This is a genomic window from Ruegeria sp. CDSA033 (genome assembly GCF_059612305.1).
On sequence record NZ_JBXWQI010000019.1, the window covers coordinates 1 to 54,077 of the forward strand.

Annotated in this window: 67 protein-coding genes, 1 tRNA gene and 2 pseudogenes; 23 read left to right on the top strand and 47 right to left on the bottom strand. The window is 56.6% G+C overall.

Annotated features, from left to right (window positions below; all coding sequences use genetic code 11):
• Positions 1 to 309: 309 nt before the first annotated feature.
• A pseudogene (locus AC2FLA_RS18655) lies at positions 310 to 629 on the bottom strand (transposase); the annotation flags it as partial.
• Positions 630 to 873: 244 nt separating this feature from the next.
• On the opposite strand from AC2FLA_RS18655, the gene AC2FLA_RS18660 reads away from it, so the two are divergent.
• From AC2FLA_RS18660 to AC2FLA_RS18685, 6 genes are all read left to right on the top strand, one after another.
• Positions 874 to 1,251, top strand: a complete 378-nt coding sequence (locus tag AC2FLA_RS18660) for a hypothetical protein (protein WP_496724276.1) — start codon at positions 874 to 876, stop codon at positions 1,249 to 1,251.
• A 15-nt stretch (positions 1,252 to 1,266) separates the two neighbouring features.
• Positions 1,267 to 1,680: a hypothetical protein gene (locus AC2FLA_RS18665; protein WP_496724278.1), complete on the top strand. Its 414-nt coding sequence runs from the start codon at positions 1,267 to 1,269 to the stop codon at positions 1,678 to 1,680.
• Between the two features lie 219 nt (positions 1,681 to 1,899).
• Positions 1,900 to 2,265 (top strand): hypothetical protein, encoded by a 366-nt coding sequence (locus AC2FLA_RS18670; RefSeq protein ID WP_496724280.1) that lies wholly within the window; start codon positions 1,900 to 1,902, stop codon positions 2,263 to 2,265.
• A complete protein-coding gene (locus AC2FLA_RS18675) occupies positions 2,262 to 2,513 on the top strand; it encodes a helix-turn-helix domain-containing protein (protein WP_496724282.1) in 252 nt (83 codons plus the stop codon). The genes AC2FLA_RS18670 and AC2FLA_RS18675 overlap by 4 nt, the downstream gene beginning before the upstream one ends.
• A gap of 510 nt (positions 2,514 to 3,023) precedes the next feature.
• Positions 3,024 to 3,263, top strand: a complete 240-nt coding sequence (locus tag AC2FLA_RS18680; protein WP_496724284.1) for a DNA-binding protein — start codon at positions 3,024 to 3,026, stop codon at positions 3,261 to 3,263.
• Complete coding sequence (locus AC2FLA_RS18685) at positions 3,260 to 4,315, top strand: site-specific integrase (protein WP_496724286.1); 1,056 nt, start codon at positions 3,260 to 3,262, stop codon at positions 4,313 to 4,315. The genes AC2FLA_RS18680 and AC2FLA_RS18685 overlap by 4 nt, the downstream gene beginning before the upstream one ends.
• A gap of 230 nt (positions 4,316 to 4,545) precedes the next feature.
• Here the strand turns inward: AC2FLA_RS18685 and AC2FLA_RS18690 are convergent.
• From AC2FLA_RS18690 to AC2FLA_RS18705, 4 genes are all read right to left on the bottom strand, one after another.
• Positions 4,546 to 4,622 (bottom strand) — tRNA-Arg (locus AC2FLA_RS18690).
• Between the two features lie 64 nt (positions 4,623 to 4,686).
• The gene (locus tag AC2FLA_RS18695; RefSeq protein ID WP_496724288.1) at positions 4,687 to 6,069 is read right to left on the bottom strand and encodes an ATP-binding protein; all 1,383 of its coding nucleotides are present in this window, start codon (positions 6,067 to 6,069) and stop codon (positions 4,687 to 4,689) included.
• Positions 6,070 to 6,087: 18 nt separating this feature from the next.
• Entirely contained in the window at positions 6,088 to 7,506 is a 1,419-nt protein-coding gene (locus tag AC2FLA_RS18700) for a dihydrolipoyl dehydrogenase family protein (RefSeq protein WP_496724290.1), read from the bottom strand.
• A 4-nt stretch (positions 7,507 to 7,510) separates the two neighbouring features.
• On the bottom strand, positions 7,511 to 8,242 hold the full coding sequence (locus tag AC2FLA_RS18705; protein ID WP_432653424.1) for a TVP38/TMEM64 family protein: 732 nt from the start codon (positions 8,240 to 8,242) through the stop codon (positions 7,511 to 7,513).
• 296 nt (positions 8,243 to 8,538) lie between these two features.
• Here AC2FLA_RS18705 and rpmH point away from each other — a divergent pair, with 296 nt between their 5' ends.
• The 14 genes and pseudogenes from rpmH to AC2FLA_RS18775 all read left to right on the top strand — a co-directional run bounded on the left by rpmH (position 8,539) and on the right by AC2FLA_RS18775 (position 20,937).
• On the top strand, positions 8,539 to 8,673 hold the full coding sequence (rpmH, locus tag AC2FLA_RS18710) for a 50S ribosomal protein L34 (RefSeq protein ID WP_005632162.1): 135 nt from the start codon (positions 8,539 to 8,541) through the stop codon (positions 8,671 to 8,673).
• A gap of 25 nt (positions 8,674 to 8,698) precedes the next feature.
• Positions 8,699 to 9,125 (top strand): annotated as a pseudogene (gene rnpA, locus AC2FLA_RS18715) (ribonuclease P protein component).
• A complete protein-coding gene (gene yidD, locus AC2FLA_RS18720; protein ID WP_282171074.1) occupies positions 9,122 to 9,361 on the top strand; it encodes a membrane protein insertion efficiency factor YidD in 240 nt (79 codons plus the stop codon). The pseudogene rnpA and the gene yidD overlap by 4 nt, the downstream one beginning before the upstream one ends.
• Positions 9,362 to 9,437: 76 nt before the next feature.
• Positions 9,438 to 11,054 carry an acyl-CoA dehydrogenase family protein gene (locus AC2FLA_RS18725; RefSeq protein ID WP_496724292.1) on the top strand — a complete coding sequence of 539 codons (1,617 nt, stop codon included), beginning with the start codon at positions 9,438 to 9,440 and terminating at the stop codon, positions 11,052 to 11,054.
• Between the two features lie 44 nt (positions 11,055 to 11,098).
• Positions 11,099 to 11,992: a tRNA 2-thiocytidine(32) synthetase TtcA gene (ttcA, locus tag AC2FLA_RS18730; protein ID WP_496724294.1), complete on the top strand. Its 894-nt coding sequence runs from the start codon at positions 11,099 to 11,101 to the stop codon at positions 11,990 to 11,992.
• 71 nt (positions 11,993 to 12,063) lie between these two features.
• Positions 12,064 to 13,596, top strand: coding sequence for a putative bifunctional diguanylate cyclase/phosphodiesterase (locus AC2FLA_RS18735; protein ID WP_496724296.1), 1,533 nt, complete (start codon positions 12,064 to 12,066; stop codon positions 13,594 to 13,596).
• A gap of 123 nt (positions 13,597 to 13,719) precedes the next feature.
• Entirely contained in the window at positions 13,720 to 15,549 is a 1,830-nt protein-coding gene (gene yidC / locus AC2FLA_RS18740) for a membrane protein insertase YidC (RefSeq protein WP_496724298.1), read from the top strand.
• Positions 15,546 to 16,283 carry an MOSC domain-containing protein gene (locus AC2FLA_RS18745; protein WP_496724300.1) on the top strand — a complete coding sequence of 246 codons (738 nt, stop codon included), beginning with the start codon at positions 15,546 to 15,548 and terminating at the stop codon, positions 16,281 to 16,283. The genes yidC and AC2FLA_RS18745 overlap by 4 nt, the downstream gene beginning before the upstream one ends.
• Positions 16,280 to 16,933: a ribosome biogenesis GTP-binding protein YihA/YsxC gene (gene yihA / locus AC2FLA_RS18750; protein WP_058276193.1), complete on the top strand. Its 654-nt coding sequence runs from the start codon at positions 16,280 to 16,282 to the stop codon at positions 16,931 to 16,933. Before AC2FLA_RS18745 ends, yihA begins: the two co-directional genes overlap by 4 nt.
• On the top strand, positions 16,930 to 17,298 hold the full coding sequence (locus AC2FLA_RS18755; protein WP_496724302.1) for a DUF2946 family protein: 369 nt from the start codon (positions 16,930 to 16,932) through the stop codon (positions 17,296 to 17,298). The genes yihA and AC2FLA_RS18755 overlap by 4 nt, the downstream gene beginning before the upstream one ends.
• 67 nt (positions 17,299 to 17,365) lie before the next feature.
• The gene (locus AC2FLA_RS18760) at positions 17,366 to 18,769 is read left to right on the top strand and encodes a PepSY-associated TM helix domain-containing protein (protein WP_496724304.1); all 1,404 of its coding nucleotides are present in this window, start codon (positions 17,366 to 17,368) and stop codon (positions 18,767 to 18,769) included.
• A 105-nt stretch (positions 18,770 to 18,874) separates the two neighbouring features.
• Positions 18,875 to 19,738 (top strand): acetylglutamate kinase, encoded by an 864-nt coding sequence (argB, locus tag AC2FLA_RS18765; RefSeq protein WP_058272395.1) that lies wholly within the window; start codon positions 18,875 to 18,877, stop codon positions 19,736 to 19,738.
• An 18-nt stretch (positions 19,739 to 19,756) separates the two neighbouring features.
• Entirely contained in the window at positions 19,757 to 20,443 is a 687-nt protein-coding gene (locus AC2FLA_RS18770; RefSeq protein ID WP_496724306.1) for a ferredoxin, read from the top strand.
• The gene (locus AC2FLA_RS18775) at positions 20,440 to 20,937 is read left to right on the top strand and encodes a SixA phosphatase family protein (protein WP_496724308.1); all 498 of its coding nucleotides are present in this window, start codon (positions 20,440 to 20,442) and stop codon (positions 20,935 to 20,937) included. The genes AC2FLA_RS18770 and AC2FLA_RS18775 overlap by 4 nt, the downstream gene beginning before the upstream one ends.
• A gap of 48 nt (positions 20,938 to 20,985) precedes the next feature.
• Here the strand turns inward: AC2FLA_RS18775 and AC2FLA_RS18780 are convergent, their stop codons facing one another.
• The 21 genes from AC2FLA_RS18780 to AC2FLA_RS18880 all read right to left on the bottom strand — a co-directional run bounded on the left by AC2FLA_RS18780 (position 20,986) and on the right by AC2FLA_RS18880 (position 40,024).
• Positions 20,986 to 21,777: an amino acid ABC transporter ATP-binding protein gene (locus AC2FLA_RS18780; RefSeq protein ID WP_058272392.1), complete on the bottom strand. Its 792-nt coding sequence runs from the start codon at positions 21,775 to 21,777 to the stop codon at positions 20,986 to 20,988.
• 12 nt (positions 21,778 to 21,789) lie between these two features.
• On the bottom strand, positions 21,790 to 23,094 hold the full coding sequence (locus AC2FLA_RS18785; protein ID WP_282153886.1) for an amino acid ABC transporter permease: 1,305 nt from the start codon (positions 23,092 to 23,094) through the stop codon (positions 21,790 to 21,792).
• A gap of 1 nt (position 23,095) precedes the next feature.
• Positions 23,096 to 24,364 (bottom strand): amino acid ABC transporter permease, encoded by a 1,269-nt coding sequence (locus AC2FLA_RS18790; RefSeq protein WP_282120551.1) that lies wholly within the window; start codon positions 24,362 to 24,364, stop codon positions 23,096 to 23,098.
• Positions 24,365 to 24,490: 126 nt separating this feature from the next.
• A complete protein-coding gene (locus AC2FLA_RS18795; protein ID WP_108861233.1) occupies positions 24,491 to 25,507 on the bottom strand; it encodes an amino acid ABC transporter substrate-binding protein in 1,017 nt (338 codons plus the stop codon).
• Between the two features lie 208 nt (positions 25,508 to 25,715).
• Positions 25,716 to 26,423 (bottom strand): ATP12 family chaperone protein, encoded by a 708-nt coding sequence (locus AC2FLA_RS18800; protein WP_496724310.1) that lies wholly within the window; start codon positions 26,421 to 26,423, stop codon positions 25,716 to 25,718.
• A 4-nt stretch (positions 26,424 to 26,427) separates the two neighbouring features.
• Entirely contained in the window at positions 26,428 to 27,099 is a 672-nt protein-coding gene (locus AC2FLA_RS18805) for an HAD-IA family hydrolase (RefSeq protein WP_496724312.1), read from the bottom strand.
• A complete protein-coding gene (locus AC2FLA_RS18810; RefSeq protein ID WP_496724314.1) occupies positions 27,096 to 28,139 on the bottom strand; it encodes an RluA family pseudouridine synthase in 1,044 nt (347 codons plus the stop codon). The genes AC2FLA_RS18805 and AC2FLA_RS18810 overlap by 4 nt, the downstream gene beginning before the upstream one ends.
• Before the next feature lie 206 nt (positions 28,140 to 28,345).
• Positions 28,346 to 29,656, bottom strand: coding sequence for a replication-associated recombination protein A (locus tag AC2FLA_RS18815; protein ID WP_496724316.1), 1,311 nt, complete (start codon positions 29,654 to 29,656; stop codon positions 28,346 to 28,348).
• 4 nt (positions 29,657 to 29,660) lie between these two features.
• The gene (locus AC2FLA_RS18820; RefSeq protein WP_496724344.1) at positions 29,661 to 31,049 is read right to left on the bottom strand and encodes a trypsin-like peptidase domain-containing protein; all 1,389 of its coding nucleotides are present in this window, start codon (positions 31,047 to 31,049) and stop codon (positions 29,661 to 29,663) included.
• 79 nt (positions 31,050 to 31,128) lie between these two features.
• Complete coding sequence (locus AC2FLA_RS18825; protein WP_496724318.1) at positions 31,129 to 32,184, bottom strand: TauD/TfdA family dioxygenase; 1,056 nt, start codon at positions 32,182 to 32,184, stop codon at positions 31,129 to 31,131.
• A gap of 158 nt (positions 32,185 to 32,342) precedes the next feature.
• On the bottom strand, positions 32,343 to 32,765 hold the full coding sequence (rplQ, locus tag AC2FLA_RS18830; protein ID WP_058276182.1) for a 50S ribosomal protein L17: 423 nt from the start codon (positions 32,763 to 32,765) through the stop codon (positions 32,343 to 32,345).
• 118 nt (positions 32,766 to 32,883) lie between these two features.
• Positions 32,884 to 33,900, bottom strand: a complete 1,017-nt coding sequence (locus AC2FLA_RS18835) for a DNA-directed RNA polymerase subunit alpha (RefSeq protein WP_113791474.1) — start codon at positions 33,898 to 33,900, stop codon at positions 32,884 to 32,886.
• 114 nt (positions 33,901 to 34,014) lie between these two features.
• Positions 34,015 to 34,404, bottom strand: a complete 390-nt coding sequence (rpsK, locus tag AC2FLA_RS18840) for a 30S ribosomal protein S11 (RefSeq protein WP_037311698.1) — start codon at positions 34,402 to 34,404, stop codon at positions 34,015 to 34,017.
• Positions 34,405 to 34,418: 14 nt separating this feature from the next.
• A complete protein-coding gene (rpsM, locus tag AC2FLA_RS18845; RefSeq protein ID WP_058272383.1) occupies positions 34,419 to 34,787 on the bottom strand; it encodes a 30S ribosomal protein S13 in 369 nt (122 codons plus the stop codon).
• Between the two features lie 201 nt (positions 34,788 to 34,988).
• Positions 34,989 to 35,657, bottom strand: a complete 669-nt coding sequence (locus AC2FLA_RS18850) for an adenylate kinase (RefSeq protein WP_113791475.1) — start codon at positions 35,655 to 35,657, stop codon at positions 34,989 to 34,991.
• Positions 35,654 to 37,018 carry a preprotein translocase subunit SecY gene (gene secY, locus AC2FLA_RS18855; RefSeq protein ID WP_058276180.1) on the bottom strand — a complete coding sequence of 455 codons (1,365 nt, stop codon included), beginning with the start codon at positions 37,016 to 37,018 and terminating at the stop codon, positions 35,654 to 35,656. The genes AC2FLA_RS18850 and secY overlap by 4 nt, the downstream gene beginning before the upstream one ends.
• Before the next feature lie 109 nt (positions 37,019 to 37,127).
• Positions 37,128 to 37,601: a 50S ribosomal protein L15 gene (rplO, locus tag AC2FLA_RS18860; RefSeq protein ID WP_496724321.1), complete on the bottom strand. Its 474-nt coding sequence runs from the start codon at positions 37,599 to 37,601 to the stop codon at positions 37,128 to 37,130.
• A gap of 141 nt (positions 37,602 to 37,742) precedes the next feature.
• A complete protein-coding gene (locus tag AC2FLA_RS18865; RefSeq protein WP_496724323.1) occupies positions 37,743 to 38,582 on the bottom strand; it encodes a hypothetical protein in 840 nt (279 codons plus the stop codon).
• 186 nt (positions 38,583 to 38,768) lie between these two features.
• Positions 38,769 to 38,984, bottom strand: a complete 216-nt coding sequence (locus tag AC2FLA_RS18870; protein ID WP_113791477.1) for a DUF1127 domain-containing protein — start codon at positions 38,982 to 38,984, stop codon at positions 38,769 to 38,771.
• A gap of 203 nt (positions 38,985 to 39,187) precedes the next feature.
• Positions 39,188 to 39,634 carry a hypothetical protein gene (locus AC2FLA_RS18875; RefSeq protein WP_496724325.1) on the bottom strand — a complete coding sequence of 149 codons (447 nt, stop codon included), beginning with the start codon at positions 39,632 to 39,634 and terminating at the stop codon, positions 39,188 to 39,190.
• A 21-nt stretch (positions 39,635 to 39,655) separates the two neighbouring features.
• Complete coding sequence (locus AC2FLA_RS18880; protein ID WP_496724327.1) at positions 39,656 to 40,024, bottom strand: antibiotic biosynthesis monooxygenase family protein; 369 nt, start codon at positions 40,022 to 40,024, stop codon at positions 39,656 to 39,658.
• A 77-nt stretch (positions 40,025 to 40,101) separates the two neighbouring features.
• Here AC2FLA_RS18880 and AC2FLA_RS18885 point away from each other — a divergent pair, with 77 nt between their 5' ends.
• On the top strand, positions 40,102 to 40,533 hold the full coding sequence (locus tag AC2FLA_RS18885; RefSeq protein ID WP_496724329.1) for a MarR family winged helix-turn-helix transcriptional regulator: 432 nt from the start codon (positions 40,102 to 40,104) through the stop codon (positions 40,531 to 40,533).
• A 101-nt stretch (positions 40,534 to 40,634) separates the two neighbouring features.
• Here the strand turns inward: AC2FLA_RS18885 and rpmD are convergent, their stop codons facing one another.
• The 13 genes from rpmD to AC2FLA_RS18950 all read right to left on the bottom strand — a co-directional run bounded on the left by rpmD (position 40,635) and on the right by AC2FLA_RS18950 (position 46,602).
• Positions 40,635 to 40,823, bottom strand: a complete 189-nt coding sequence (rpmD, locus tag AC2FLA_RS18890) for a 50S ribosomal protein L30 (protein WP_008757946.1) — start codon at positions 40,821 to 40,823, stop codon at positions 40,635 to 40,637.
• 12 nt (positions 40,824 to 40,835) lie between these two features.
• Positions 40,836 to 41,405 (bottom strand): 30S ribosomal protein S5, encoded by a 570-nt coding sequence (rpsE, locus tag AC2FLA_RS18895; RefSeq protein ID WP_058272455.1) that lies wholly within the window; start codon positions 41,403 to 41,405, stop codon positions 40,836 to 40,838.
• Positions 41,406 to 41,520: 115 nt separating this feature from the next.
• Positions 41,521 to 41,880 (bottom strand): 50S ribosomal protein L18, encoded by a 360-nt coding sequence (gene rplR / locus AC2FLA_RS18900; protein WP_010437103.1) that lies wholly within the window; start codon positions 41,878 to 41,880, stop codon positions 41,521 to 41,523.
• A gap of 11 nt (positions 41,881 to 41,891) precedes the next feature.
• Positions 41,892 to 42,425 (bottom strand): 50S ribosomal protein L6, encoded by a 534-nt coding sequence (rplF, locus tag AC2FLA_RS18905; protein ID WP_058272374.1) that lies wholly within the window; start codon positions 42,423 to 42,425, stop codon positions 41,892 to 41,894.
• 12 nt (positions 42,426 to 42,437) lie between these two features.
• Positions 42,438 to 42,830 carry a 30S ribosomal protein S8 gene (rpsH, locus tag AC2FLA_RS18910; protein ID WP_008757119.1) on the bottom strand — a complete coding sequence of 131 codons (393 nt, stop codon included), beginning with the start codon at positions 42,828 to 42,830 and terminating at the stop codon, positions 42,438 to 42,440.
• A 13-nt stretch (positions 42,831 to 42,843) separates the two neighbouring features.
• Positions 42,844 to 43,149, bottom strand: a complete 306-nt coding sequence (rpsN, locus tag AC2FLA_RS18915) for a 30S ribosomal protein S14 (RefSeq protein ID WP_010437098.1) — start codon at positions 43,147 to 43,149, stop codon at positions 42,844 to 42,846.
• Between the two features lie 19 nt (positions 43,150 to 43,168).
• Positions 43,169 to 43,729, bottom strand: a complete 561-nt coding sequence (gene rplE / locus AC2FLA_RS18920; protein WP_058272373.1) for a 50S ribosomal protein L5 — start codon at positions 43,727 to 43,729, stop codon at positions 43,169 to 43,171.
• Entirely contained in the window at positions 43,722 to 44,033 is a 312-nt protein-coding gene (gene rplX, locus AC2FLA_RS18925; RefSeq protein WP_058272372.1) for a 50S ribosomal protein L24, read from the bottom strand. Before rplX ends, rplE begins: the two co-directional genes overlap by 8 nt.
• Positions 44,034 to 44,035: 2 nt before the next feature.
• Positions 44,036 to 44,404: a 50S ribosomal protein L14 gene (gene rplN / locus AC2FLA_RS18930; protein WP_008757934.1), complete on the bottom strand. Its 369-nt coding sequence runs from the start codon at positions 44,402 to 44,404 to the stop codon at positions 44,036 to 44,038.
• A gap of 76 nt (positions 44,405 to 44,480) precedes the next feature.
• Positions 44,481 to 44,711 (bottom strand): 30S ribosomal protein S17, encoded by a 231-nt coding sequence (gene rpsQ / locus AC2FLA_RS18935; RefSeq protein ID WP_058272371.1) that lies wholly within the window; start codon positions 44,709 to 44,711, stop codon positions 44,481 to 44,483.
• Positions 44,712 to 44,715: 4 nt separating this feature from the next.
• Positions 44,716 to 44,922, bottom strand: coding sequence for a 50S ribosomal protein L29 (rpmC, locus tag AC2FLA_RS18940; RefSeq protein ID WP_037311745.1), 207 nt, complete (start codon positions 44,920 to 44,922; stop codon positions 44,716 to 44,718).
• 595 nt (positions 44,923 to 45,517) lie between these two features.
• Entirely contained in the window at positions 45,518 to 45,724 is a 207-nt protein-coding gene (locus tag AC2FLA_RS18945; RefSeq protein ID WP_010437077.1) for a cold-shock protein, read from the bottom strand.
• A gap of 257 nt (positions 45,725 to 45,981) precedes the next feature.
• Positions 45,982 to 46,602: a 2OG-Fe(II) oxygenase family protein gene (locus AC2FLA_RS18950; protein WP_496724331.1), complete on the bottom strand. Its 621-nt coding sequence runs from the start codon at positions 46,600 to 46,602 to the stop codon at positions 45,982 to 45,984.
• Between the two features lie 164 nt (positions 46,603 to 46,766).
• Between AC2FLA_RS18950 and AC2FLA_RS18955 the strand changes: the two genes are divergently transcribed.
• Positions 46,767 to 47,291, top strand: a complete 525-nt coding sequence (locus AC2FLA_RS18955; protein ID WP_496724346.1) for a peptidoglycan-binding domain-containing protein — start codon at positions 46,767 to 46,769, stop codon at positions 47,289 to 47,291.
• Positions 47,292 to 47,489: 198 nt separating this feature from the next.
• Here the strand turns inward: AC2FLA_RS18955 and rplP are convergent, their stop codons facing one another.
• From rplP to AC2FLA_RS18985, 6 genes are all read right to left on the bottom strand, one after another.
• The gene (rplP, locus tag AC2FLA_RS18960) at positions 47,490 to 47,903 is read right to left on the bottom strand and encodes a 50S ribosomal protein L16 (protein ID WP_085823145.1); all 414 of its coding nucleotides are present in this window, start codon (positions 47,901 to 47,903) and stop codon (positions 47,490 to 47,492) included.
• A gap of 12 nt (positions 47,904 to 47,915) precedes the next feature.
• Positions 47,916 to 48,626: a 30S ribosomal protein S3 gene (gene rpsC, locus AC2FLA_RS18965; protein WP_113791490.1), complete on the bottom strand. Its 711-nt coding sequence runs from the start codon at positions 48,624 to 48,626 to the stop codon at positions 47,916 to 47,918.
• Positions 48,626 to 49,006, bottom strand: coding sequence for a 50S ribosomal protein L22 (rplV, locus tag AC2FLA_RS18970; RefSeq protein WP_039538267.1), 381 nt, complete (start codon positions 49,004 to 49,006; stop codon positions 48,626 to 48,628). The genes rpsC and rplV overlap by 1 nt, the downstream gene beginning before the upstream one ends.
• Positions 49,007 to 49,009: 3 nt before the next feature.
• Complete coding sequence (rpsS, locus tag AC2FLA_RS18975) at positions 49,010 to 49,288, bottom strand: 30S ribosomal protein S19 (RefSeq protein ID WP_010437056.1); 279 nt, start codon at positions 49,286 to 49,288, stop codon at positions 49,010 to 49,012.
• A 3-nt stretch (positions 49,289 to 49,291) separates the two neighbouring features.
• Positions 49,292 to 50,134, bottom strand: coding sequence for a 50S ribosomal protein L2 (gene rplB, locus AC2FLA_RS18980; protein WP_008757664.1), 843 nt, complete (start codon positions 50,132 to 50,134; stop codon positions 49,292 to 49,294).
• Between the two features lie 266 nt (positions 50,135 to 50,400).
• Positions 50,401 to 50,973 carry a TetR/AcrR family transcriptional regulator gene (locus AC2FLA_RS18985; protein WP_496724333.1) on the bottom strand — a complete coding sequence of 191 codons (573 nt, stop codon included), beginning with the start codon at positions 50,971 to 50,973 and terminating at the stop codon, positions 50,401 to 50,403.
• 146 nt (positions 50,974 to 51,119) lie between these two features.
• Between AC2FLA_RS18985 and AC2FLA_RS18990 the strand changes: the two genes are divergently transcribed.
• Positions 51,120 to 52,259 (top strand): MBL fold metallo-hydrolase, encoded by a 1,140-nt coding sequence (locus tag AC2FLA_RS18990; protein ID WP_496724335.1) that lies wholly within the window; start codon positions 51,120 to 51,122, stop codon positions 52,257 to 52,259.
• Positions 52,260 to 52,449: 190 nt separating this feature from the next.
• Here AC2FLA_RS18990 and AC2FLA_RS18995 read toward each other — a convergent pair whose 3' ends face one another.
• Entirely contained in the window at positions 52,450 to 52,626 is a 177-nt protein-coding gene (locus AC2FLA_RS18995; RefSeq protein ID WP_050605905.1) for a hypothetical protein, read from the bottom strand.
• Between the two features lie 245 nt (positions 52,627 to 52,871).
• Positions 52,872 to 53,906 carry a fatty acid desaturase gene (locus AC2FLA_RS19000; RefSeq protein ID WP_113791492.1) on the bottom strand — a complete coding sequence of 345 codons (1,035 nt, stop codon included), beginning with the start codon at positions 53,904 to 53,906 and terminating at the stop codon, positions 52,872 to 52,874.
• Positions 53,907 to 54,077 lie beyond the last annotated feature (171 nt).

The window sequence follows — 54,077 nt, forward strand, 5'->3', positions numbered from 1 at the left end:
ATCAGACATGGTCACCGCTCGATTTTCGAACCGTGAATCACGCAGCCAAGCGGAAATCAATGGGTCCTGACCCTAGGAAAAAACATCAACCAAACCACTAATATCTTCTCCGTGACAAACTCGGCTGACAGAGTACAAAGATTTATGTTTTTAACATTTGAAGACATCGACTCCGCCTAAGTGTTTTTTTGAACAATGAGAAAGATATCGTCGGCTGGATTCTCGAACCACTTTTCTCCTTGGACCTGGACAGCTTCCGATCCACAGAGAAAGGACACAAAAAGCACGACGTCCCGATACTCTGAACTAACATCGAACGTGCTCGATACAGCTCCGGCGACACGCGGGGCTCAGAAGATTTCCATTACAGCCTCCGTCAAGATCAACTTGTCCAGTGTCACATCAGACACGGCCTTTCTCAGCCGCTCGTTCTCTTTCTGAAGCCGCTTCAGTTCTTTCAACTGATCTACACCCATTCCACCGTACTTCTTTCGCCAACGGTAATAAGTCTGTTCAATAACGCCGATCTGCCTGATCGCATCAAGATTGGGCGTCCCCTGCCTCATAAGAACTCCAACCTGCCGTAACTTCGAGACAATCTCTTCGGGCTTCGGTCTCTTGTCTGCCATTCTTGGTCCTCCGTTTCCTAAACATAACGGTGGACCAGTTCAGTTGGGGAGGCTCAGCTGTAAGCAAGTATTCCAAGTTCTTTCGAGTTCGGAATGGCACTTTCGGGCACAGTCCCCGGTGTGAGACCGCGCCCGAAAGGTGCATCCAAACAAAGGAAAGAAACTATGAGATGAGACAAATTAGATACCGCGTTCAGAGCCTTGGTCGTCCCAGGAGACGACAGCAAACAGTGAGAGCATATCAATGCAAAATCAAAACACTTCAGCCACCCGGGCTCTTCTCATTTTCGTACAAGAATTCAATATGGCACTGCAAAACGCCGCTTTGCTGTTGGGGGGATCTCTCGCGCTTAAGCGGGTACAGTTCTTAACCGATCACCTGGCAACGCAGCGCACTCTTACCCGCCGCGCAAAGATGGATTTAATTGCGCTACATCGACTGCTCACGCTCCAGGATGTCGGTCACCCGGATCGGATCGAAACAGTCCTCTTTGCGGACATAAATCCGGAGGATCCTGTCGTCGAACAGCTGTGCCTACTGTCAGACAGTCTGCTCGATCATATGCGGGCCGTCGATGAAGAGGCAGACAATCCCCTGTTCGAACTCGAATTGGCAGCCTGAGTTGGGGAGTTACACATGAAAAATTCTGTGACCGATCTCCCTTCCCTTCAATTCCTCGCGTTTCGAGCAATTCGAACGGGGCGACAATTCGCCGAAGACTGGAACCAGTATGGACCCGAATTGGTGGGGGCAGCACATCTGCAAATCCGCGATACGTTGGAGCGCCTAATGCAGAGGGACATATTGTCTTTCGAGGATGAAGACGTCTGGATAGCGATCGAAAGTGTAATCGCCGAAGCGCTCAACGCGATTCAACCAGGTTACGGGGATTATGCCGTTAGGGAAGACACCCGGTACGACCTCGTGATTCACGTCGGTCAAGAACGGCTACGTCGTCTGACCGAAAGTTGGAAAACTTTCCGGGATGCCCGCCGATCTCTTCTCGACCGGCGCCGAGCTAACAGGATTGCCTTGGACTTAGGCGATTGAAGGCGAACGTCGCCGCAGAAAGAACAAGACAGAGCCCCTTGAAGCTTCTTGGGGCTCTTCTCAAAACAACGAGACAAGAACCCACTCAGCACAAAAGAAGTAGAGGAACACACGCCGATCATTGCTGGAGATGGCGCACCCGACTCCTGAATATGAGGCTTTTGCTGCAAAGCAGTGAGTTCTTGGTGCTGGAACCTAAGATGCAAACGGAGCGTTTCAATGACTAAAAAAACAATCAAATTTAGGGAGCTTACAGAAGAGACTCGACTGGCTATAGAGGCGCGTAGTGTCAAACTGCGGATTCTGAATGACATTGTCGCAGACAGATTTGAGGGCGGGTATGTTCGTTTCGAGCAGCACTCTGGATCTGACCCAAATTCAGTTTCTTCGTTTATAGTGTTTCACCTCCACTCGAGTGTCATACCTTCAGCAAGGACCTTCATTGAAGCCGCATTGCCGGTGATTGGCATCCCGATCAAGTGTGAAGGGCGTGATACCTTTGAGATCATAATGAGGGATGACGCCGCGAGCGCGCACGAAAAGATGGAGATGCTGAGAAAATTGAAGAAAGGGGGATGTGCATGACTCTCAATAAAATCCGTCAAGACATCATCGACAGCCGTCCAGGTCTCAAGGAGTACCTGGACCAGACCGAACCGAAAAGGCGCCTCGCGCTTGAATTGATGGCTGCAAGAAAGCGCGCTGGCCTTACGCGAGACGAAGTTGTTGTTCGTTCCGGAATTTCAATGGAAGAGGTGGAGGCACTGGAGACGCCAGCAGGTGATATGCCGTCCGAAGAGATGATTGGCCGATTTTTATCCGCCTGCGAATGAGCCCGAGGAAGAAGTCTCAAGGGTCGTTTCGACAGTTTCCCCTATCTCAGTTTCATATTCTCTCTTTCTCAGCGAGATTCCTGGGCGTTTATCACTAATAGCGAACATCTTTCAGACCTTGAAAATCAATGTTTGTGAACCTTGCTAACCTCACCGTCCAGAGCGAACCAAAAATCTACCTATGGGCTGGTAGAAAGAGTGAAGTTGCCCCAACAATGCTCTTTTCTTTGTTACCAAGAAAGTTTGAGCATGCAAACTGGCTCGGAATAATAACCTAATTTCAGTGCGTTAAAGACGCAACTAACGGCTTTGGATTTAACGCGTCCAGATTCAAGAGGTGTTTGTTTCAGTTTTTTATAGCGGCAATTTTTGTCCCGTCCGAAGCGCGCAATCAAAGAAACTGAATCAAACCCATCTACCGATTTTGGTGGCAACTCCGATTTCTAATGCACGGACGCGCAAGCGACCGCTCTGAACGCAACGAAGTAAGTCGGAACCACGTAAGACACCATGTCTCGGAACTTTGCCTTTGCCCCGCGACTAATGCAGGCGCCGGCCGCAGCGCACTATCTTGGAATTTCTCCAAGCAAATTGCGTGGGTTGGATATTCCGCGTCGTCGAGACGAAGGGAACGTTCTCTACGACATCCGAGATCTGGACGCATACGCCGATAATTTACCCTACGAAGGAGACAGTATATGGGAAGCACAAAACAACGCGGATCACGCGTTCGGTATCGCAGCGGAATGAAGTTGCCCGGGTTGAAAAGATACCCCGTTAAAGGAAAAGTCTACGTCTATCATCGCGCCACCGGAATTCGCCTCCCTTCGGATATTCCGGAAAATCATCCGGATTTTCTCCATGCCTATCTGGCTGCAGAAGATAGCACCAAAAAGAAATCCGAGCCGGAGAAAGTTATTCCGAGAAGCGTAGCGGACATTTGCAAGAAGTTCATGGGTTCGCGGAAATTCAGAGATCTCAGCACAGGTTATCAAGACACTCTTCGGCGCGACATGACGCGCCTGTGCGAAGAAAACAAAAAGGCGATCGCAAAGCTTCCATTTTCGTCCATCAAGCGAAAACACATCGAGTTTCAGATGGACAAGCTCGAGCGCAATCCAGGCAACCAGCGCCTCAAGACCTGGCGATATCTCACGGAATACGCTCTCAAGAGTGGCATCGTTTCTTTCAAGGCAACGGAAGGGATAAAAGCCAATCCTGAACTCAACACTGGAGGTCACAAACCTTGGACTTTGGCAGATATTGCTCAGTATCGTGAGTATTGGGCACTCGGGACTAAACAACGCCTTGCGTTCGAACTTCAGTATTGGGCGGGCGCCCGTATATCCGACACTCGCACCCTCGGTCCAGGAAGTGTCGATGAGGCAGGATGGCTGAACTTTGTTCAACAAAAAACAGGCTCTGAAGTATCCGTTCCCATGTATCGAGCCCTCCCCAGATTCGCGAAACCTTCCGATTTGGAGCATTTGCTGAAGGCGATCGAAGCGATGCCCACACGTGAAACTACATGGCTTTTAACTGCTCAGGGCAATGTTCGATCCGCAAAAGGCGCATCTCAATGGTTTGCGAATGCTGCACGAAAGGCTGGGTTAATAGGCAAAACCTCACATGGCTTGCGCAAGAGCCGTATGATCTTGCACGCGGAAAACGGTGCCGGAAGCAAAGAAATCGCGGCTTGGAGCGGGCACGAAACTTTGGCGGAAATCGAGCGGTACATCCGAGGCGTTGACCGAAAAAAGGCGCTGACTCCATCGGCTCTGGAGACAGGCGAATTTCTGTAGCTTTGAATATGATGATCAGATTTATCGCTCAGGCAACACACTGGAAACAGTTCTGGATTAGCGGCAAAAACTGATGCGGGATGCACACATGAAAGAGGAAAATTACTGGCTTCCAGCCAAGCGATGTCCAACCGCAAACATTTCCAATGAGGTGAAGCTGTCTAACCAGCATGCCCAATTAGACAAAAACGCGCGCAACTCATTGAGTTTGCGCGCGTTTTTGGAATTAGTGGCGGACCGAGGAGGATTCGAACCCCCGACCCCTTGATTCGTAGTCAAGTACTCTATCCAGCTGAGCTATCGGTCCGCGTTGGTGAGGCGGTATTTAGACCCGGTGTTCGGGACACGCAAGTCGATTCTTCAAAAAGTTTTTAAAAAGTCCCATCGCCCCGCGGAAGCCTGATTTCAAAGGTTGTCCCCTCGGGCCCGGTATGCGCCAGTATCAGGTCTCCGCCATGCCCACGCACCAGCTCCTGCGAGATGGCAAGCCCCAGCCCAGAGCCACCCTTACGCACCCCGCCCTGAAAGGGAGTGAACAGGTTCTCACGCGCTTTGGGCGGTAATCCGGGGCCGTTATCCCTGATCTCGACGCACCAGTCGTCTTTATACACGCAGCCGGCGATCGTGATGTTTCCCGGCTTCCCGGATGCCACCAAGGCCTGACGCGCATTGCGCACAAGGTTCATCATGACACGGAATATCTGCTCTGGGTCTGCCCGGGCCACAAGGTCTTTGGGCACGTCGTTCACGATCTCGACGCAGGCATCCGCAACAGCCAACTGTTCGCTGGCAACAACATCGGCGGCAACATCATGCATGTGCACCATGGTCAGTGTTGGCGCAGGTTCTTCCGCACGTCCGAAGGCCAGCGTGCTTTCGCACAACGACACTGCCCGTGTGATCGAGTTCACCAGCTTGGGCGCCATACGCCGCACCAAGGGATCGTCGCTGGTCTCAATCCGGTCGGTAAAGAGCTGTGCCGAAGTCAGTATGTTCCGCAAATCGTGGCTGACCTTGGCCACCGCGCCGCCCAGTTGCGCCAGCCGTTCACGTTGCTTCAAGGCCTGCGTCAGCTCGGTCTGCAATTGCTGCAGCGCCTCCTCGGCCTCACGAAGTTCGGTCACTTTGGAGTTGGGAGAGATGATTCCTCTCGCGTCTTCGGGTGCCCCTGCATAGCGCTGCATATAACCAACAACACTTTTGATCGGTTTCACCAGAACGACGCGCACGGCCAAAAACAAAAAGAACGCGGTGATGATGGAAATTACGAAGGACAGCCCCAGAATGCGCAGGCCATAGTCGGTCATCGCCATTCGCAGCGGCATGCTGTCTATGGTGACTTCAATCAGCAGACCTGCCCCTTTGACGGGTTCCCCAATCACGCGGATGACTTCGTTCTCAGTGGTGAACAGTCGCGCCAGCGCGTCGCGCATCAACACCCAGGGCCCTGCGTCTCGCAGATCGTATGTCCTAGTGATCTGTTCCGGGATGGGCGATGACAGCATAAGCTGGCGCACCTCATCGCGGCGCAGCACGACGTTATAGACACCCGCGTTGGCCAGCAATTCGGCCTCAAGGTCTTCGGCCAGCATATCGTCAGCCAGCAGCGCCAATGACGCGATCTGCGCGCGCTCAAGCCGGTTCAGCAGGAAATCTTCGCGAAAGCGCGCGATTGAAGGAACAAAGATCAAAATCTCGGCCAACATCACGAAGACCGTCGTCAGGATCAGAAATCGGCCCGACAGCGAATTCAATCTGCTCTCCCTTCTTGGCTAGGGCATCCAGCGTTGGACGAACCTGACCACTTGTTTAACCATCTGATTCTCAAACAGCCTTGGCGAGAAATAGGCACCCGCCACCCGTTTGTTAAGCTCTCCGATCGTCGGATAGGGCGAAACCATCGCGGCGATCTGCCCCATCTTCAGGTTATTGGCCAACGCAAGCGACCACAAGTTGATCAGTTCTCCGGCCTGATGCCCCACGATTGTAGCCCCCACAGGCCGGCCCTTTACGACCATGACCTTGATGAACCCTTTGGTTTTCCGCTCAGAAATTGCGCGGTCGTTATGGTGGTAATCAAAACGAGCGATTTCTACCTTGTCACCATGGTGTTCGCGGGCCTGAGCCTCGGTCAGGCCCACCTGCGCCAATTCCGGGTCGGTGTAGGTCGCCTGAGGGATATGTGCGGTTTTTGCCTTCGAGGGCAGGCCAAACAACGCGGAACGGATGATGATCCCTGCGTGATATCCAGCGACATGAGTGAATTGAAGACCACCAGCAACATCGCCAATGGCGTAAACTTTGCGGTTCGTCGTGCGCAGCGTATCGTCGACCTTGATCCCGCTGCGGGATGGTTCAATCCCGGCAGCCTTTAGGTTCAAACGGTCTGTGTTGGCTTTTCGCCCGGCGGCCAGCAGCAGATGAGACCCCGTATAGATCTCACCTGCTTCGGTCACAATTTCTACTGCCCCTTTGTTGTCGCGGATCTGGGCGACCATAGCCTGTTCATGGATAACCACCCCTTCGGCGCGCAAGCTGTCCAGAACGACCGCGGCGGCCTCGGGGTCATCCTTGCCCAGCGCCTTCAGGCCTTCGACAACCGTGACCTTGCAGCCCAGTCGGACATGCGCTTGCGCCATCTCCATCCCGATCGGTCCGCCACCAATGATCAAAAGATGTTCAGGCTTGTCGCGCAGGTCAAAGATCGTCTCGTTGGTATAGAATGGCACCTGATCCAACCCCGGAATCGGCGGTACCAGCGGCGAAGAACCCGTCGCGATCACCACGCGCCGTGCGGTGATCAAATTGTCGCCCGCCTGCACCTGTGTCGGAGAGACGAAGCTGCCGAACTCCCGGATCACCTTCACGCCGAAACCTTCAAACCGTTCCTGACTGTCCATCGGCTCGATCTGAGCGATAACATCGTGAACGTGGTCTTTGGCGGCGGCGTAGTCGACCTGCGGTACCACGTCAGCCACGCCCAGCGCGGCAGAATGTGCCTGACCATAAGCTGCCTTGCCGCTGGCAATCAGAGCCTTGGAAGGGACACAGCCGAAATTGAGGCAATCGCCACCCATCTTGTGACCTTCCAGCAGAATCACATCGGCCCCCATCTGGCTGGCGCCCGCAGCGACTGACAGCCCCCCGGACCCGGCGCCAATCACCAGGATGTCGGTTTTCATTTCTTGCATGATTTCAGCGGTCCTTTCGGCCACGCAGGGATTTGATGACAATTGGCAGCGTGGCCAGCACACACAAGCCGATGATCGGGCCAATCACAAATGGTTCCCATAACAGCGATACATCAGGTGTTTCGCCCCTGTCGAACACACCACCCAGCCCGACACCGATCCAGGTGTAGACGATTCCGCCCGGGATAATGCCCAGCGCGGTGGTGATCAGGAAATTGCGGAACCTCACGCCAACCAGCGCAGGCACCAGATTGGCCACAAAGAACGGCACAACGGGAACAAGACGCAATAGAAACAGCACCGAGATCTCATTCTCGCGTAGCCCGTCTTTCAGCTTCTTGATCGTCCCTTCCGAGGACTCAAGCCGTTTGGTCAGGGATTCGCCCAACCCCCAGCGTGCCGCCAGAAAGATTGCAGAGGCTCCGATAGTTGCCGCAAACACGTTGAACACGGTTCCGGCGAACAGGCCGAAAAGAAACCCACCAGTCATTGACGCCACTGCGGCACCCGGCAGCGAAAATGCGACGATGACAATGTAAATGCCAACGAAAGCTGCCGCCATCGCCCAGTAGTTGGCGTCGCGCCAGGCCAATAGCGCCTCACGATTGTCGCGCAGGGTCTCAAAAGTCAGGTAGTCGCCCAGTGTGAAGAATCCCACCGCAGCAACGGCGAGAATCACCAGCAATGGAATATGCCGCGCCAACCCATTGCGCGGTGCCTGAGTCGTTTCGCTCATAAGGCTGTCCGGTTTGTTACGTTTCATTCTGACCCCAACATGCGCTGCTTGCGGCCTACGCAACAGGGGGCTCACGCTGCCTTGATGTTTTTGGTAGGGGATGTGAGGGTTTGGGGCGATAATCCCGCTGTTTTGAAACCTTTTGCCCGACCCGATTACAGAATTGTTGCAAAAGCCGCGAAAACCCCCACCTAGGGGTTTGACTTAACCCCCACTACCCAGTAGAGGACGGGCTTCGAACACCACGGGCAGGCGAATCCGCGCTGCACCCGACCGCATAGATTGGAGACGGAGCGATGAAACGCACCTATCAGCCTTCGAACCTGGTTCGCAAACGCCGCCACGGTTTCCGCGCGCGCATGGCCACTAAGGCCGGCCGCAAAATCCTGAACTCGCGCCGCGCACGCGGCCGCAAGTCGCTGAGCGCGTAAACCGCTCACCGATCAGGTTATGAACATGACGCCGCCGGAGGCCCCTCGTGGATGGTAAGAACCAGCCCGGGGAAACGCCCCCGGCGGCGTCCGTTTGCGCGCCTGAAACTTTGACCGTTCTCAGGAAACGATCTGATTTCCTTAAGGCAGCGCGTGCCCGCAGGCAGGGCACATCCTCGATGATGGTGCAGGCTCGCAAACGTACCCCGGATGAAGCAGCTGGAATTCGGGTTGGTTTTACCTGCTCCAAGAAAGTCGGCAATGCCGTTGCCCGCAACCGCGCCAAGCGCAGGTTGCGCGAGGCCGCGCGGGCTGTTCTGCCCGTCAATGGCCTTGACGGGTGGGATTACGTCCTGATTGGTCGGGCCGAAACCACAGCCGCTCGACCCTATGAGGCGCTTCTGGACGATCTGCGTTATGCGCTTCGCAAAGTGCACAGCGGGCGGAAATGACCCTCTTCTCTCATATCGTGGCTCTGCCTGTCAGGGCCTATCGGCTGGTCTTCAGTCCCTGGGTTGGCTTCAATTGCCGATACCAGCCCACCTGCTCGGCCTATGCGCTGGAAGCATTGGAAAAGCATGGGGCCATCAAGGGAAGCTGGCTGGCGGCACGGCGGATTGGCCGATGCCATCCCTGGGGCGGCGATGGGTACGACCCCGTGCCAAGCCGCAAGGAAGATGACAGCTGATCTTTATGACCCTCCGTCAGACTTGACCCATTCGGACATGCGCTGAACACTTGAATTCGTACTGTCCGAGGTTCAGATGACATCCGACGCCCGCCATTCCCTGCCGACACATGACGTATTGAATCAGCCGCCTGTGCGCGGGGATTCTAACCTTTGGTCTGCAGATCCCGTCCTGCGAAACGCCGTGCATTTCACGGGCGGGCGCGAAGCGCCTCTGGCGGCTTACGGGGAAACGTTGGGACAGACGGAAACCCGCGAGCTGGGGCGTGAGGCCTATCGGCACCTCCCCGAATTGCGATTGTTCGATCAGGGCGGCAGGCGTTTGGACGAGGTACGATTTCATCCCGCCTATCATGAGATGATGCAGATCAGCCAATCTGCTGGCTATGCGGCCTTGGCCTGGGACGGTCAGCCCGGCGGCCACGCGACCCACGCCGCGATGATATATATGGCCAGCCAGGTTGAGCCCGGCCATTGCTGCCCATTGACAATGACATATGCGGCGATCCCGGCCCTTGGGGCCAATGAACAGATCGCCTCCGTGTGGCGACCTAAGCTCATGGCGCGCAGGTATGATCCGGCGAAGAAACCGATTGAACAAAAGGCCAGCGCCACATTGGGCATGGCAATGACCGAAAAGCAGGGCGGCTCGGACGTGCGCGCCAATACCACTGTTGCCAGCCAGGACGGAGAGCATTGGCGCCTGCGCGGGCATAAATGGTTCTGCTCGGCCCCCATGTCGGACGGTTTTCTGACGTTGGCACAAGCGCCCGGTGGGTTGACCTGTTTCCTCGCCCCCCGCTGGCTGGACGGTGAACGCAACGCCATTCACCTGATGCGACTAAAAGACAAGCTGGGCAACAGATCCAACGCCTCGGCCGAAATCGAATATCACGATGCACTGGCTTACCAATTGGGTGACGAAGGCGCGGGCGTTCGGACAATTATCGAGATGGTCCATCACACCCGGCTGGATACGGCCGTGGCCCCGGCAGGCCTGATGCGCGCAGCACTCACCGAGGCGTATCATTGGGTCACCCACCGCAGCGCCTTTCAGCGCCGATTGATTGATCAGCCCTTGATGCGCGCTGTGCTGGCAGATCTCGTATTGGATTGGGAAGGTGCCCTGACTTTGGGCATGCGTGTCGCGCAGGCGTTCGACAGCCAATCGCCCGAGGATAGGGCCTTTGCCCGCATCAGTGTCGCTTTGGCCAAGTTCCTGAACAACAAGCGGTGCCCGGCCGTAGTGGTTGAGGCGATGGAGGTGCTGGGTGGCATGGGCTATGTCGAAGACACGTCCCTGCCCCTGCTGTATCGCGAAGCCCCGCTGAACGGTATTTGGGAGGGGTCGGGTAATGTGATCTGTCTCGACATTCTGCGCAGCTTATCTCGCGACCCGCTGGCCGCTGAGGTCCTGCAGGCCGAACTGGATACCGCAACTGGTGTCGACCACGGCTATGACACCGCGCTCAAGGCGCATCGTGATCAGTGGCCCGGGCTACCGCCCGAGAGTGAGGCCCGTTGGTTTGCCGAACGTACAGCATTGCTGCTGACAGCCGCTCAGCTATTGCGTCGCGCACCTGCGGCCGTTGCAGATGGGTTCATCGCCACAAGGCTATTAGGCAACAGCGGCCGCATCCCCGGATCCGTGTCCGGGCTGGATACGGACGCCTTGCTGGCTCGCCTGGGCTGACCCGGCCACTTGCCCGGTTGCCTCAACTGCTGTAGGGGCTGCGCATGTTTGACGAAGCTGAAGATATCCACCCGCTCTTTGCTGGCGCACCCTCGACCACCGAGTTCAAAAAGCTGCGCAAACGCATCGTGCGCCAGACTCGTGAGGCCATCGAGCAGTACGGGATGGTGAGCGCTTCGGCGCATGACAAGGACGGCAAACCGCCCCGCTGGCTGGTCTGTCTTTCGGGCGGCAAGGACAGCTATACCCTGTTGGCGGTTCTCTATGAGCTGAAATGGCGCGGCCTGCTGCCGGTTGATCTGTTGGCCTGTAATCTGGATCAGGGTCAGCCCGGATTTCCGGCCACCGTCCTGCCTGAGTTTCTGGAACGCATGGGCGTTCCGCATCGCATCGAATATCAGGACACCTATTCCATCGTCATGGACAAGGTTCCGCAAGGCCGTACCTTTTGCGCCCTGTGCTCGCGCCTGCGCCGAGGCAACCTGTACCGCATTGCGCGGGAAGAGGGATGCTCGGCCGTCGTACTGGGCCATCACCGCGACGATATCCTTGAGACGTTCTTCATGAACCTGTTCCATGGCGGGCGACTGGCCACCATGCCGCCCAAGCTGGTGAACGAAGAAGGCGATTTGTTCGTCTTCCGCCCCCTCGCCCATGTGGCTGAGGCCGATTGCGAGAAATTCGCGACCTCGATGAACTATCCGATTATCCCCTGCGACCTCTGCGGCAGTCAGGATGGGTTGCAACGTCAGCAGGTCAAACAGATTTTGGATCAGTGGGAAAAGAACAGCCCCGGACGCCGTCAAGTGATGTTCCGGGCCCTGACAAATGCGCGTCCGTCGCATCTTTTGGACCCAAAATTGTTTGATTTTCAAAATCTTGCACTCAAACCGAATGAAAATGACGAAAATTCGGGCGAAATTCCGCAGCTCCGTTAACGAGTGACTCAGATTGGTTTCCTAGGGTCGACCTGAGCGTTTCAAACGCAAGGTAGAGGCCCGAAGATCCGATGTGGAAACATATCTCAGTCAGCAGAATTTTTGACTCTCTTGCCATGGTGCTAAGCGGCCCGCCCGCCTTGGCTTTCGCGCCTGCGATCAGTCTGGCCGCGTATTGGATTGGTGGTGAGCGGGCATTGGTTGTCGTGGCACTTACCCTGCCGCTTGTGTTTGCCGCGGTTTCAACCGCGCACAAGGCCAGCAACCGGGAAAAAGACGATAACGGCCTCATGTCTCTCAATAGATTTGCCGCCGAGATGGAAACGCTGTTCGCGGAAAACCAACGCACCGGTCACGAAGCTGCCTGCATGGTGGTCGAATTGGACGGGTTTTCTGAGTGTCTTGATCTGCACGGCAATGCGGCCGGAAACCTGATGGCTGAGCAGTTCCGCGACCGCGTTCTCTCTGTCATCCGCTCACATGACATTGCCGTAGGTCTGGACCAAGGCAAGATCGCGATCGGCCTGCGCGCCGCGCAGAATCTGGATCTGGAGGCTTGCATTCAGATGTCCGGGCGCATTCAGGCCGCTGTTGACGAGCCAATCATGCTGAATGGGACCAGCGTTTACATGTCATGCTCTATCGGGTTTTGCCTGCAATCCACCTTGCCCGACATCACCTTTGCCGAGTGGATCGACGCCGCCAATGCAGCCTTGGCCGAAGCGCAAAGAAACGGCCCTGCAACCATCCGCGCCTTTTCATCTGAAACGCAGCGGCGGGCTCGCGTGCGCGCCAACCTGCGCAATGAGCTTATTGCGGCCTTGGATAGCGGCGAAATCCGCCCTTGGTTTCAGCCGCAGATTTCCACCGACACCGGCCACGTTACCGGGTTCGAGGCGCTTGCCCGCTGGGAACACCCGCAGAAAGGCGTGTTAGGACCGCAGGTTTTCCTGCCTTTTGCCGAACAAGCCGATCTGATGGAACGCTTGGGCCAGGTGATGCGCCATCACGCTTTCGCCGCCATGCACCAGTGGAACCGCGCCGGTGTCATCGTGCCCCGGATTGGCGTGAATTTCTCATCAGAAGAACTGCGCGACCCGGCGTTGATCGACCGTCTGAAATGGGAGCTGGATCAAAATGACCTGACGCCCGACAGATTGACCGTCGAGATTCTTGAAACAGTGTTTTCCAGACGGCCCGATGACGTGATCACCCGCAACGTGATAAGCATGTCCAAGCTCGGCTGCTGCATTGACCTCGATGATTTCGGCACCGGCCACGCGTCCATTGCGTCGATCAAGCGCTTTGACGTCTCGCGCATCAAAATCGATCGGTCCTTCGTGGCAAAAGCGGATCGGGACGCAAGCCAGCAGCAGTTGGTCAGCGCGATTTTGACCATGGCGGAACGGCTGAATGTCGAAACTCTGGCCGAGGGGGTCGAGACACAAGGCGAACATGCACTTATGGCGCAACTAGGCTGCGACCACGTGCAGGGGTTTGGAATTGGCAAGCCCATGCCCTTTGAAAAGACGTTGGACTGGATGGCCGCACATCAAAACAAACTCAACGGAATGCCGAAAATCGGGCGTCAGGCACGTCCTTAGGCGCGAATTAACGCCACAGAACCCCAATCGGTGATGAATTACAGGGCGATTCCGCTTGACCTTTGGGCCCGCACTCTGTTGAACCCAGCGGGTGTCTTTCACTGCTTAAGGTGGCTGTCCCCGATGGACGATCAGAACAAGAACCTCATCCTCGCAACCGCGCTCAGCTTTCTCGTGATCCTGGTTTGGTTCGTGCTGTTTCCACCGCCCGAGCCGACGACCGCACCGGAATCTGCCGAGATCAGCGCGACTGATGGTACAGAGGTTCAGACCCCAAGCGCTGCTGGCACCAATACAGTTGGTGAAGCAACCGCAGACGCCACCGAGATCGAGCCCGACGCCCAAGCACCTCGGGTCGAGATTGAAACACCGCGCCTGAAAGGCAGCCTGTCCCTGTCCGGCGGTCGTATTGATGAGCTGTTCCTGAAAGATTACAAAGTTTCGATCGAAGAAGGCGCGCCCATTGTCGAGCTGCTGTCGCCCGTTGGTTCAGATTCAGCTTACTATGCCTTGTACGGATGGGCACCGGGCGCAGGTGTTGCGGGCGCTGACGTCCCGGGCCCTAATACGCTGTGGACCATCGAAGACGGCGAAACCCTGGGGGTCGATACTCCGGTCACGCTGAAATGGGACAACAGCAAGGGCCTGACCTTCCGCCGCACTATTGAAGTTGACCAGGACTATATGTTCACCGTCACCCAGTCGGTTGAGAACAATACCCAGGCCGAGGTCGGTATGGCCCCATATGGCATCCTGGCCCGTCACGGCATTGGCGAAGACGGCGACCTGCCCGATCTGAAAAACTTCTTCATCCTGCATGAAGGCGTTATGGTCATGGCTGACGGCGTTCTGGACGAGATCGACTATGGCGATGTGCGCGACTTTGACATTGACCCGAATGAGCGTGCGCAAGCCGAAGTCTTTCAGGTCAAGGAAGGTGGCTGGGTCGGCTTTACCGATCACTACTGGATGACCACTCTGATCCCTGCAGAGGGATCGGCATTCAAGGCTGCGGCTAAATATGACGCCCGCCGCAAGATTTATCAGACCGAAACGGTTCTGCCGACGCTGACTGTCGCGCCCGGCGCAACTGAAGAAGTCACCACCCAACTATTTGCGGGTGCCAAAGAATGGGAAACCATCCGCGAGTATCAGGCTGACGGTGTACAGAAGTTCGTCGACAGCATCGACTGGGGCTGGTTCTACTTCCTGACCAAGCCGATTTTCTGGCTGCTGCACAACATCAACGCCCTGATCGGCAACATGGGTTGGTCGATCATTGGCCTGACGCTGATCATCAAGGCGATCCTATTCCCGCTGGCGTACAAATCCTACGTCTCGATGGCGAAGATGAAAGAGCTTCAGCCGCAAATGGAGGCCATGAAAGAAGCCGCAGGCGACGATCGCCAAAAGATGCAGCAGGGCATGATGGAGCTGTACAAGAAGGAAAAGGTAAACCCCGCCGCGGGCTGTTTGCCGATCCTGATGCAGATCCCAATCTTCTTCTCGCTGTATAAGGTGATCTTCGTCACCATCGAACTGCGTCAGGCTCCTTGGTTTGGCCCTTTCCAGGACCTCAGCGCACCTGATCCGACTTCGATCATGAACCTGTTTGGATTGCTGCCTTTTGCAGGCCCGCAGCCAGATACCTTTATGGCACTGATCTTCATCGGTATCCTGCCTTTACTGTTGGGGATCTCGATGTGGTTGCAGCAAAAGCTGAACCCGGCACCAACTGACCCGACTCAGGCGATGATCTTTGCCTGGATGCCTTGGGTGTTCATGTTCATGTTGGGCAGCTTTGCCAGCGGACTGGTTGTTTACTGGATCGCGAACAACACGATCACGTTCACGCAGCAATACCTGATCATGCGTAGTCAGGGCTATAAGCCTGACGTGTTCGGCAACATCAAATCCGGCTTCAAGCGGACGCCCAAAACGGACGACAAATGAATGCTGAAGTAACCCATATCTGGCGGCATCCGATCAAAAGTCATGGTCGGGAAGCTCTCCAGACCGTTTCAGTGACCCCCGGGCAGACCATGCCCGGGGATCGCATTTGGGCGGTCGCGCATGAGGCGTCAAAGGCAGATGGCTCTCAATGGGTGCCTTGCGCCAATTTCAGTCGAGGGGCGAAAGCACCGCAACTGATGGCTATCTCGGCCCAGCTGAACGGCGACACGATAACTCTGACACACCCAGATCGTCCGGATCTGACATTTAATCCGGATGGGGAACAGCAGGTCTTTCTGGACTGGGTCCAGCCGTTGATGCCTGCGGATCGGGCGGCGTCAGCCCGGATTATCCGAGTGCCGGGTCGCGGCATGACTGACAGCGATTACCCCTCGATCAGCCTGTGCAACATGGCATCGCACCGCGCCGTCGGGCAAAAGCTTGGCAGCGATCTGTCGATCCAGCGCTGGCGTGGCAACATCTGGTTCGATGGCCTGCCCTTGTGGGAAGAATTCGACTGGCTGGGTCGCGAAGTACAGATCGGTGAGGCCGTGTTTCATGTCAAAGAACGCATCCGACGCTGTTTGGCGACAACGGCAAATCCGAAAACCGGCGTGCGCGATGCGGATACGCTGGGCACATTGAACAGCTGGGGCCATCAGGATTTCGGCGTTTACGCCGAGGTTATCCGAGGCGGCGCAATTTCAGTTGGCGATAAGGTTCATCCGTTATGAGCACCCTACCCTTTCCACTGGTCGAAGACCCGGACAAGTTCGCGCTGGAACGCGGCCGCAAATTGTTTGCGGGACAATCCGAGTTTGTCAAAGGCGTGGTCGCAATGAATGGCCTGCCGACCCCTGACCGGCTTGAGGTCTGCTTTGCCGGACGTTCAAACGTAGGCAAGTCCAGCCTGATCAATGCGCTGACCGGCACCAAAGGTCTGGCACGCGCGTCCAACACTCCGGGCCGCACGCAAGAGATCAACTTTTTCACCCAAGGACCCGAGCTCTATCTGGTTGACCTACCCGGGTACGGCTACGCCAACGCCCCGGTGAAGGTCGTTGAAAAATGGCAGCGGCTGCTGAAACAGTATCTAAGCGGCCGCCAGACTCTGCGCCGGGCCTTTGTCCTGATTGACTCGCGCCATGGGGTGAAGCCGGTCGATGCCGAGATCATGAAGCTGTTGGATTCCAGCGCCGTTACATTTCAATGCGTGATGACCAAGGCGGACAAGGTCAAGGCCAATGACCGGCAAAAGGTGTTGGATCAGGTTCGCGGCGCATTGTCCAAGCACCCGGCGGCATATCCGGAGATTGTGCTGACGTCTTCCGAAAAGGGTGACGGTATTCCGACCCTTCGTTCGATCATCGCACATCTGGAATGATCCAGATCGGCCGCATTTTCCCAATCCTTACGTTGCTGGCAATTGTGCTGACCGGCGCGATCCCGCAGGGCTGGATGCCCGCGATGGGCAGTGATGGGAAAGTGCTGCTGGTGATCTGTACTGGCGATGGAACAGTCGAACAATGGGTTGACCTGAACCCCGGCGATCCTGTGCACGACGACACGGATTCGCGCGCAATGTGCCCATTCGCGGGCCTAACGGCGGATACACTCCTGCCGTCAGTCGGTGAGATTGTCCCTTTTGCGGCGAAAATCCAGCCACGCTGGATCCATCGTGATTTCACCCATCGCAGTGCCGGGTTCTACGCCCGCTATGATGCGCGGGGGCCACCCATCTTCTCCTGATTCACCTCAACACTTTTGTACCCGTGCACGCGCTGCGCGGGGCAGTAATCGAATCCGGAGAACAAAAATGGCACTGGATAGCCAAAACCTGGGGGATACCCCGGCGCAGAACACTGCTGCGCAAAAATTCTATTTCGCCGCCTGGCGGTGGCACTTTTATGCAGGGATCTTCGTCATCCCGTTCCTGATCATTCTGGCAGTAACCGGACTAATGATGATGTTCATCACGCAGTTCGACGGTCGCGACGGCGAAAAAATCGCCGTGGATGTCCACGGGCAAGCGTTACCGGCCTCACAACAGGCCCTTATCGCCCTTGACGAGGTGCCCGGCACGGTTGCCGAGTGGATTGGTCCGAAGGCTGATAATCTGGCCACTGTGTTTCGCATCAAAACCGAAGAAGGTCAGCGTCTTGTCGCCGTCGATCCTTACGCCGGAGAGGTTCTGCAGGTCTGGAATCGTCGCGCCGGATGGTATGATCTGGCCGACAACATTCACTCGACCCTTCTGATTGGCACGACCGGAGACCGCATTATTGAAATCGCAGCGGGGCTGAGCCTGCTTTTGGTCTTTACCGGTCTTTACATGTGGTGGCCGCGTGGAAACACCTTGGCCGCTTTTGTGCCCAATCTGCGCGCACGCGGCCGCGCATTGTGGCGGTCACTGCACGCTGTGATTGGGTTCTGGATGTCCGGGCTGTTGGTGGTCTTCCTGATCTCGGGCCTCTCCTGGGCGGGCGTCTGGGGCGGTATGATCGTTCAGCCATGGAGCAGCTTTCCGGCCGAAAAATGGGACAATGTCCCCCTGTCCGATGACATCCACGCCAGTATGAACCACGGCCACCAGAACGATGTCCCATGGGCGTTGGAACAAACGCCCATGCCCGCTTCTGGGTCCGAGGCCGGGATCGACGGTGTCCCACAAGGCACGCAGGTCGATATCGACGCGCTTGTGGCCCTTGGCACCGCTTTGGACATGACAGGCCGTTTTCGTGTGGCCTATCCCGGCGGCGAGGACGGTGTCTGGACCCTGAACCGCGACAGCATGAGCAGCGACTCGACCGATCCGGTGAACGACCGCACTGTCCACGTGGACCAATTTACCGGCAAGATTCTGGCGGATGTCCGGTATGAGGATTACTCGCTGATGGGAAAATCCATGGCCATTGGGATCCCGTTTCACATGGGTCTGATGGGCATGTGGAACTTTATCCTGAACCTGGTGTTCTGCCTGTCTGTCATCTTCGTCTGCGTCTCGGGCGTTGTGTTGTGGGTAAAACGTCGTCCCCAACGGGCCGGACGTCTGGCCGCGCCGCCGATGCCAGCGGAACTGCCATTGTGGAAAGGGGCCGTCCTGATCGGCTTGTTCACCGCGATGGCGTTCCCGCTGGTGGGCCTCACCTTGCTGACCGTACTGGCCGTCGATTTGCTGCTGATCAGCAACATCCCGGCGATGAAACGCGCGATAAGCTGACACACAAACAGCCGCATCCGGGCAACCGGTGCGGCCCTATGCGCGATCCGGTCTTGGCAGAGCTGTACAAAGGCCCTAACACGGGTTCCCAGAGGGACTGCAGCCATGAAGACAAGAGACATGAACCGGGACTGGATCGCCACCGCCGCAACGCTGAACAGCGCACTGCCATACCTGCAACGCTACGACGGCGCTATTGTCGTCATTAAACTTGGCGGCCACGCCATGGGCAGCGACGAAGCCATGGAAAGCTTCGCCCGCGATGTCGTCCTGATGCGTCAGGTGGGCGTAAACCCGGTTGTCGTGCATGGCGGTGGTCCGATGATCAACGCGATGCTGGATAAGCTGGATATCCAGTCCGAGTTCGTGAACGGCAAGCGTGTCACCGACAAAGCAACCGTTGAAGTGGTTGAGATGGTGCTGTCCGGCCTCGTGAACAAGCGCATCGTGCAGGCGATCAACGGCCAGGGCGGCTCGGCCGTGGGCTTGTCGGGCAAGGATGCGCAGTTGATGACTTGTGATCAGACCGATGAATCCCTGGGTTTTGTCGGAAGTCCGGCAGAAATGAACCCGAAAATCCTGCATGACCTGTTTGCCCATGATGTAATTCCTGTCATCGCCCCGCTGGGTGCGGGCCGGAACGGGGAAACCTTCAACGTCAATGGGGATACTGCCGCTGGTGCTATTGCATCCGCGCTAAAGGCCGATCGACTGCTGCTGTTGACCGATGTCTCGGGCGTCAAAAACGCAGCCGGGGACGTCGTGACCGAACTGAAGGCGGGTCAGATCCGCGAGATGACGCTGGACGGCACCATTGCGGGCGGCATGATCCCCAAGACCGAAACCGCGCTGGACGCGCTGCACAGCGGGGTCCGTGCCGTGGTTATCCTTGACGGACGCGCGCCCAATGCCGTCTTGCTTGAACTTTATACAGAACACGGCGCCGGGTCGCTGATCCGACCGGACTGAGCCTTTGGCGGAGGAGACATGACCAAACGCCATCCCCCCTCCTCTGACCCGACAGCGCATAGCTATGCTGACGTCGAAAAGGCTGCACAGGACGTTGGCCTGATCATCATGGGCGCGCTGCACCCTCGCGTTACATACGCCAAGCAGTTGGAAGGCGGCACGCTGATCCTGCTAGGTGCTGGGGGTGCATTCTGGCCTGCCCTGAAATCCTCGCCTGAATGGCAAGGCAAGGATCCGGTCGACCGCTGGTCGCTGCGTGTGGTGGGGCAGATGGCACAGGACTTATCCGCCACAGCCTATTTTCCGTTTGGCGGCCCGCCCTATACGCCCTTTATCGATTGGGCATTGAAATCGGGACGCACATTCAGCAGCCCGGTGGGCGCTTTGGTGCACGATGAGGTCGGCATGATGATCTCATTCCGGGGTGCGCTGCATTTCACCAACGAAATTCCCATACCCGCACCACCTGGCGCGTCCCCCTGCACCACCTGCGCCGCCCCCTGCACCCAGACATGCCCGGTGGGCGCTCTGAACAGTCGGGACTTATATGATGTGTCGACCTGCCATGGCCACCTGTCCACTCCCGAAGGGCAAACCTGCATGACCGGCGGTTGCCTTGTGCGACTGTCCTGTCCTCTCAGCTCGGGTTCAGGGCGTGATCCCAAACAATCCGCGCATCACATGAGAGCATTTCACCCATCATGACCCGCACTCTGATCCTGACACGCCACGCGAAATCCAGTTGGGACAGTATGGCCCTTGCCGATCATGATCGCCCGCTGAACAAGCGCGGGCGCAGGTCGGCCCCGGCGATTGCCGCGTGGTTGCGTGAAAACGACTGGCTGCCGGATGAAGTTCTTAGCTCAAGCTCGGTCAGAACCTGCGAGACTTGGGAGAGGATGGGCCTACAGGCAGATAGCGTTTGCTTTCACCGAACGCTTTATCATGCGGACCCCGCAGATATGCTGCTTGAATTATCGGGCGCAACGAAACAAACCGTTTTGATGCTGGGCCACAATCCCGGCATTGCCGCTTTTGCTAACCAAATTGTTAAGCACCCGCCGGATCACGCCCGATTCTACGACTACCCAACCTGTGCAACAGCTGTGATCCGCTTTGACATTGCGGGTTGGTCCGGCGTCCGTTGGCATAGCGGCGATGTACTAGGGTTTGTTATTCCACGCGAGTTGCTGGAATAGAAAAAGGCGAGGCCAAAGCCCCGCCTTTTCCTGAATTGGTAACCGGGTTCAGTGCCCCAGAATCTGGCTGAGGAACAGCTTGGTCCGCTCGCTCTGCGGGTTGTTGAAGAACTCTTCCGGTTCGTTCTGTTCCACGATCTGTCCAGCATCCATAAAGATCACGCGGTTGGCGACCTGACGGGCAAAGCCCATCTCGTGCGTGACGCACAGCATGGTCATGCCTTCCTCGGCCAGCTCGATCATGGTGTCGAGCACCTCTTTGATCATCTCAGGGTCCAGCGCCGATGTCGGTTCATCGAACAACATGATACGCGGCATCATGCACAGCGAGCGGGCAATCGCCACACGCTGCTGCTGACCACCTGAAAGCTGACCGGGATACTTATCCGCCTGCTCGGGGATTTTCACCTTTTCCAGGAAGTGCATCGCGCGCTCTTCGGCCTCTTTCTTAGGCGTCTTGCGCACCCAGATCGGGGCCAGCGTGCAGTTCTCCAGAATGGTCAGATGCGGGAACAGGTTGAAGTGCTGGAACACCATGCCAACCTCGGACCGGATCTTGTCGATGTTCTTGAGGTCATTCGACAACTCGGTCCCATCCACCATGATCGTGCCCTGCTGGTGTTCCTCCAGTGCGTTCAGGCAACGGATCAATGTGGACTTCCCGGAACCGGAAGGCCCCGCGATCACGATCCGCTCTCCCTGATTGACGGTCAGGTTGATGTCGCGCAGCACGTGGAAAGATCCGTACCACTTGTTCATGTTGTTGATTTCGATGGCGACCTCGTCGCTCACCTGCATCTTCGAGCGATCGATTTGACGGTCAATTGCAAGTTCAGACATATGTTGAACTCCTTAATGGTGGCCAGTCTGAAGCTTGCGCTCCAGATACATGGAGTAACGGGACATGGAGAAGCAGACGACAAAGAACAGCGCCGCGATGAACGCGAACAGTTCCCAGTAGATGCCGTTCCAGGCGGTGTCGGCGCGGATGGCAGATGCCAGTCCGATCACGTCGAACAATCCGATGATCGACACCAGTGTCGTATCTTTGAAGATCCCGATGAATGTGCTCACGATGCCCGGAATTGAGATTTTCAGGGCTTGCGGCATGATGATCAGTCGCTGTGCTTGCCAGTAGTTCAGGCCGAGACTGTCGGCGCCTTCATACTGACCCCGTGGCAGGGCAGCCAGACCACCCCGGATCACCTCGGCCATATAGGCGGCTGAGAACAGGGTCATCATGATCATCACCCGCAGGATGATGTCAAAGTTGGTGCCCGGCGGCAGGAACAGGTTCAGCAGCAGCGAGGCCACGAACAACAGCGTGATCAGCGGCACACCGCGGATGAACTCGATAAAGCCCACGCACAGGTACTTGACGATCATCAGGTCGGACTGACGGCCCAGCGCCAGTACAATTCCGATCGGCAACGAGACACCAATGGCCACGACACCCAGCAAGATCGCCAGCATGAAGCCACCGAACTGGCGGCTTTGTACGGCTTCGATACCGATTGGTAGGATCGAGTCCAGGGCACCGACGAAATAGCTGGACAGAACCAGCCACCAGATAACCGACGCTGCGACACCCGCAATCATGCCAAACAGACCGCTCAGTTGTTTGCTGACAAGGGTGTAGGCACCCCAGCCGACAACAAACCCCAACGCTGCCGCGATCGGCCCCCAAATGGTGCCGCCCCACATCAGGAATGGCATCAGGAACGGATAGATCGCCGTGACGATCAGCATCTTGGACGGCACACGATCCGAGTACAGAACCGGGGCCAATGCGACCAACAGCAGGATCAGCGATACAATCGGACGCCAGTACAGGTGGCTCGGGTAGAACCCGAACAGCAACTGCAGCCAACGGTCATTGATCACCGCCCAGCAGGCATGGCCATGGGTTGAACCCCAAGTGGCAATCATGATCTCGCGGCATTCGTTCAGCGAGTTGGCGTTCCAGACAGACTGAAAGATCCATGGCAGAACGCCCGACAAAACGTACCAGATCGCGTAAAGCGAAACCAACGTCAGGATCGAGTTAAACCAGCCTGAGAACAGATTGTGCCTGATCCACCCGATTGCTCCGACTTCGGACGCTGGCGGGGCTTGTTCCGGCAACATTTCCGTGCGGACAAATGAAACATCACTCATATTACCGCTCCACCAGTTTGACACGGTTGTTGTACCAGTTCATCACCGCTGAAATGCTCAGCGAGATGGCCAGATAGACCAGCATCAGCAGCAGAACGCATTCCAGCTCGCGGCCGGTCTGGTTCATGGTGATGCCACCCAGGGTCCCCGTGATGTCCATGTATCCGACCGCAATCGCCAGTGACGAGTTCTTGGTCAGGTTCAGATAGTTCGAGATCATCGGCGGGATGATCACACGCAGCGCCTGAGGCAGGATAACCAGCCGCATGGTGCGACCCGGACGCAAGCCCAGCGCAGACGCAGCTTCGGTCTGACCCTTGGAAATAGCCAGAATGCCGGCGCGTACGATCTCAGCGATGAAGGCCGCCGTATATAGCGACAAAGCCAGCCATAGCGCGATCAGAGAGTTGCGCATATGCGTGCCGCCTCTGAAATTGAATCCTTTCAATTCCGGGTATCCAAGGTGTAAGCCCAGTGCAGTCATCAGTATGATCATCGGGACGAACAGAATGCCCAGCTGGATATGCCAGATCTTAGGACGGTCGCCGGTTGATTCCTGTTTGGCGGCGGCCCAGGCGGACACTTTGCGCATGGTAAAGATGCTGCCACCCAGAACGACCAGAAACGCGACCAGATCCAGCGAAATATCAAACCGAAGGCTTGATGTTCCGAACAAGTGAATGTCGCCCAAACTACGCGAGAACAGGAACTCCGGGATATACACACCCCGATTGGTAACGGCGACGGTGTTGAACAGATCCATCGTTGCCGTGGGGTTATCACCTCGGAACGCATTAGGTGCGGGCAAGCCTTCGATCAAAATGGCCATTGCCAAAACGATCCAAAGCAGGACAGGCACGTTACGGAAAATCTCGACATAGAAGGTCATGATGCGCGCGACCAACCAGTTGTTCGACAGACGCAGCACGCCGACAAAAACACCGACTATCGTCGCCGTGATACACCCGAGAACCGCAACAACAAGCGTGTTCAGCAAACCGATGAACGCGGCGCGAAGATGGCTGTCCTGTGAGGTGTATTCCAGCAATCGCTGGTTAATGTCATAACTTGCGGATTCTGCAAAAAAACCGAATTCGACCGGTTTTCCCAACCCTTCAAGGTTTTGAATGGTATTTGAGATGATCCAGGCTGCCAGAAGCATGAAACCGATTAATGCAATGACCTGAATGGTCGCTGATCGGTACCGCGTATCGTAAAGGAGCATGGACAGCCGGAACTGCTCCTTCGGCGGGTCAGTGAGAGTCGTCATGACCTATGAATTTCCCCGTGCATCCCGTTTTTTGCCGGCGAAGTTGATCTTCGCTCAATCCATCCGGGAGTGTTTCTTATTTATGGAAAAAGGGCGCAGGTTGCCCCGCGCCCTTTCCCGTGGATATTAGCGGAACGGCGGCGAATACAGCAGACCACCATCGGTCCACTGGGCATTCAGGCCGCGCGCAAGACCAATCGGAGTTTCTTCACCGATGTTCTTGGCAAACACTTCGCCATAGTTACCACCCGCCTTGATTGCGCTTGCTGCCCAATCTGCGTTCAGACCCAGCATCTCACCCAGAGTACCTTCGGTACCCAGCAGACGGTTCACTTCCGGATTGTCGGTGCCAGCGCTCAGCTCGTCGATGTTTGCCGAGGTCACGCCCAGCTCTTCAGCCGAAACCAGCGCGTTCAGAGTCCAGCGGACAACGTCGCCCCACTCGTGATCGCCATGACGGACCAGCGGGCCCAGCGGCTCTTTCGAGATGATTTCAGGCAGCAGGACGTGATCACCGGGGTTTTCGAACGTGGCGCGGGTTGCAGCCAGGCCCGATGCGTCGGTGGTGTAAACGTCACATGCGCCAGCCAGATACTGCTGTTGCGCTTCGGCGTTGGTTTCGATCGGAACCGGCTCGTAGCTGATGTTGTTGGCACGGAAGAAATCGGCCAGGTTCAGCTCGGTGGTGGTGCCGGTTTGGATGCAGACGGTCGCGCCGTCCAGTTCCTTGGCCGAGCTTACGCCCAGTGCTTTTGGAACCATGAAACCCTGGCCGTCATAGTAGTTGACGCCAGCAAATTCGAACTTGAGGTCGACATCGCGGCTGAAGGTCCATGTGGTGTTACGTGCCAACATGTCGATCTCACCCGAAGCCAGCGCAGTAAAGCGCGTCTTACCGGTGGTCGGCACAAACTCGACAGCGCTGGAATCGCCCAGAACGGCTGCGGCGACGGCACGGCAGACGGCGACGTCAAAACCTTGCCATTCGCCATTCGCGTCAGGCAGCGAAAAGCCGGCCAGTCCCGAGGACACGCCACAGTTCAGCTTGCCGCGCGCTTTGACGTCGTCAACAGTGCCCGCTGTCGCTGCCGCAGCAGCCAGACCGGCAACTGTGGCCACGCCCAAAATTACGGATTTTTTCATTTTTACCTCTTCCTGTTTACCCGCCCCTATTCCGGGACGGCTCTGTCCGGCACCTCTGGCACCAGAAAGGTTACTCCAAAGGTGTCTCCCCTTTAGTGGGCATGAGTTTGCTCGCATTCATAAACAAACGTCAAGGGTCGGATCAGGGAAAACGATGAGTCAACTCAGCGATGACCGGATCTGTGTCAAAATTTGATGCCCAATAGGCTCAGATAGAGATTTCAATGAACCGTTTAGCGTGTAGAAACGCAGCTTTTTTGATCTCGGCAACCGCATGTGCCTCGTCATCGTGGCCCCATTGTTCGGTTTGCCAGGCCTCGTCGAGCCTTGAGATTTCCCAAATCTCCTCCGCCGCGCGCCAGTCCAGAGCGGCGGCAAATCCCAGCACCAGCGAGCCGGACAGGCTGACCAGATCGTGGAAGGCTGCAAGCTGGAAGTCGTTGAATTCGTGTACGCGGCCTCGAAGTGTGCTGAGCGCTTCGGCTGACTGTGGTTGATGCAGCACACCAACCACAGGAACCAGTCGCGCGGCTAGGGTTTCAGCTGCCCAATCCAGGGCCGGGTCCCACTGATCTGCCTGTCGCTGCTGCAACGTTTGCGGGTGTGTCGCCCTGTAACACAACAAATCCGAATCGCCGTAATCGGCCAGCATGTCCGCAACCTCGGCGTGCTGATGACGCACTTTGTCGATGGCCGCATTTGCAGACCGGGTAAACGGCATCAGGGTCGGATCGACCTCTTTTTCCTGCGCATCCCATTCTGCAGCAACCGCGTCGGCCATTGCCTGCGTCGGCAGGATCAATGCGGCCTTGGCCGGTGTCTTGACCCGGCGACCGTCCAGTTCGACGGTGTATCCGTCTTCCGCTTGGACAACCGTGCTTGCGGTCCAAAATCGCTTGGGCTTCCAGTCGCTCATGTCTTCAGGTCCAGATATTATCCAGCGCACGGGGCAACTGGTCGAAAGTTTCAATTATGCAGGCCGCGCCGTTCAGGGCTGATCGGTCATGATATCCCCAGGATACGCCGATCCCTGTTACTCCGGCAGCCCGCGCCATATCCATGTCGAACCGGGTATCGCCAATCATCACCGTATCTTCCGCATCAACGCCGGTTTCAGAACGGGCCGCGTCGATCATCGACGGATGCGGTTTCGAGGGGTGATGGTCCGCAACCTGCCGGGTCACGAAATAGCGCTCCAGATCATGTGCTTCGATCAAGGCATCCAGGCCGCGTTGGGATTTTCCGGTGGCCACACCCAGCAGCACCTCGGGGATGGCATGCAGGGTTTCGATTACGTCCCTCGCACCGGGATAGAGCGGTGAGCTTGCGGCCCCCTGCTCCAGACGGTTCGCGTGATAGGCCTGTTTGTAGCCCTCAACCAGATTGTGTTGAACCGTTTCGCTCTGCTCGGGCGCCAGTTGGGCCATGGCATTGGGCAAGGACAGACCGACGATGGACAAAATCGCCGTGCGGTCGGGGACCGTCAGTGACAGGGCCCCAAAACTGGCGGTCATCGCCGCAACAATGCTGCTCTGGCTGTCGACAAGGGTTCCGTCCACATCGAAAAGCACCAAACGCAAGGGTGCGCTCATTGCAGTTCCTCGAACGGGTCTTCTGCGGCCAGATCCTCGGTCCAGCCGAACGTGTCCCAGCTGTGTTTCATATGCTCAGGCAACGGAGCTTTAATGGTTATGGTCTTGCGCGTGACCGGATGTTGGAAAGAGGCCTGCCGCGCGTGCAGGTGCAGCTTCTTGCTGATGACCCCGCCCAGTTGCGCGCCCCAACCGTCGCCCAGATTTTCCTGCCCCGAGCCACCGTATTTGCCATCGCCAACGATTGGGTGACCGATTGCCGCCATGTGTACCCGCAGCTGGTGCGTACGGCCGGTGATCGGCTCCATCGCCACCCACGAGGCGCGCCCTGCCACGCGATACAGCGTTGCATACAGCGTATGCGCCCGTTTCGCGCCCGGCGTGTCGTTGATTTCGTTCAGATGCACGGCGATCATCTTTTCGCCCTCACCCTGTTTGCCGTGACCGGATGCCTTGACCAAACCAGTCTTGATCTCACCCAGATACGGGGTCGGCACGCCAGCAACCAGTGCCCAATAGATCTTGCGTGTATCGCGGTGCCGGAAAGCGGCTGTCAGCCCCTTGGCGGCCTCGCGGGTGCGGGCCATCAGCAATACACCCGATGTGTCCTTGTCCAAGCGGTGCACAAGGCGGGGATTTTCATCATAGCCAAAGCGCAGAGCCTCGGACAGACCGTCCACGTGGCGGGTCTGGCCGCTGCCGCCCTGTACTGGAAGACCTTGTGGCTTGTTCAGGGCCAGAACATGATCGTCACGATAGATCACGCAAGACTGGATCATCTTGGCGTCGGCATCCGAGATGCCTCGTTTGACTGCAACCGGCTTGTGATCAGCATCCGGCAAGGGTGGCACGCGCACGACCTGCCCGACCTCAAGCCGGGTCGAGGCTTTGACCCGCCCGCCTTCCACGCGCACCTCACCCTTACGGCACATCTTTTCGATGCGGCCCTGGCTGACATGCGGGAACAGGCGGCGCAGCCACCGATCCAGCCGCTGGTCGCCGTCACCCTCTGCCACGGTGATCATCTGTACGCCGCTCATGCCGATATCCTCTGCGTCGCGCGGATTATCCGCCCGCCAAACAAGTGTTTAAGTGCCCTAGAAAACATGCGCGTCTGTGCCGTGCAAAAGGCCAAGAGTCAAGCCGGTCAAATGCCCGGGAAACCCAGGCGCCTACGTTGTCTTGGCGTCGGATCACCTCTTGCTCTTTTGCGCATTCGTTCTTCAACGCATCAAGCAGCGGTGTTCTACTCGTTCCTCTGTGCCCGCAGCTTGGCAAAGTAATCCAGACGCTTCTTCAACTCACGCTCGAACCCACGCTCCACGGGCTTATACAATTCCGGTCGCTTCATGCCGTCAGGGAAATAGTTTTGTCCGGAGAAGCCATCTTCGGCGTCATGGTCATAGGCATAGCCCGTGCCATAGCCCTGATCTTTCATCAACGATGTCGGCGCGTTCAGGATGTGTTTTGGCGGGGGTTCGCTGCCTGACTGCTTGGCCAATCGCATCGCCGCCTTGTACCCGACATAGGCACCGTTCGATTTCGGGGCCAACGCCAGATAAACCAGCGCCTGCGCTATGGCCAACTCACCCTCGGGGCTACCCAAGCGTTCGTAAGTTTCCCACGCGTGCAGGCAGATCGTCTGCGCCTGCGGATCGGCAAGACCAATGTCTTCGACCGCCATCCGCGTGATCCGCCGCGCCAGATAGCGAGGATCCTCCCCACCCGTCAGCATCCGCGCAAACCAGTAAAGCGCCGCATCCGGGTCAGATCCGCGTACTGATTTATGAAGGGCCGAGATCAGATTATAATGCTCGTCCCCGGACTTGTCGTATTTGGCCGCGCGGCGCATCAATCTTGTCGACAACGCATCAGGGTCCAGCGGTGCATCCACCTTCCAAGCCGCAACCTGTTCGATCAGATTCAACAGCGCGCGCCCGTCGCCATCCGCCATCTCCTGCAGAGCTTCGCGGGCATTGACCGTCAGCGGCAGGGCGCGGTCCAGCTCTTTCTCTGCGCGCTGTGTCAGACGTTCAAGGTCGGCGAGGCTGAGCCGTTCAAGGACCAGAACCTGTGCTCGGCTAAGCACCGCGGCGTTCAGTTCAAAGGACGGATTCTCGGTCGTGGCCCCGACCAGCAGGATCGTCCCATCCTCCATGTGCGGCAGGAACCCGTCCTGCTGCGCTTTGTTGAAGCGGTGAATCTCGTCGACAAACAGCAGCGTGCCCTGCCCGTTCTGCCGACGGATCTTTGCCGCCTCGAACACTTTCTTCAGGTCCGGCACACCGGTGAAAATCGCACTGATCTGAACGAAATGCAGATCGGTTTCCTGCGCCAGCAAACGTGCAATGGTGGTTTTCCCAACGCCAGGCGGCCCCCAGAAAACCAAACTGGACAGACTGCCCGAGGCCAACATGACGCCCAGCGGAGCATCCGGGCCCAGTACTTGCTGCTGTCCGATGACCTCGGCCAACGACTGCGGGCGCAGCCGGTCCGCCAACGGGCGGTGCGGGGATGGTGCAGGCTCGCTCGCCCCGGTATCGAACAGGTCGCTCATGGAGTTACAGCCGGAACCGCAGAGATACGGCCCGTCCGCCCCGCAGAACATCCAAATTCAATCTGCGCCCCGGATCGGTCATCGCATCCACCACGTCCACAGGATGCCGGACTTCCGTTCCGTTGATACTTAGGACCACGTCACCAGCGCGCAATCCGGATCGTCCACCGTACCGGCCTGCATCCACAATCACCACGCCAGTTTGCGACAGCAACAGCCCCATCTGGGTAACTATCGCCGGGTTGATGCGCGAAACCTTCAGGCCCGGCATCACGGTGTCATCGTTCAGAACGGTTTCATCAGCCGGTGGAGTTTCCGGGACCTTGATCAGGGCAACCTCGATATCCGCACTGTCCTGACCCCGCAGCCGGGTCAGCACCGAAGTGCCACCGACGCCGGCGACAGACATGCGGAACTTCATCTCGGCTGGGGAATTCACCTCATCCCCATCCACATGGGTCACCACATCCCCCACGCGCAGCCCTGCCTCACCCAGCGGACTCAGGGCGTGCAGGTCCGAGATCACAACACCCATAGGGAATACTAACCCCAGAGATTCGGCGATATCTGCACTCATGTGCTGACCAGCGACCCCGGCCCAAGGGCTGACAAAGCTTTCATTCCCGGCCTTGGCCTGGCGCAAAAATTCGGCAACCAGATTGGCCGGGATCGCAAACCCGATGCCGTTGGAGCCGCCTGATCGCGTCAGGATCGAAGTGTTAATCCCGATCAGATCGCCATTCACGTCGATCAGCGCCCCGCCGGAATTGCCCGGATTGATCGCAGCATCGGTTTGAATAAAGTACCCACGCGCGTTGCCGGTGGCCGTCCCGGTCCGCGCCAGACCTGAGATGATCCCGGAAGATACGGTTTGGCCCACGCCAAACGGATTACCAATCGCAAGCGCCAGTTCCCCTACCTCGATCTGGTCGGAATCGCGGAAGTTCAGATGCGGCAAATCCTTGGCGTCTTCCAACCGCAGGATGGCAATATCGCTTTCCTTGTCGCCCAGCACCACTTGCGCTGAAAATTCACGCCGGTCGGTCGTCACCACGCGGATTTCGGTAGCCGTGCCAACAACGTGATAGTTCGACACCACATAACCGTCTTCCGACAGAATGACGCCAGATCCCAGTGAATTCTGCACATGTGGACGCGGCTCAGAGAAGCCCCGGCCAAAGAACTCTTCAAAGAATGGATCCGAGAAGAATGGATTCGCCCGCCCCTGCCGAACGATCTTGGCATAGATGTTAACGACCGCCGGAGAAGCCTGCTTCACCACCGGGGCGAAACCAAGGCTGATTTCGGCCTGCGATGTTGGCACTTTTGTTTCAGCATTTGCTGACACTGCAAGTGTCGCCAGCATCAGAGAACAGAGAACTTTCCGCATAATCCATCCGTCGGTTAATCGCCTATCGGATATGCGTCTACACGGGCCGTAATGCAAGCATCCGTTCAGCGCGTTGGAGGCGTCAATCCAACGGAGCGTGCAGCCGCGTACCTTCCGTGATGATCCCGCCGCGCTGGCCCGCTTCAATCGTGCCATAACGCTGCCTGAAGACTTCGGGTAATTCGCGATCTCCTTCGGGCGACAGCCAAAGCCTCAGCAAATGGCGTCGCTCTGCCGGGTCAGGCCAGTCCACGAACCCGGTCCGGTCGTGCAGTTGCGAATGGTTGTACACGAACTGCATGTCGCCCTGTTGCAGCCGCATAGAAAGACAGAGGTCGGGATCATTTGCCAGCGCATCAAACCGGTCCAGCGCCTCAATGTGATCCGGTGTCAGCCGCATCGCTTCAGGAAACCGTTGCGCACTGTCGATATACTGTCTTTGGTAAAACACCGTCAGCTTACCATCGTGCCAGGAAAACGGTGGGATCGACATAAAAGGTTCCATGCCGTCTGGTATTTCCCCGCGCCGGTCGGTCGCTATTGGGTCAAACAACCGTTCCAGCAATTCCGGGCATTCTGACCGCATCCTATTAAAGATCGTCTCGGCACTGACCAGCAGCGAATCTCCGCCCTCCTTAGCCTCGCGCAGGCACAGCAGGCCGACGATATCGGCGCTGTCGGTGTGAAATGTCTGGCGCTCATGCGTTTGATAGATCCGGGTATTCGGATCGTTCGCGTCTGCCCCGATGTCGCGCACATGCCCCAGAATGTGTCCTTGCGCGTTTTGCGACCGGGCCGAGCCCAGATGAGCTCCGACGCCGCAGAAAACCGTGGCCGCGACCTGTTGCGTATAATTCTGCACCGGAAGGCCACGGATCACTTCGAAACCGATCCCGTTGATCAGCTTTTCTCGCAGGCTTGCCAGATGCCGGTCAAACCTTTTTAGGGGAAAAGCAAGTTTTGTGATCTCACCGATATCTCTTTCGAGGCTCAGATAGTGACGGGCAGCTTGCTCAAGATCCTTGATGTCGTCCGCCGTCAGATCACTGACCCATTCACTCCGACGCGTACGCATGTCCTGACCGGTCCACACAGACGGTCCCGTGAGTTCGTTCGGTAATTTAGTTGGGATTGCCATCATCCGCCTCCACGCTCATCGTGCAGCATGATCCGTGAGGTTCGGGGATTCATCAACGGATATCGCCGAAAATGCTCTAACCGCGACACCAAGGGACCAAAAAGAAAAAACCCCCGCGTCCGAAACGCGGGGGTTTGAATTCAGAAAGCCGGGCTTTCTTATTCTTCGTCTGCGGCCTCTTCGGCGGCAACGCGAGCTTTGTCAGCCGCGCCTTTGGCGTCCAGATCACGGTCAACGAATTCGATGATCGCCATCGGTGCCATGTCGCCATAGCGGAAGCCTGCTTTCAGGATACGGACATAACCGCCCTGACGCTCGGCGTAGCGGGGGCCCAGGATTTCGAACAGCTTGGCGACGTCTTTGTCTTGCTTCAGCTGCGATGCGGCCTGACGGCGGGCGTGCAGGTCGCCGCGCTTGCCCAGAGTGACCAGCTTTTCGATGATCGGGCGCAGTTCTTTTGCCTTGGGCAGAGTTGTTTTGATCTGCTCATGTTCGATGAGCGAGCCAGCCATGTTTGCAAACAGAGCCTTACGGTGCTCATGAGTACGGTTCAGGCGGCGGTAACCACGTGCGTGACGCATTTTCTAGTTCCTTCTTCAGCGTTTTGCTTTGTCTGGCCGGCGATGCGTGTCACCGGCTCTCCTTGGGGCGGAAGTGCCCATTTTGTCCCCGGAAACCCGGGCATTTGGGAAGACGCGCTTAGAACGCGTCTTCGAATTTCTTTGCCAGATCTTCGATGTTGTCAGGCGGCCAGTCCTCGACATCCATGCCAAGGTGCAGACCCATGCCGGACAGCACTTCCTTGATCTCGTTCAGCGACTTGCGGCCGAAGTTCGGGGTGCGCAGCATCTCGGCTTCGGTCTTCTGGATCAGGTCGCCGATGTAAACGATATTGTCGTTCTTCAGGCAGTTTGCCGAACGGACCGACAATTCCAACTCGTCTACTTTCTTCAGCAGCAGCGGGTTGAATTCCAGACCATCGTCTTCGTCCTGGCGACCAGCCGCTTCGGGCTCGTCGAAATTGACGAAGATTGACAGCTGATCCTGCAGGATGCGTGCGGCAAAGGCCAGCGCGTCTTCCGGCGTGATCGAACCATCGGTTTCGATCTTCAGGGTCAGCTTGTCATAGTCCAGAACCTGACCTTCGCGGGTCGGCTGAACGTCATAGGCAACCTTTTTGACCGGCGAATAGATCGCGTCGATCGGGATCAGACCGATAGGCGCATCTTCCGGCTTGTTCTTCTCAGCCGAAACATAGCCCTTACCGGTGTTGACGGTCAGTTCCATGAACAGGTCGGCGCCATCGTCCAAGTGGCAGATGACGTGATCGCGGTTCAGAACCTCGATACCAGCGCTTTCGCTGATGTCACCTGCGGTGACAACTGCTGGGCCTTTGGCATTGATCGACAGGCGCTTGGGGCCTTCGACTTCCATGCGCAGGGCAACCTGCTTGAGGTTCAGGATGATGTCGGTGACGTCTTCACGAACTCCGGCAACGCTCGAGAACTCGTGCAATACGTTGTCGATCTGGACGCTGGTGATGGCCGCACCTTGCAGCGAGCTCATCAGAACGCGGCGCAGCGCGTTGCCCAAGGTCAGACCAAAGCCACGCTCCAGCGGTTCAGCAACCAAGGTTGCCTGACGCGCAGGGTCGTTGCCCGGCTTGCCTTCCAGCTGTGTCGGCTTGATCAATTCAGCCCAATTCTTATGGATCATGTAATCCCTCCATTCCTGTCCGCGCCCCATGACCAACAAGGTGCAGACGCCCGAGGTTCAAAATGACGTGCTGGGGCCGTGCGAAAACACAGCCCCAGCTCAATTCAAAATCGCTTAGACGCGGCGGCGCTTCGGCGGGCGGCAACCGTTGTGAGCAATCGGTGTAACGTCACGGATCGACGTGATGTTGAAGCCCACAGCAGCCAGCGCGCGCAGAGCCGATTCACGACCCGAACCGGGGCCCTGAACTTCGACTTCCAGCGTCTTGACACCGTGATCCTGCGCCTTCTTGCCTGCATCTTCTGCAGCCATCTGCGCGGCGTAGGGTGTCGATTTACGCGACCCTTTGAAACCCATGGTCCCGGCCGACGACCATGCAATGGCGTTGCCTTGCACGTCCGAGATCAGGATCTTGGTGTTGTTGAAGGTCGAATTCACGTGGGCGACGCCCGATGCGATATTCTTGCGCTCTTTTTTCTTGGTACGAGTCTTTTCGCGTGCCATCAGTCAGACCCTCCTTATTTCTTCTTACCAGCAATGGCCTTTGCGGGGCCTTTGCGGGTACGAGCATTGGTGTGGGTACGCTGACCGCGAACGGGCAGGTTACGACGGTGACGCAGACCGCGGTAGCAGCCCAGGTCCATCAGGCGCTTGACGTTCATCTGAACTTCACGGCGCAGGTCACCTTCGACGGTGAAGTTTGCGTCGATATGTTCGCGGATGGCCAGAACTTCGGCGTCGGACAGTTCATTAACGCGACGGGTCGCGTCGATGCCTACGGCTTCGCAGATCGCTTTGGCCGAGGTGTTTCCGATACCGGTGATATATGTGAGGGCGATAGGTACCCGCTTTGCAGTCGGGATGTTTACGCCGGCAATACGTGCCACGTGTCACTTTCCTTTTTTGTTGCGGTTCCGTAGCTCCGGAACCTTTTTTCACAACACTCGATCTTGGCAGTGACGCCAGAGGATCCAGTATTATTCGAGGTGGTCGGGGCATCCGGAACGAATCCCGCATGCGGTCGTGATTCCCGTTAGGGATGGGGGTCGATATGGGCTTTTCTTACTCAGGTCAAGGGCAGAAATGGATCAGCCGTTTCCGACGTCGACGCCACCATCCAAAACCTGCGAAATCTCGTTTTGAACGGCGTCAATTTCACCCAGACCATCAACCCAGGACAGGTTGCCCTTGGCATAGTAATAGCCGATCAGCATCGAGGTCTTTTTGTAGTACTCCATCAGACGGGTCTTGAGGCTTTCCTCATTATCATCTGCGCGGCGCTTAAAGTCGTTTTCCTTACCACAGTTGGAGCATTTTCCATCGGCAGGGATCGGCTTGGTGATGTCATTGTAGACCTCGCCGCAGCCTCCACAGGTCGAGCGGGCGGTGATCCGTTCGACCAGCGCGTCGTCGTTGACTTCCATTGCGATGACCGCATCCAGCGTTTCGCCGGTGCTGTTCAGCAGATCTCCCAATGCGTCAGCCTGTGCCAGCGTGCGCGGGAAACCGTCAAAAATGAAACCGCCCTTGGCACCCTGCTCCAGCTTTTCACGGATCAGGCCGATGACGATCTCGTCGGTTACCAGCTCACCCTTGGCCATCACGTCAGCCACGCGGTTGCCCATTTCGGTTCCGCTGTCTTTGGCTTCTCGTAGCATGTCACCGGTGCTCAGTTGCACCATGCCGCGCGTTTCTACCAGGTGACGCGCTTGCGTTCCTTTGCCCGCACCTGGCGGGCCCAACAAAATGATGTTCATCGACGAGCGGGTCCCTTCCTGCCGCGTTTCTTGCTTTTACCGCGCAGCTGGGACTTTTCGATAAGCCCTTCGTATTGATGCGCCAGCAAATGGCTCTGGACTTGCTGGATCGTGTCCATGGTCACAGAGACGATAATCAGAACCGAGGTGCCGCCGAAGTAGAACGGGATGGCGAATTGGTTCCGCAGAATTTCAGGCAGCAGACATACCAGCGCCAGATAGGCCGAACCCAGAACCAGCACGCGGTTGACCACGTATTCCAGATACTCGGCGGTTTTCTTGCCGGGACGAATGCCGGGCACAAAACCATTCTGTTTTTTCAGGTTGTCCGCAACATCATCCGGTTTGAACGAGACGTTGAACGTGTAGAAATAGGCGAAGAACACGATCATCGACGCGAAGAACAGCAGATACAGCGGCTGACCGGGGCCAAAGTTGGCCAGCAGCCACGACATGACCGGCCCATTTGTGGCACCCGACGAGAAGGTCGAGATCGTCACCGGCAGCAACAGCAACGAGCTGGCAAAAATCGCAGGGATAACGCCCGCCGGGTTCACTTTGACCGGCAGGTGGCTGGAGCCGCCCTCGTATACCTTCATACCGGCCTGACGGCGCGGGTATTGAATGTGGATCTTACGCAGCGCGCGTTCCATGAACACCACGAAGGTGATGACCACGATAACCATGACGATCACACCAATAATCACGGCGGGGCTGATTGCACCCGAGCGACCGGATGCAAAGAACTGCGCCAGAGCGGCCGGAACCTCGGCAATGATGCCGACGAAGATGATCAGAGAGATACCGTTGCCGATGCCGCGCGCGGTGATCTGTTCACCCAGCCACATCAGGAACATCGTGCCGCCAACCAGAGTGATCATGGTCGACATGCGGAAGAAGAGCCCAGGATCGGTGGCCAGATCGCCTGATTCCAGCGAAACCGCCAGACCATAGGCCTGAACAGTGGCCAGAGCCACAGTGCCGAAACGGGTGTACTGGTTGATTTTCTTGCGTCCCTGCTCGCCCTCTTTCTTGAGCTGTTCGAGCGCGGGAACCATGGATGTCAGCAGTTGCACGATGATCGAGGCTGAAATGTAAGGCATGATGCCGAGGGCAAAGATACCCATCCGCCCCAACGCCCCGCCGGTGAACATCGAAACCATGCCGCCGATGCCCTGCCCCGCTTGCTCCATGAACTCGCGCAGTGCTTGTCCGTCAATCCCCGGCACCGGAATAAAGGTGCCCAGACGATAGACGATCAGCAATGCAAGCGTGAACAGGATGCGGTTGCGCAGATCGGTGGCTTTACCAAGGGCAGACCAGCTTGTGTTGGCTGCCATTTGTTCTGCTGCTGATACCATAAATCGGTCTCTCTTATGAAAACACCGCCCGGAACCGTTTTCCGGCTCGGGCGGCGTCTTGGAAAACTCTGAGGACTATGTAAGCGGGTCTTGGCCCGCTCACAAGCGCTTACTCTGCCGCAGCAGCTTTTGTGACCGTAAGTGAGCCGCCCGCTTTCTCAACTGCTTCAACAGCAGCCATCGAAGCACCGGTAACTTCCAGGTTCAATTTGGCGCTGATTTCGCCTTTGGCCAGAACGCGGATACCGTCCAGCTTGCGACGAACCAGACCGGAGGCAACCAGTGCATCCTCGGTAATCGCAGCTTTGGCGTCCAGTTTGCCGGCGTCGACGAATTTCTGGATCAGGCCCAGGTTGATAACGGCGAATGCCTTGCGGTTTGGCTTGTTGAAGCCACGCTTGGGCAGACGCTGGTACAAAGGCATCTGGCCGCCTTCGTAACCGTTGATGGCCACACCCGAACGGGATTTCTGGCCTTTGATACCACGGCCACCCATTTTACCTTTGCCGGAACCCGGACCACGGCCAACGCGGGTGCGTTTTGGTGTGGCGCCAGGATTGTCGCGCAATTCGTTCAGTTTCATTTCGCTTCTCCTAAGCCGGAAATGACCCCGAAGCGTGATGGGTCAGACACGGCATTTCTTGGTTTTGATTCTCGTGGACAGACTGCCACCGGAGCCCGATACAGCTTTGCGCGCCAGTATGCAAGTTTTGATGTCCGTCTATTACACCGCTGCTTTAGCGCCATGCGGTGTAATGGGCGCTTCTTGTGGGTCAATTTCGTGTTTTGCAAGCAGTTTTCCCACCAGGCTGTCTGCATGCGGGGCCCCACCATATTTGTTGGCTAGGATGGACCGCATCCGGCGACCGTAGAAATGGATTGAGACCGTGTCTTCTTTTATGAACCGGGACAGATCCACGCCCGGACGCGCCAAAGCCCTCCGCCGCGTAAAGTTCAATGGGTAAAAGACGTGTTCGGGCAGCGCAAAGCGGACTTCCTTGGATTTGTTGAGTGCCCACGTTATGGCCTTAGGCCCCCAAACGCCCCAATATGTTTCCGGTACATTGACGGGTTCGCCCGCATCCAGAGCCGCTTGCAGTGGCCGCATGATTCGTCTGGGCAACCACGGAGGGATACGGAAAGGGTCACTTGTGTATTCATTCAACAAACCGAGTGTTTCGCTGTCCGCTGGCAAACCCAAAACCCCGATTGCGACCTCGCCTTCGAGATACCCATAGTAGTGTCCGTTCAGCGTGGAAAACGGCTTGACGCAATAGGCGTCCGTATCCGCCCAAATCAGCCCCGGCTCCTTTGCCAGCATGCGATACCGAAACTTGTCCGAGTGCGGCGCTGGACTGCCTGTCCGGCTATGCGTCACGAATTCACTATCCGGCAGGATTTCCCTGGCGTCACGGCAATCTACACCGTCCGGAATCTTTGTGACATTTCCGTAGGTATAAAGGCGAACCGGTTGACCGGCGTCCAGAAAGGACTTGATGCACAGTTGCTCCAGAAAACTCAGCGGGCCATCGACCCATAGCATCCCGATCTGTTGGTCTTGCACGTCGCCCGGCCTTATTTCGTTTAGACTGATGCGGCCTTTTGCGGCTGCCTTACTCGGACATGACGGATTTCAGACCCACCCGCAATAGCTGCGATCTGGTTTTCGAGAAGTTGTGTCATGCGCATCACCGCAACCAAAAAAGGCGCCAAATTGGCGCCTTGGGTTCGGGTTGTTCTTAACTATTGCTTACGAGCAATATGCGTGCTCGCGGGCGATGTCCGCGATATCGCAGCGGCGGATTCCGATGTCGTCCAATTCGCGATTGGTCAAGCGCTGAAGCTCGCCGTAGGTACGGTTATACTCGTTCGCACGAGCACGGTTCTCTTTCACGCGCTCAATCAGGTTTGCAAAACGGGCGCTCAGGTTGAAGCCGCCATGGGTCAGTGTTGCTGTGTGTGCCATATTTCTTTTCCTTTCTCTGACCGGGGCGAATTCCCCGGAAACTGTTTACGTTCCTTGTTCGGACAGGGTTGAAATAGGTCCAAGCGATATCGCTAACAACCGAAGTTTCGGTCTAGCCGTTATGCATCTATTGAATAGCTGAGCAGCAGGTCGCGCGGCTGTGAGACCAATTGCATGGGAGTAAGCGGCGGCTACTGGTGCAGCTACTTTCCCGCACGTCTTCTGCGGGCAGTCATCGCCCGGCCGTCGCGTATACTCGACCCCATCAAAGTGAGGTTTGTGGCACCAGCGAGCAACTCAACGACCTGCACGGCGTAGAAACTGATGTCAAAGGACCCAGCGCTCGCTTTCGCGTTCAGGAAGATTGCAGCGGGAACAAGGATCAACAGGCCGTTCATCGCGATGATCGGCATTCGCTTCTTCTTGGCTAGCGCCGGTGCGTCCCTGCGCCGACGCCCAAGGGACATGCCGGATGCACCTACGATCACCATCGCGGGCACAAGAATAATCAGCCCACTGACGATCATGGACTTTACGGCCGCGACAGTCGCATGGGTCGCAAACAATTCGCTGTACAAAGTGGATGTCCAGAACACGAATATTGTCAGGAATCCTATTATACCGGCGACGGGGTGAATTGACTTTATCATGTGCCTACTCCTCTTTTGGCATCAGGCGACGCAGTGGTTTTCGACTGCGAGCTTTCTTAGAAGATGTGGACGCGCCACGGCGCTTTCGGGATAGTCTGCAATTCGACGCTGGAACTCTGGGTGGGTGAAGGCGTCGCGAAAGCTTTTGACGTCCTGCCAGATCGCGTAGTTCACGAAGGTCGAACTGCCAGCGACCCCCTGATGAAGCTGGGTCGAGATATATCCCGGCTGGGATTTCATGAAGTCCGCATCATGTGCCCAGGCCTTCAACAGCGCCTCTTCGTCTTTCGCGTGCACTGTAAATACGTTGATCAGAACCACAGGGCCTTCCTCGGCCTGCATCTGATCAGCCAGTGTGACGACCTTATCCATCTCTTCGATATGAGCCATTTCGATTCCCTTCCGTTCATTTGTATAGCTTGCTATATATTATTGCATAGCTTGCTATTCAAGTGTAAATCTCAAGCATGGATTTCGAAAAAAAGAACTCGGCCGGATATCTGGTCAATCACATGGCGCGATTGTTCGCGAAAGAGCTGCAACACCACATTGCGCCTTTGGGCATCGTTGTTGGACAGTTCCCAGTCTTGCTGGAGCTTTGGCTCAAAGACGGCGTCACCCAAAAGGAACTGCTGGCCAGAATTGACGTCGAACAAGCGACCCTGGCCAACACGCTCAACCGTATGGAGCGCGACGGCTTGATCAAAAGAACGAAAAACCCCGCTGACGCCAGGGCGCAGTTGATCTGGTTAACCGAAAAGGCCGCCGCACTTAGAAACAGCGCCTATGAGTCGGCCCAGAACGTGAATTCCCAAGCCTTGCAGGTTCTGACTGAACCTGAGCGGGCGCAGTTCATGGACTATATGCGCCGTGTAATAAGCGGAATACGTTCAGGTTGAACTGACACCACATCAGGTGAGGCAACAGCCAACACTGCCTTTAAACAAAAAAACGCCCCCGAACTGATCGGAGGCGTTTCTAGCTCTTAGAAGCAAGGCGCTTAGCCGCGCTCTTCAATAATCTCAACCAGATGCGGGATCTTGTTGACCATGCCGCGGACCGAGGGCGTATCCTCAAGCTCGCGGGTTTTGTGCATCTTGTTCAGGCCCAGGCCGATCAGAGTTGCGCGCTGTTCAGCGGGGCGACGGATCGGGGAACCGATTTGCTTGACGACGATGGTTTTTGCCATGGGTCGCTCTCCTTATGCTTCTGCTTCAGCAGCAGCTGGTGCTTCGTCCCGCTTGGGCAGGATGTCAGCAACCTTTTTGCCACGACGCTGGGCAACCGAACGCGGGCTCTGCTCTTTCTGCAGGCCGTTGATGGTGGCGCGGATCATGTTGTACGGGTTCTGCGAGCCCAGCGACTTGGACACAACGTCCTTTACGCCCAGCATTTCGAACACGGCACGCATCGGACCACCGGCGATGATACCGGTACCTTCAGGTGCGCTGCGCATAACCACTTTACCGGCGCCATGACGGCCTTCGATGTCGTGGTGCAGGGTACGACCTTCGCGCAGTTGCACGCGAATCATCTGACGCTTGGCTTGCTCGGTCGCTTTGCGGATGGCTTCAGGTACTTCTTTCGCTTTACCTTTGCCAAAGCCGACGCGGCCTTTCTGATCGCCTACGACCACCAGAGCGGCGAAGCCAAAGCGCTTACCACCTTTTACGGTTTTCGATACGCGGTTGATCGCAACCAGACGATCTGCGAATTCCGGAGTTTCGTCGCGGTCACGTCCACGGCCCCGGCGGTTATCACGTTCTGCCATTTTGGCATCCCTTTTCTTTGGTGACGCTTGCGGCGTCGTTTGTTCAATCCAAGTGGGCCCCGGCATTGCCAAGGCCCCCGGATCATCGGGGCGGATCGAAACCCGCCCGCAAGTCTTAGATCTTCAGACCACCTTCACGCGCAGCGTCGGCGACAGCCTTCACTTTGCCGTGGAACAGGAAGCCGCCACGATCGAAATAGGCCTCTTCGACGCCTGCCTTCTTGGCACGCTCGGCGATGGCCGCGCCCACTTTGGTGGCCGCTTCGACGTTGTTCTTGCCAACAACACCCAGATCTTTTTCCAGGGTCGAGGCCGAGGCCAGGGTCACGCCACGTACGTCGTCGATCAGCTGAACAGAGATGTTCTTGTTCGAACGGTGTACGGACAAACGCGGACGACCCGCGTTGACCTTGCGAAGTTTGTTCCGAACGCGCAGGCGGCGCTTCAGAAACAGGGTTCTTTTGCTGTTTGCCATTGTTTGCGTCCTTACTTCTTCTTGCCTTCTTTGCGGAAGATGAACTCGCCCTTATAGCGGATGCCTTTGCCCTTATAGGGCTCGGGACGGCGCCATTCACGGATTTTCGCCGCGACTTCGCCCACCTGCTGCTGGTCGTTACCTTCCACAATGATCACGGTCTGCTTCGGCGCGGTGATGGTGACACCTTCCGGAGCAACGAAATCAACGTCATGGCTGTAGCCCAGGTTCAGTTTCAGGGTGTTGCCCTGCATCTGAGCCCGGTAACCAACACCCTGGATCTCCAGCTCTTTCTTGAAGCCTTCGGTCACACCGGTCACCAAGTTTGCGACCATTGTGCGGCTCATGCCCCACTGCTGGCGCGCGCGCTTGGACATACCGCGGGGGTTGATCTGAACCACGTTATCTTCGACCGACAGCGTAACGTCGTCAGTCGCAGTGAAGCTGCGGGCGCCTTTCGGGCCTTTGACTTCGATGGTCTGGCCGGAAACCGAGGCAGTTACGCCGCTGGGCAATTCGACCGGACGTTTACCAATACGAGACATTGACAGACCTCCTTAGAAGACGGTGCAGAGCACTTCGCCACCAACATTGTTGGAGCGTGCGTTCTGGTCCGACATCACACCTTTCGGAGTGCTGACAATCGACACACCCAGACCCTGACGGACCTGCGGGATGTCATTGACGCCCATGTATACGCGACGACCGGGCTTAGAGACCCGCTTCAGTTCGCGAATGACAGGGGTGCCTTCGTAGTATTTCAGGCTGATTTCGATGGCCGGATGACCGTTTTCACCGGTCGTCGCTTCGTAGCCACGGATGTAACCTTCGTCCGCCAGCACGTCCAGAACCCAACCACGCAGCTTGGAAGCCGGGGTGGAAACGGTGGACTTGCCACGCATTTGCGCGTTGCGGATACGGGTGAGCATATCGCCGATAGGATCGTTCATATCATTCTCTCCCTTACCAGCTCGATTTCACCATGCCGGGGATCTGACCAGCAGAACCCAGCTCGCGCAGCGCGATACGGCTGACCTTCAGCTTACGGTAGTAAGCGTGGGGACGACCGGTCAGCTGACAGCGGTTGTGCAGACGAGTAGCCGAGCTGTTGCGCGGCAGTTTCGCCAATTTCAGACGCGCTTTGAAGCGCTCTTCCATCGGCTTGCTCTCGTCATTCGCGATTTCTTTAAGCTCGGCACGCTTTGCGGCATATTTGGCCACCAGGCGTTCGCGCTTCTTCTCGCGTTCGATCATTGCTTTTTTAGCCATGTCTCAATCCTCCCGGCGCTTACGCGTTGAACGGCATGTTGAAAGCTTTCAACAGTGCCTTTGCTTCAGCGTCGGTTTTCGCTGTGGTGGCAATTACGATGTCCATGCCCCAAACTTCGTCAACTTTGTCGAAGTCGATTTCCGGGAACACGATGTGCTCTTTCATGCCCATGGCAAAGTTGCCCTGACCATCGAAAGACGGCTTCACGCCGCGGAAGTCACGAATACGTGGCATCGCGATGGTGATCAGGCGATCCAGGAATTCATACATCCGGTCACCGCGCAGGGTCACTTTCGCACCCAGCGGCATGTCTTCACGGACGCGGAAGCCAGCGATCGACTTCTTCGCCTTGGTCGAAACAGCCTGTTGACCAGCAATCGCAGTCAGATCCTCGACAGCAGCTTTCGCTTTCTTCGAGTCTTTGACCGCTTCGGCACCACAACCGATGTTCAGAACGATTTTGTCCAGCTTGGGCAGCTGCATGTCGTTCTTGTAGCCGAACTCTTCTTTCAGAGCGGCACGGATGGTTTCAGCGTACTGAGCTTTCAGACGCGGGGTGTAGGTTGCGTTATCAAGCATCGATCACGTCCCCCGTGGTCTTGGCGAAGCGCACTTTCTTGTCACCTTCCATGCGGAAGCCAACGCGAGTTGCTTTGCCGTTCTTGTCCAGCAGAGCCAGGTTCGACAACTCGATCGGGTTTGCCTGAGGCAGACGACCACCCTGAGAGTTCTGAGTCTGGCGAGTGGCGCGGATGGCGATGTTTATGCCGTCAACAACAGCTTTTCCGGCAGATGGGTTAACCGAGGTGATAGTTCCCTCTTTGCCCTTGTCCTTGCCGGCCAGCACGACGACCTTGTCGCCTTTGCGGAGTTTAGCAGCCATGATTACAGCACCTCCGGAGCGAGCGAGATGATTTTCATGAAGTTTTTGCCACGCAGTTCACGAACAACCGGGCCAAAGATACGTGTACCTACGGGCTCGTTGTTGTTGTTCAGGATGACGGCGGCGTTGCGATCGAAACGGATCGCGGTGCCGTCTTCGCGACGGACTTCTTTGGCGGTGCGTACGACGACGGCCTTACGGACGTCACCTTTCTTTACGCGGCCGCGCGGGATGGCTTCCTTCACCGAGACGACAATGATGTCGCCGACGGAGGCGTATTTACGCTTGGAACCACCCAGGACCTTGATGCACTGAACTCGGCGTGCGCCGGAGTTGTCAGCGACATCCAGATTGGTCTGCATCTGGATCATGCGGTTTCTCCCGACCTGTGGGGGCTGGTCTGGTTAGATCCCCCAGGGTTTCGACAAATGGAAAAATCCTGAAAGCTTACGCTTCCAGAACTTCCCAACGTTTCGTCTTCGATTTCGGCGCGCATTCGATGATGCGAACAGAGTCACCGACCTTGAAGGCGTTCTTTTCATCGTGAGCCCGGTATTTCTTGGACTTACGGATGGTTTTCTTCAGAACCGGATGCGTAAAGCGGCGCTCGACGGACACGGTTACGGTTTGTGCGTTGGCATCGCTGGTTACGGTGCCGGACAGGATACGCTTGGGCATAGGATTACTCCTCCGATGCCGCAGCAGCGGCCTTTTCGTTCAGGATGGTTTTGACGCGGGCAGCATTGCGGCGGGCCGCTTTGATGCCGGCGGTGCTTTCCAGCTGACCGGTTGCCTGTTGAAAGCGCAGGTTAAAGCTTTCTTTCTTCAGGTTGGCCAGTTCCTCGCGGAGCTGGTCCGGGGTCTTGTCACGCAGTTCTTGGGCGTTCATCGCCTTTTTCCTTTGCTCAAAACACCAGAAGGCCCCTTACAGGGTCACCTTTGACCTGGTGGATGAATGATAGACATACGAATCCCCCGACTCGGCCGGGGGAACGCAAGATGCCGCTCTATAGGGGGTTCAGCAGTGGGTGGCAAGGGAAAGTTTGGCGCGTAGCAATGCAAGCAAACTAGCCAAGTAAAAACTATATCTGTTTGCAGGCTTCTATCGCCTGCAACAGTATGTAAAAGGTTACGGCTATCGTGACCACAGAAACAACTTTCTCGGTCGACGTGACCTTCTGCAAGCCCCGCAATCCCACAATTGCCATAACAACCTCCCGAAAGTTCCAGCCATTTCGTCGAAGTACCAGAAGAAAAACTACCAGCATCCCTCCCCAAAAAACTGGGGCTGAGACGTCCATAGCATGCTTAACGCAAGGGTTTATTCCATTTTTGGCCAAGGCAATCACCGATCTTTTCCCGTAAAGCCGACTTCTTCAACACCGCGCGGGTCAGCAAATTGCACATCAACGCCGCTGTGCCAAACGCAAAACGCGGCCTCGTTTGCACGAGACCGCGTCTTCAACTGTCTAAGTCTGAGTGACTTACGCCAGAGCGATGTTCACAGCCGACTCGCGACCGTCACGGCCGGGCTCGATGTCGAATGTTACTTTCTGGTCGTCGGCCAGACCGGTCAGACCCGAGCGCTCGACAGCAGAGATGTGTACAAACACGTCTTTGCCACCGGTCTCCGGTGCGATGAAGCCAAAACCTTTAGTTGTGTTGAACCATTTTACGGTGCCATTGGCCATATCCGTAGTCTCCTATTAAATTGCTGTCCGCGGAATTGCGACAGCGCGGCGTTGTAGGTCTGGATCGAGAGACTGAACGCCGAAGATTCGGGAGACAGTGGTCGAAAAAGAAAAACGTAAGCGTGCCTCACATGGTTCATGACGACACATATTGCAAGGTTTTTCGACAACTCGAAGTGAAAAGTGATTGGCAGGGGCGCCACCCATTCGTCTTGCAATCGCTACACTGGTACAATTGCCGTGTCGTGACCCGCGGCTTACTCCCACTTGTAGTTGAAGCTGACACTGATCCGCTCATCCTCGGCCATATTCATCGGCACCTCATGGCGCAGCCAGCTTTCCCACAGCAGGACATCTCCCACCTGCGGCTTCATATAGATGAACGGCTGCAAATCCCGCCGCCCGCCCTTTAGCCGCGTCGGTGCCGCCATCATGCGGGCCGAGCGGGGGTCCTCCAGTTTCAGCGCGCTCGCCCCTTCGGGCATCGCCACATAGGTCGTGCCGGAAATCACGCTGTGCGGGTGCAGATGGCTGGAGTGCATTCCACCTTCGGGCAGAATGTTGATCCACAGGTCTTCGAGTTTTAATTCGCCCTCGCCCAGATCGAACTCCAGATCCTTGGCAAAGGCTGCCACATGCTGATCCAACGCTTTGACCAGATCGGCAAAGATCGGGAACCGCCAGGGCAGATCGGTCAGCGAGGCATAGCTGGTGTAGCCGGGATAGCCGTTTTCTTCGCACCATTCCTGCCCAGCCTCATCATCCTCGGCGATGACAAGACAAGAATTTACCATTTCCTCGGGATCGATCTTGGGATCGAATTCGGAAAGGGCTGCGCGATAAAGACGGGTAACGAAGAGTGATTCAATCTGTGCCATGGTCGTTCTCTTACCCCAACTAATTTTGGGATGCGAGGACCGGTTATCAACCGGGAAACTTTCCCCTTCGAACCAGCATGGTCAGCCTGCTAGACGTTTTCTTCAGGGGCTTGGCCCTTAGACTTTGAGCGAGAGAGGAATAGCATGTCCATATTGAAAAAGGCCTGACCGGCGCCCCGGTCAAACGACTTCAGGAAAAGCTTGGTGTCGATGCTGACGGGATTTTTGGAGCCGGCACAGAAAAAGCCGTTCGGGATTTCCAGCAATCCGCCGGTTTGTCTGTTGACGGAATTTCCGGCCCCGACACATTTACAGCACTTGGTCTGCATGAACTGGTCCTGCTGCGTCAGGGATCTCGCGGAGATGCGGTCAAAAAACTGCAAGAGGGTCTGGGCATTGGCGCGGATGGCATCTTTGGTGCCGGAACTGCCGCTGCCGTGAAAGAGTTTCAATCCGCCAACAGTCTGGATGCGGATGGTATGGCTGGCCCGGAAACTCTGGCCAAAATCGGCAGCTTTACCGAGATCACCGCCGAAACGGTTCAGAAAGCTGCCGTACAACCAGATGAGGCGCATTTCGAAAGCGAGCCCCTGCCCGAACTCAAGGGCAGCGAAGTCGTAGCCGGAAACGCAGTGGAAGTGCCCGAGGAAAAATCCGTATGGGGCAAAGTCAAAGGCTGGTTCTCTTAAGTACTAACGAAAAAGCCCCCGCGACACGACCAGTGGGGGCTTTCTCTCGCGGTACGGGGTTTTCTCATTTGTTTGCCGCAAGACACAAATGACACTGTGATCTGTTAACCTGTTTCGACCCCAGAAAAATGCAAAAAACCCCCGCCAGTTTCCTGACGGGGGCTTCAATATCTGAGAGTGGGGATTTATCCCAATCTCTTACCAGTCTTCGCGAACCACGACGCGGGTCTTGATCGGCAGCTTCATCGCGGCCAGGCGCAGGGCCTCGCGGGCGATGTCGTCATTGACGCCGTCGATCTCGAACATCACGCGGCCAGGCTTGACTTTGCATGCCCAGCGGTCGACCGAACCTTTACCTTTACCCATACGAACTTCGATCGGCTTTGCCGTGACCGGAGTGTCGGGGAAGATGCGGATCCAGACACGGCCCTGACGCTTCATGTGACGCGTCATGGCACGACGTGCAGCTTCGATCTGGCGTGCAGTTACACGCTCAGGCTCAAGAGCTTTCAGACCATAGGTGCCAAAGTTCAGATCAGAGCCGCCTTTGGCTTCACCCTTGATCCGGCCTTTGTGCATCTTGCGGAATTTAGTACGCTTTGGTTGAAGCATATCTTTCCCTCCTTAGCGACGACCGCCACCAGCACCACGAGGTGCAGGGCCGTCCTGGAGTTCCTGTGCTTTACGGTCACGTGCCTGCGGATCGTGCTCCATGATCTCACCTTTGAAGATCCAGACCTTGATCCCAATGATCCCGTAGGGGGTCATCGCTTCGGCTTGTGCGTAATCGATGTCGGCGCGCAGCGTGTGCAGAGGCACACGACCTTCGCGGTACCACTCGGTCCGTGCGATTTCAGCGCCGCCCAGACGGCCAGCGACGTTCACCCGGATACCCAGAGAGCCCATACGCATGGCGTTCTGAACAGACCGTTTCATCGCGCGACGGAACGAAACCCGGCGCTCCAGCTGCTGAGCGATGGACTCGGCAACCAGCTGCGCGTCAAGCTCGGGCTTGCGCACTTCGACGATGTTCAGGTGCAGTTCGCTGTCGGTCATGTTAGCAAGCTTTTTGCGCAGAACTTCAATGTCTGCACCTTTCTTGCCGATGATGACACCAGGACGCGCGGTGTGGATCGTAACGCGGCACTTCTTGTGCGGACGTTCGATGATCACACGGGCAATACCGGCCTGCTTGCACTCTTTGTTGATGAACTCACGGATCTTCAGATCTTCCAGCAGAAGATCACCGTAGTCCTTGGTATCAGCGTACCAGCGGCTGTCCCAGGTGCGGTTCACCTGCAGGCGCATGCCGATCGGATTTACTTTATGACCCATTAGGCTTGCTCCTCAACTTGACGCACCTTGATGGTGATCTCCGAGAACGGCTTCATAATCTTGCCGAACCGACCACGGGCACGCGGGCGACCGCGCTTCATGACCAGGTTCTTGCCAACCCATGCTTCGGCGACGATCAGCTCGTCAACGTCCAGGTTGTGGTTGTTCTCGGCGTTGGCGATTGCGGACTGCAGGCACTTCTTGACGTCCTGCGCGACACGCTTGTTCGAGAAAGTCAGGTCGGTCAGAGCCTTCTCGACTTTCTTGCCGCGGATCATTTGCGCAACCAGGTTCAGTTTCTGCGGGCTAGTGCGAAGCATGCGTGTTTTCGCCATTGCTTCGTTTTCAGCCACGCGGCGGGGGTTCTTTTCCTTGCCCATGACTTACTTCCGCTTCGCTTTTTTGTCAGCGGCGTGACCGTAATAGGTACGAGTTGGCGAATACTCACCGAACTTCTGACCGATCATGTCTTCCGAGACGTTGACGGGGATATGCTTATGGCCGTTGTACACACCAAAGGTCAAACCCACGAACTGGGGCAGAATGGTGGAACGACGCGACCAAATCTTGATGACTTCGTTGCGGCCCGACTCGCGCGCTGCTTCGGCTTTTTTAAGCACATAAGCATCGACGAAAGGACCCTTCCAAACAGAGCGAGACATAGATTAACGTCCCTTCTTCTTGGCGTGCCGCGAGCGGATGATCAGCTTCTGGGACGCTTTGTTTTTGTTGCGGGTACGCTTACCTTTGGTGTCCTTACCCCAAGGCGTAACCGGTGTACGGCCACCCGAGGTACGACCTTCACCACCACCGTGCGGGTGATCGATCGGGTTCATTGCAACACCACGAACCGACGGACGAACGCCCTTGTGGCGCATACGACCGGCTTTACCGAGGTTCTGGTTCGAGTTGTCGGGGTTGGACACGGCACCAACGGTGGCCATGCATTCCTGACGGACCATGCGCAGCTCGCCCGAGCTCAGACGGATCTGAGCGTAGCCGCCATCGCGACCAACGAACTGAGCGTAAGTACCGGCCGCACGTGCGATCTGACCGCCTTTACCAGGCTTCATCTCGATGTTGTGGACGATGGTACCGATGGGCATGCCCGAGAACGGCATTGCGTTGCCCGGCTTGATGTCGGCCTTGGCAGATGCCACGACTTTGTCACCAACAGCCAGACGCTGCGGAGCCAGGATATATGCCTGCTCGCCGTCTTCGTATTTTACCAGTGCGATGAATGCGGTCCGGTTCGGGTCATATTCGATCCGTTCAACGGTTGCCGCGACATCAAATTTATTCCGTTTGAAGTCAACGATCCGGTAGAGACGCTTTGCGCCACCGCCGCGGCGGCGTGAAGTGATCCGTCCGGTGTTGTTCCGGCCGCCCGATTTGGTCAAACCCTCAGTGAGAGACTTGACCGGACGTCCTTTCCAAAGCTCCGAACGGTCGATCAGCACCAGCCCGCGCTGGCCCGGCGTCGTCGGCTTGTACGACTTGAGTGCCATGCTTTCTGTCTTCCGTTTAGCAAGTGCGGGGATTTCCCCGCTATGTGATAGGCCCCCGTAGGTGCCAAAGGTATAGGGCCCCGAAGGTCCCCGGTTTCAAATATCATAGGCCCCGGAACGAATCCGAGGCCGCAAGATTGGGTGCATTTAGCAGTGTTGGGGATGGGTGTCTACAGAAATCAAAAACATTATGTATGTGTCTCACTCCCCCTTTATTCCCTGATCGAAAGAGCGCCTTTAGAACCTCTTGTTGGTTCGTATACCAATTAGCGTTTTTTAGTGAGAAATTCATGCCTCAGGAGTGTTTCGCTTGCTGAATCGTACGAGCTTTGGGGCGTGTACACAGACCGGCGCGCGCTTACAAATACAAGAAACAACCTGACCCGCATTTCTAGATCGGCACCCTCAAATCCAATAGCCTCAAAAACCCCCTTCACAAACTCATATCGCCTGCGATCGACTTCTTTCAGGGCTTCGGCCACAACGGGGTCCTGAGCCGCCCAGGATCGGAAAGCGATATCAAATTGATCAAGTCCTTCTGACTCTACATATTGCGTTAACGATAACAGGCGCTCTGAAGGTGAAGCCTCGGACGAATTGACATCGTTGATGACCGACTCCGTAAACTCTTTGGACCAGTAGTCGATCAGCGCCCGAACAAACTCATCACGATTTTTGAAGTGGTGATAAAAACTGCCCTTCGTCACGCCAAGGTTTTTGACGAGAGAGTCGATTCGCAGCCGCGCACCTCCCTCAGTTGCAAGGACATTAAGGGCTGTTTCTAACCATCTTTCGCGGTCATATCGAGGAAGAGGCGGTGATTTTTGAGTGTCGCGCATGCCTTGTTTTTAAGCCAAAATTGCGTTCCGTCAAGACATACATACCAAATAGTACTTTACAGACTATTAGGTATGGAGCATACCATAAGGTACCCAATATACATATTCGAATGGATAGGGTTTTCAGACCTCAAGGGGGATGTACGATGCCTAAGAAACTTTTATCAGCAACGCTCGCGACAGCTTGCGTCATTGCAGCAACTGCAACTGCGCAAACCTGGGAAGAAAATCTTGCGGCCGGTGCCGCAACAACAGAGCAGAACCATCTCAACGTGCCGTTCACGCAAATGAAGAATATGAAGACGGCCTTCAGTTCGCCCGGAAACTGGCCAATATTTGAGAACCGAGGGCCGCTAGATCGTTCGCCTACCGACAAGCCGTCCAAAGTTCTGGTCATGGGAAGCGGCGACCCGAATCCCAACCCCTATCGTTATGGCCCGGCTCTGGCGGTAATCGTAAACGACTATCCCTATTTCATTGACGCTGGAGAAGGCTGGTGGCGCGCGCTGGGTAAATCGGTTCAGTCTCAGGACGCAATGGATCTGGCAACGATCATGAACGTCCCGAACATAAAATACATGTTCCTGACCCACCTGCACGAAGATCATACCGTTGGATTGCCGTCTTTCATTTTGAATCCGTTCAAATTCGGGTCGAACCTGGCCGTCGTCGACAAGAAAGTTTACGGCCCCGCCGGTGTCGACGAGATGATGGCCAGCATCAACGACGCATGGCGCATTGACCGCAACGAAATGGCACAAGGGTCGACAGTGCAGAAATTCGACGGCGCAACCGCAGTTGGGGTGCCGGTCTGGCCACATGTTGACGTCAACGGACGTAAGATTTTTGAAGATGACAATGTTCTGGTCGAAGCCTTCCCGACAGCGCACGGGTTTTTAGAGAATACCCACGCCTACAGGTTTACGACCAAACCCGACGGCCGTGTTCTCGCCTTTGGCGGCGACGGGCACTACTCGGAAGGCCTGGTGAATGCAGCCAAAGATGCTGACTTGCTATTTATCGAGGGCATTACCCGCAAGAATATCAAGTACGCACCTTGGGGCGGTGACTCCGAGGAAGAAAAAGTGAAGGTCATCGGCGCCTACCACATGTTCCCCAGCGACATGAAGAAGTTACAAGATGACAGCGGCGTCAAAGGAATCGTCATGGTTCATGTTCAGAACTACAACAGCCCTGAAGACTTTGACCGGCTCAGCGTTCTGCAAGAGATGATAGACGAAGGCGTGGTCAACATCCTGCAGGCTTCGGACGGCGACCTCTACTAAACACGATCAGCGTGCCAAAAACAGCTTGGTACCAATCCTCACAAAGTAAGGCCCCTGCTAGCGCTGGGGCCTTTGTCGCTCCCAAAACGGATTCGACCTGAGACCGCTAGACACGTTGATGTGTGCTCCCCTCTTCCAGGGGCACATATGTATTTGAAGTCTTTCCGCCCACACAACCGGCCTCGCAAGATCACTTCTTGTCGCGCGCGGCCTTCTCTTCCTTGGTCAGCTTGGCGTTCCAGACATTCTTGCTCAAACCCAGCTCTGCAGGCGCGGGTTTGGTCTTGCCGACGCTGACTTTGCCTCCTTTATCCAGGAACTCCTGAATAAGGGCCTCATCCGTTGTTTCTTTGGGGACATGTTTCATACGTGTATGCCTATCTGCTCTGTGCTCTCGAAGCAACGGCAGCTTCGCAGGGCCAATCTGACAGAGCAGGTTCAGAACAGACATTCAAATAACAAAAGACCCCCGCTTGCGTGGGGGCTTTCGTCTTTTCCCAAGGGCAGTTCCGATCAGAGGCCGGTGGGCACGTCGATGGTGCTACCCTCGTCACGGGTCACATGCGATTTCTTGACGTCTTTCTGGTTGTGCTCCACCCAGCGGAGCACCCCTCACCCATACAGCGCGCGCGCCTCGGCGAAGGACAACAAACGGCGGTTATTTTCGTCCCACAGGTGCAACCGCGCGTTCGCGAGGCTCTCACGGATGGTCATCTTGTTGCTATTGGCCAGCTCATCATGATCGCGCAGCACTTCGGTCAGGCGATAGAACGGAATGCGGCTATACAGGTGGTGCACGTGGTGGATGCCGATATTGGCGCTGAACCACTGCAGCACGGATGGCAGGATGTAATGCGAGCTGCCGTGCAAGGCAGCCTCATGCAGTTGCCAGTCCTTATCAGCGTCCCAATGCGTATCCTCGAACTGGTGCTGTACGTAAAACAGCCACACGCCCGCGGTCGCGGCAATCAGGGTTGAGGGCAGAAAGATCAGCAGCACCGGCATCAGGCCGCCAAAATAGTAAACGGCCACGAGCGCAGCCAGAATGGCAAGATTGGTGCCCATCGCGCTGATCCAGAACCTGACGCTGCCCGTCAAGCCCAGCGGGACGCGGTTCTGGAACAGAAACAGATAGCCGGGGCCAAGAACAAACAGTGTAATTGGGTTGCGATAGACCCGATACCAGAACCGGTTCATGGGCGTCTTTGACCGGTACTCGGCGACTGTCAAAGTGTGGATATCGCCCATTCCCCGTTTGTCCAAATTGCCCGAGCTGTTGTGATGATTGGAATGCGTGCGGCGCCAGACGTCATAAGGCGTCAGGGTCAATACACCGATGACGCGCCCAACCCAGTCGCTGACCGACCGGTTCTTGAAGAACGCTCCGTGCCCGCAATCATGCTGGATCGCAAAGAGGCGCAGCAGGAAGGCCGCGTTGAGAACGGCAATCGCAAAAGCCAACCAATAGCTGACCGAAAGCGACATCCAGGACAGCGCCCATAGCACGAAAAAGGGGATAATGCTGACACCCAGCTCAAAGGAGCTGCGCCACTGGTTCGGCTCGCGGTATTTGGCAAGTGTCGTAACCCAATCCCGCGCGGCGGTCACATCCGGTTTGTCCGGGGTCGAGAGATAGGGTTTTGTCATACGCCTGCCATGTCACTTACGTTTGTAGAAACCGCATAGACTACCGATCCGGCATAGCAAGCGAATTCTGGCTGAGGCGATCGTGTCGCGCTCATTTTCTCTGGTTTTGTTGCTCAAGAAAACCTCCGCCTTCGCGGGGGCCTTCAGGCTTATCCATAGATGGATCCGATC

Coding starts and splice junctions, on each gene's coding strand:
- AC2FLA_RS18660 (WP_496724276.1), top strand. CDS start 874: ATGCAAAATCAAAACACTTCAGCCACCCGGGCTCTTCTCATTTTCGTA.
- AC2FLA_RS18665 (WP_496724278.1), top strand. CDS start 1,267: ATGAAAAATTCTGTGACCGATCTCCCTTCCCTTCAATTCCTCGCGTTT.
- AC2FLA_RS18670 (WP_496724280.1), top strand. CDS start 1,900: ATGACTAAAAAAACAATCAAATTTAGGGAGCTTACAGAAGAGACTCGA.
- AC2FLA_RS18675 (WP_496724282.1), top strand. CDS start 2,262: ATGACTCTCAATAAAATCCGTCAAGACATCATCGACAGCCGTCCAGGT.
- AC2FLA_RS18680 (WP_496724284.1), top strand. CDS start 3,024: ATGTCTCGGAACTTTGCCTTTGCCCCGCGACTAATGCAGGCGCCGGCC.
- AC2FLA_RS18685 (WP_496724286.1), top strand. CDS start 3,260: ATGAAGTTGCCCGGGTTGAAAAGATACCCCGTTAAAGGAAAAGTCTAC.
- AC2FLA_RS18700 (WP_496724290.1), bottom strand. CDS start 7,506: ATGCAAGAAATGAAAACCGACATCCTGGTGATTGGCGCCGGGTCCGGG.
- AC2FLA_RS18705 (WP_432653424.1), bottom strand. CDS start 8,242: ATGAGCGAAACGACTCAGGCACCGCGCAATGGGTTGGCGCGGCATATT.
- rpmH (WP_005632162.1), top strand. CDS start 8,539: ATGAAACGCACCTATCAGCCTTCGAACCTGGTTCGCAAACGCCGCCAC.
- yidD (WP_282171074.1), top strand. CDS start 9,122: ATGACCCTCTTCTCTCATATCGTGGCTCTGCCTGTCAGGGCCTATCGG.
- AC2FLA_RS18725 (WP_496724292.1), top strand. CDS start 9,438: ATGACATCCGACGCCCGCCATTCCCTGCCGACACATGACGTATTGAAT.
- ttcA (WP_496724294.1), top strand. CDS start 11,099: ATGTTTGACGAAGCTGAAGATATCCACCCGCTCTTTGCTGGCGCACCC.
- AC2FLA_RS18735 (WP_496724296.1), top strand. CDS start 12,064: ATGTGGAAACATATCTCAGTCAGCAGAATTTTTGACTCTCTTGCCATG.
- yidC (WP_496724298.1), top strand. CDS start 13,720: ATGGACGATCAGAACAAGAACCTCATCCTCGCAACCGCGCTCAGCTTT.
- AC2FLA_RS18745 (WP_496724300.1), top strand. CDS start 15,546: ATGAATGCTGAAGTAACCCATATCTGGCGGCATCCGATCAAAAGTCAT.
- yihA (WP_058276193.1), top strand. CDS start 16,280: ATGAGCACCCTACCCTTTCCACTGGTCGAAGACCCGGACAAGTTCGCG.
- AC2FLA_RS18755 (WP_496724302.1), top strand. CDS start 16,930: ATGATCCAGATCGGCCGCATTTTCCCAATCCTTACGTTGCTGGCAATT.
- AC2FLA_RS18760 (WP_496724304.1), top strand. CDS start 17,366: ATGGCACTGGATAGCCAAAACCTGGGGGATACCCCGGCGCAGAACACT.
- argB (WP_058272395.1), top strand. CDS start 18,875: ATGAAGACAAGAGACATGAACCGGGACTGGATCGCCACCGCCGCAACG.
- AC2FLA_RS18770 (WP_496724306.1), top strand. CDS start 19,757: ATGACCAAACGCCATCCCCCCTCCTCTGACCCGACAGCGCATAGCTAT.
- AC2FLA_RS18775 (WP_496724308.1), top strand. CDS start 20,440: ATGACCCGCACTCTGATCCTGACACGCCACGCGAAATCCAGTTGGGAC.
- AC2FLA_RS18780 (WP_058272392.1), bottom strand. CDS start 21,777: ATGTCTGAACTTGCAATTGACCGTCAAATCGATCGCTCGAAGATGCAG.
- AC2FLA_RS18785 (WP_282153886.1), bottom strand. CDS start 23,094: ATGAGTGATGTTTCATTTGTCCGCACGGAAATGTTGCCGGAACAAGCC.
- AC2FLA_RS18790 (WP_282120551.1), bottom strand. CDS start 24,364: ATGACGACTCTCACTGACCCGCCGAAGGAGCAGTTCCGGCTGTCCATG.
- AC2FLA_RS18795 (WP_108861233.1), bottom strand. CDS start 25,507: ATGAAAAAATCCGTAATTTTGGGCGTGGCCACAGTTGCCGGTCTGGCT.
- AC2FLA_RS18800 (WP_496724310.1), bottom strand. CDS start 26,423: ATGAGCGACTGGAAGCCCAAGCGATTTTGGACCGCAAGCACGGTTGTC.
- AC2FLA_RS18805 (WP_496724312.1), bottom strand. CDS start 27,099: ATGAGCGCACCCTTGCGTTTGGTGCTTTTCGATGTGGACGGAACCCTT.
- AC2FLA_RS18810 (WP_496724314.1), bottom strand. CDS start 28,139: ATGAGCGGCGTACAGATGATCACCGTGGCAGAGGGTGACGGCGACCAG.
- AC2FLA_RS18815 (WP_496724316.1), bottom strand. CDS start 29,656: ATGAGCGACCTGTTCGATACCGGGGCGAGCGAGCCTGCACCATCCCCG.
- AC2FLA_RS18825 (WP_496724318.1), bottom strand. CDS start 32,184: ATGGCAATCCCAACTAAATTACCGAACGAACTCACGGGACCGTCTGTG.
- rplQ (WP_058276182.1), bottom strand. CDS start 32,765: ATGCGTCACGCACGTGGTTACCGCCGCCTGAACCGTACTCATGAGCAC.
- AC2FLA_RS18835 (WP_113791474.1), bottom strand. CDS start 33,900: ATGATCCATAAGAATTGGGCTGAATTGATCAAGCCGACACAGCTGGAA.
- rpsK (WP_037311698.1), bottom strand. CDS start 34,404: ATGGCACGCGAAAAGACTCGTACCAAGAAAAAAGAGCGCAAGAATATC.
- AC2FLA_RS18850 (WP_113791475.1), bottom strand. CDS start 35,657: ATGAACATCATTTTGTTGGGCCCGCCAGGTGCGGGCAAAGGAACGCAA.
- secY (WP_058276180.1), bottom strand. CDS start 37,018: ATGGTATCAGCAGCAGAACAAATGGCAGCCAACACAAGCTGGTCTGCC.
- rplO (WP_496724321.1), bottom strand. CDS start 37,601: ATGAAACTGAACGAATTGCGCGACAATCCTGGCGCCACACCAAAACGC.
- AC2FLA_RS18870 (WP_113791477.1), bottom strand. CDS start 38,984: ATGGCACACACAGCAACACTGACCCATGGCGGCTTCAACCTGAGCGCC.
- AC2FLA_RS18875 (WP_496724325.1), bottom strand. CDS start 39,634: ATGATAAAGTCAATTCACCCCGTCGCCGGTATAATAGGATTCCTGACA.
- AC2FLA_RS18880 (WP_496724327.1), bottom strand. CDS start 40,024: ATGGCTCATATCGAAGAGATGGATAAGGTCGTCACACTGGCTGATCAG.
- AC2FLA_RS18885 (WP_496724329.1), top strand. CDS start 40,102: ATGGATTTCGAAAAAAAGAACTCGGCCGGATATCTGGTCAATCACATG.
- rpmD (WP_008757946.1), bottom strand. CDS start 40,823: ATGGCAAAAACCATCGTCGTCAAGCAAATCGGTTCCCCGATCCGTCGC.
- rpsE (WP_058272455.1), bottom strand. CDS start 41,405: ATGGCAGAACGTGATAACCGCCGGGGCCGTGGACGTGACCGCGACGAA.
- rplR (WP_010437103.1), bottom strand. CDS start 41,880: ATGGCAAACAGCAAAAGAACCCTGTTTCTGAAGCGCCGCCTGCGCGTT.
- rplF (WP_058272374.1), bottom strand. CDS start 42,425: ATGTCTCGTATTGGTAAACGTCCGGTCGAATTGCCCAGCGGCGTAACT.
- rpsH (WP_008757119.1), bottom strand. CDS start 42,830: ATGAACGATCCTATCGGCGATATGCTCACCCGTATCCGCAACGCGCAA.
- rpsN (WP_010437098.1), bottom strand. CDS start 43,149: ATGGCTAAAAAAGCAATGATCGAACGCGAGAAGAAGCGCGAACGCCTG.
- rplE (WP_058272373.1), bottom strand. CDS start 43,729: ATGCTTGATAACGCAACCTACACCCCGCGTCTGAAAGCTCAGTACGCT.
- rplX (WP_058272372.1), bottom strand. CDS start 44,033: ATGGCTGCTAAACTCCGCAAAGGCGACAAGGTCGTCGTGCTGGCCGGC.
- rplN (WP_008757934.1), bottom strand. CDS start 44,404: ATGATCCAGATGCAGACCAATCTGGATGTCGCTGACAACTCCGGCGCA.
- rpsQ (WP_058272371.1), bottom strand. CDS start 44,711: ATGCCCAAGCGTATCCTGTCCGGCACCGTAACCAGCGATGCCAACGCA.
- rpmC (WP_037311745.1), bottom strand. CDS start 44,922: ATGAACGCCCAAGAACTGCGTGACAAGACCCCGGACCAGCTCCGCGAG.
- AC2FLA_RS18945 (WP_010437077.1), bottom strand. CDS start 45,724: ATGGCCAATGGCACCGTAAAATGGTTCAACACAACTAAAGGTTTTGGC.
- AC2FLA_RS18950 (WP_496724331.1), bottom strand. CDS start 46,602: ATGGCACAGATTGAATCACTCTTCGTTACCCGTCTTTATCGCGCAGCC.
- rplP (WP_085823145.1), bottom strand. CDS start 47,903: ATGCTTCAACCAAAGCGTACTAAATTCCGCAAGATGCACAAAGGCCGG.
- rpsC (WP_113791490.1), bottom strand. CDS start 48,626: ATGGGTCATAAAGTAAATCCGATCGGCATGCGCCTGCAGGTGAACCGC.
- rplV (WP_039538267.1), bottom strand. CDS start 49,006: ATGGGCAAGGAAAAGAACCCCCGCCGCGTGGCTGAAAACGAAGCAATG.
- rpsS (WP_010437056.1), bottom strand. CDS start 49,288: ATGTCTCGCTCTGTTTGGAAGGGTCCTTTCGTCGATGCTTATGTGCTT.
- rplB (WP_008757664.1), bottom strand. CDS start 50,134: ATGGCACTCAAGTCGTACAAGCCGACGACGCCGGGCCAGCGCGGGCTG.
- AC2FLA_RS18985 (WP_496724333.1), bottom strand. CDS start 50,973: ATGCGCGACACTCAAAAATCACCGCCTCTTCCTCGATATGACCGCGAA.
- AC2FLA_RS18990 (WP_496724335.1), top strand. CDS start 51,120: ATGCCTAAGAAACTTTTATCAGCAACGCTCGCGACAGCTTGCGTCATT.
- AC2FLA_RS18995 (WP_050605905.1), bottom strand. CDS start 52,626: ATGAAACATGTCCCCAAAGAAACAACGGATGAGGCCCTTATTCAGGAG.
- AC2FLA_RS19000 (WP_113791492.1), bottom strand. CDS start 53,906: ATGACAAAACCCTATCTCTCGACCCCGGACAAACCGGATGTGACCGCC.